The organism is Blastomonas sp. 34TW (assembly GCF_059803595.1).
This window is the reverse complement of sequence record NZ_JAPFGW010000001.1, coordinates 621,560-676,647: the sequence shown is the minus strand read 5'-3', so window position 1 is coordinate 676,647 and position 55,088 is coordinate 621,560. Positions and strand designations below refer to the sequence as shown.

Sequence of the window (55,088 nt, the reverse complement as noted above, 5' to 3'; positions counted from 1 at the left end):
CCTCTTCGGCTCCATCTCACCGAGGGCCAGCGTAGCGATCACAAAGGCGCTGAGGCGTTGATGCCGCATCTGCCGAATGCTCGTGTGCTCATCGCCGACAAGGCATACGCCTCACGCTGGATGCATCAATCGCTCGATCAACGCGCAATCACCGCCTGCATCCCGGCCCAGCGACAACGGCGGCATCTGCCCGAATATGATCCGGTCACATACCGCCAGCGGCATCGCATCGAAAACATGTTTGCCAAACTCAAGGACTGGCGACGTATCCACACACGCTACGACCGTTGTGCAGACGTCTTCCTCGCCGCCATCACGTTCGCAGCTATTTTCATCTTCTGGATCAATGAGTCCTGACCCTAGGCGGCAAGCCGCCAAGTCTCGCTTCTCTCCCCTAAAGGAGAGAGAGTTTCTGCTATCGAAACAGCAGCACCGATGTCTGCCCGGCGCGGATCATCTGCGTCGTCGTGCTGCCCACCAGCATGTTGCGCAGCGGGCTGTGTCCGTACGCCCCCATGACCAGAAGATCGATGCCCCGCTCGCGGATCACCTGCGGCAGCACCGCATCGGGATTGCCCTCGCGCTGCACCGCCTTGACGCCCGCGCGTCCGGTGAACTGGGTCTGCGCCCAGTCGATATGCCCTGCGTTGCTGTCGGTATAGCCGCCGACAAGCACGATATCGATATCGAGCCCCCCGAACAGCATCGACGTCGAGACATATTCGAGCGCCTTCCGGCTCGAGGGTCCGCCATCGAACGCGATGGCGATGCGCTGCGGTGCCTTGAACACGCGCGTCGCCACCAGCACCGGCTTGCGGCTCTGGCGGATGACGCGCTCGACCTTGCTGCCCAGATGACCCTTGGCAAAATCCGCCTGCGCGCCGCGCTTGCCGATGATCGTCATGTCGCTGAAGGCTTCGCGCTCGGCAATCGTCTCGACAATGCCGCCCTCGCGCAAGCTGAGCTCGACATCGCTCACCCCCCGTGCACGAAGTTGATCGACGGCCGCTTCGAGCAGAAGCTGCCCCTGGCGATCGGCCAAACGCCCTTCCGCCGCCTTCAGCGCCATCACCTCGTCGAGCAGGCCGGGCTTGCTCGCGAGCCCTGCCCCGTCGAGCTCGGCGCGGGCATCGTTGCGCTGGATGACATGGAGCAATTCGACCGTCGCCTTCAGGCGCTGCGCCGCCCAGGCGGCATGTTCGCACACGGTCTGCGAATAATGCGATACGTCAAGGCAGGCCAATAGCCGCTGCATGTCTCTCTCCTGTCGTTTCCCGGCTGTTGCCGATGAAGCTTGAACATGGGGGAACGGGTATTGCCCCGGCATGCCCCCCCCTGGTTGTGCAACGTTCAGGACGGCGGATTGGTGCCGATCACGTGACGCGCGCCGCGACCTTGTACGCGTCGCGCTGCCAGCGCCCCTCACCCATGATGGTGGCGAGCCGATCCACGGCATGCCAGATGTCGGCAAAGCCGAGATAGAGCGGCGTCAGGCCGAGCCGCAGGACGTCGGGCGCGCGGAAATCGCCGATGACGCCCGCATCGATCAGCGCGCGGTTGATCGGCCAGGCGTTCGGGTGCACGAAGCTCGCATGGCTGCCGCGCAGGTCGGCGCGCGATGGGGTGATGGGTTGGAGTTCGGGGCAGCGCGCGGCCATCAGCTGGCCGAGGAAATCGAACAGGGCCTGCGATTTGGTCCAGAGCGCATCGCGATCCGCCTCTAGCATGAGATCGACCCCCGCCTCCAGCGCCAGCAGCGAAAGCATTGGCGGGGTGCCTGCCAGAAAGCGCTCGATACCCGGTGCGGACTCGTATTCGTCGGTCATCGCGAACGGCGCGGCATGGCCCATCCAGCCCTGGATCGGCGAGCCGAGAAACTCGAGCGCCTCGGCCGCGACATACAGGAAAGCGGGCGCGCCTGGACCACCGTTCAGATATTTGTAGCCGCAACCCACGGCAAAGCGTGCAGCATCCGCAGCCATATGGAGGGGCACCGCGCCGGTGCTGTGCGACAGGTCCCAGATCAGCGGGACGTTGTGCGCATCGGCCAGCGCCTGGATCGCCGCCATGTCGAAGCGCTCGCCGGTCTTGTAATGCACATGGGTGAGCACGATCAGCGCGACGTCCGGCCCGATCTTCTCAACGATGGAATCGCGCGACGCAGCATCGAGCACGAGACCATGCTGCGCAGCAATTCCCGCAGCGACATGGAGGTCGGTCGGGAAGTTTCCGCTCTCGGTCAGGATCGTCCGGCCTTGGCCCGGCCGCGCCGCGAGGATCGCCCCCATCAGCTTGTAGAGGTTCACCGTCACCGAATCGCAGGCGATCACCTCGCCCGGTGCCGCGCCGATCAGCGCCGCGATCTTGTCGCCGATGCGGCGCGGCGCACCGATCCAGTCGGCATCGTTCCAGCTGCGGATCAGCCCCTTGCCCCATTGCCGATCTACCGCATCGTGCATCAGCGCGCGCGTGGCCACCGGCAGCGCGCCGAGCGAATTGCCATCGAGATAGATCACGCCTTCGGGCAGCGTGAACCGGTCGCGCCAACTGGCCAAGGGGTCGGCGGCGTCGCGGGCTTCGGCCTCGGCGAGCGAAGGATAGTCGGTCATGGTCAGCGCCCCAGCAATTGCTTGATCCGTGCCTTTTGCGCAGCCCAGCTGCGGCTGGTCGGCGCGATCAGCTCGACATGGCCCTCGGGCCCGTGAACGTGGTTTTCGACCCCGATGCCGCGCTTCTTCATGTCTGCGGCATAGGTCTCGGCATAGACAGGCGGTGCAATCCGGTCCTTGTCGGTATGGAACTGGATCTGCTGCGCCTGGCTCACCGGCATTTCGGGCGGAGAGGTCAGCGCGAACCTGTCGCCTGCCATCTTCGTTGGCGCGTCGGTGCCGCAGGCATGGCCGGTGCGCTGCATCGCCGCGCGCAGATCGGCAATGCCGGCCTGGCTGATCGCGGTATCGATGCGCAGTGGGTTAGCCCCGCGCAAGGGCTCGCCCTCGGGCAGCGCCTGGCGCGCGGCCAGCCACAAAGCCAGATGCCCGCCCGCCGAATGACCGATGGCGATGGTATGCGTGAGATCGAGGTTCAGCGCCTTCGCCTGAGCGCCGAGCAGGTCGGCTGCCGCGCCGACATCCAGATAGGTGTCCGGATAGCCACCGCCGCGATCAACGCCGCGATATTCGATGTTCCACACGGCAATGCCGTCCTTGCGCAGATCGTCGGCGATATAATTCATGATGTCGCGCGTCGCGATCTCGGTCTGCCAGCAGCCGCCATGGATCATGACGACAACCGGATGCGGCCCCTTGCCAGCGGGCAGCCACAGATCGACGAGCTGCAGAGGGTCCTCGCCATAGGCGATGGTGCGGGTCGGGCTGGGACGCGGCTGATCGAGCAGATCAGGCCATTGCATGATCGGCTTTTCGGCGTTCAGCATGGCCGAGACCTGCGATCCGACGCCCAGCGACAGGCCGAGCGTCGCAAGACCGAGCGCCAGTCCGCCCCATTTGATCGTCCGCACAATGTGGTTCCTCCCCTACGACTTTCGATACAATGCAACCACCGTCACCCTGAACTTGTTTCAGGGCCCATTTATCCTCATGCGGCTTCGGCTTTTGGGGCACAATGGGTCCTGAAACAAGTTCAGGATGACCAAGACGCGAACGTCGGCGAAAAACTCAATAATCCCTCGAAATCCGCACGTTCGCGCTCTGGCGGCCGATGGTCGAGATCGACGAGAGCAGCGATAGCCAGCGGGTGATCTGGAACTCCACTTGCGTCGCCGAATAGCCGCGCCCGTCGGTGACGATCTCGACATAGGTGTTGCGGGTGATGTACTTGCCCGCCGCGATGCTGGTGCCCTGGCCCAGCGTCTGGTTGCCCTCGACGATGCGCAGCCGGTCGAGCCCGATCGCGCCGCGCAGCGCGTTGATCGGGTCGAGCCCGCCGCCGCCGCGCAGCGAGGCGAGCGCTGCTGCCAGCTGCACCGCTTCGGGCGCGGAAATGTCCGTGATCGACGATCCGAAGAGCAGGCGGGCCAGCAGTTCGTCTTCCGGCAGGGCCGGCGTGCTGGTAAAGCTGATCTCGGGCGCAAGGCCCGTGCCGCGCACGTTGATCGTAGCGTTGAGATCGCTGAGGTTCGCCGATGCCGCGATATCGAGCGCCGGGTTGGGCGGCGATTCTCCGCGAAAGTTGATGCGCCCTCGCACCAGCTCGAAATCGCGTCCGGCAAATTCATATTCGCCGCGGATCAGGTCCGCCTGGCCGGTGATGCGCGGCGCATCGACCGTGCCGGTGAGCGTCACGTTCGCACCCCACTCGCTGTTGATGCCGAGGCCCGTGACGGTGAACTGGTTGGGTGCGCGCGCCTTGACATCATAGCGCCAGACCGCCGGTCGCACACGGCGCGGCGCCTCGTCGGCGCGGCGGTTGATCTCGCGCACGTTGATCACCGGCAGCGCCTCGGCGGCATTGAACTGGCCGAGCCGGAAACGGCCCCGGTTGAGTACGACATCGCCGCCCAGCGTACCGGATGTGCCATCGGACGAGATGGTCAGCGGACCCGTGACGGTCGCACCGAAATCGTCGCGGTTGACCAACTGCGCGTTCTTCGCCGCCGCCCGGATCTCGACCGCGACGCCGCGCGAGGGCGAGGCGAACAGGCCGCCATAATCGACATAGCCCTGCCCGCTGACGGTGCCGTTCGATCCCGCCTTGCCGGTGAAGCTGGTCAGCGTCAGCCGCGATCCGTTGAACTGCCCGCGCGCGGCAATGTCGCTGATCACCGTGCCCGACAGCGTGCTTTCCAGCCGCGCGGTGCGCGTGGCAAGCACGCCGTTGATGCTGGGCTCGGTCAGGCTGCCCGAGATATCCGCCGCGACGCCGACCTGGCCGGTGACGTCGAACGCCTCGATGCCGAGCAGCCGCCAGAGCGAATCCGCCGGGCCGTTGAAGCGCAGCTGCCCGGCGAGCGTACCGCGCCGCAGCCGCCCGAGCAGGTCGAAGCCCTGCGGCAGATTGCCGATCCGCGCCTGTGCACGTCCGACGGTCTTGTCCTGTTCGGCGATTACCGCACGCACGGCCAGGGCATTGGCCGTAAGCGCAAGGTTGGCGGCAACATCGACCGGGCGCGAGCTGGCGATCAGGCCGGTGCGGGTCAGGTTGTCGAATTTCAGGCTCGCCTTGCCCGTCGGCACGCCGCCTTCGGCCTGACGATAGCTGAGCGTGCCCGAGGCATTGCCGCCAAAGCCAAGTTCGCGCACCGCGACATCGAACAGCGCCAGCGGGACCGTGTTGAACTGGGCGCTGAGATCGGTGAGCCCCCCGCCGAAACGTCCCTGCAGGCCCAGCCGTCCCCGTCCGACGCGCAGCACCGCCGGGGCCAGTCGCCAGCCACCATCGTCCAGCTTGCTGAGCCGCGCTGGCCGCACAAGTCGCAACCGGCGGTTGCCATAGCTGCCATTGCCCGCCAGCGTGACCGTGTCACTGGCAATTTGCGCGCTGGTCTGCAGCTCGAAATTGCTGCCGCGCCGCCCGGCGAGAGAGGCGGTCACGCGTCCCTCGCCGTTGACGAGATTGGCATTGGCCGCGAGCCTTCCGATGAAGAGCGGTCCGCGACCGATGCCCTGCGCGCGCATGCTGCCGACGATCGTGTTGCGTCCCTCGGCGATCAGCGCGTCGATTTCCGCCGCGCCGCGGTTGATCGTGATCGGCACCTCGCCGTCGAACCGCGCATTGGCAAGGTCGAGCATCGCCTTTACGCCCTGCCCGCCGCTGCGCGGATCGAGCGTGACATCGCCGGTAATGCCCCCGCCACGGACATTGAGCGCACCTTCGAGCCCGGCCTTGGTGGCGTAGATATTGCCGGCGAACAGCGCCTGCGACACCGTGAACCGCTCGATCTCTATCAACGTCCGCCCGGCTTCGCGCGCAAAGATGCGCGTCGCGCCCTCAAGCGGCCCCAGCGTCGACTGGCCGGTCACGTCGACCGAAAACCCATCGGGCACGGTGCCGAGCGCGAGCCGAAGGTCCTGCACGCCCAATGCGGGAAGCGGTTCGTCGAGCGTGAGGACTGCGCGCATGTCGCCGCGGATCGAATCCGCGCTGACATCGAGCGGACCGTAGTCGCGATGCCGTCCGCTGGCGCGCAGGACGATGCGGCCATCCGGCTCGACCCGTCCGCCGCCGATCAGCGCCAGCTTCTGCGCCGCCAGGCTCGCATCGCGCAACACGAAGGGCTGGCCTGCACCATAGCTGAACTTGCTGGCAAAGCGCGGAGACGGCCCGATCAATGTCACCACCGTTTCGTTGACCACGCGGCGCATCAGCACGCGGACATCGCCCAGCATATCCCAGGCGGCGCCGCCGCCAAAGGCGACGCGCACATTGGCATCGATATCGGCATCACCGACATTCTCGACCCCGAAGGCGGGGAGCCGCGCATCCACGACTGCGAGATAGCGCCCACGCTGGCTGCTGCCCGAAAGCTGTACCAGCGCGACCAGGCTCTTGCTGGTCAGCCGGATCGGATCGCTGCTGAGCACGCCGTCGCGCAGACGCACGATGCCCTGGCCGGTCAGTCCATTGGCCAGCCGGTCGCCATAGGCATTGCCGGTGACGACGCGTGTCGCGCTGAGCTTGACCGGAAGGGTGACATCCCTGCCCTGCCGGGTCAGCGTGCCCTGCGCGAGCAGCGCATCCGCGCTCACCCTGGCGAGCGCCACGCGATCCGCCGACAGACGATAAGGAGCCTCGAGATCGCCGAAGGGGCCGTTCAGGGTCACCGTCGCGCGCAGATTGCGCGCCTCAAGCCCATCGGCGAGCAGCCCGGGACGGGAGAGTGCGGCAAGAAGCTCGACATTGTCGAACCGGTTCTCGCCCAGATCGATCGCGCCCTTCGCATTGGCCGTGCCCGCCTGCCCCGCGAGCGCGATCATGCCCGAGAGCACCCGCGCATCGAGCGTGCCGCGCGCGACCACACCGACCGCAGGACCAAGCATGCGCGCAAAGCTGTCGCCGATCAGCGGCCCGGGCCGGACAAAGCCCCGGATCCGCACCTCGCCTTCGCGCTGGTTGATGTCGAGCGCACTGAGTTCTCGGTTGCCCAGCCGGGCAAGCAGCCTGCCCTGCCAGAAATCCCAGTCGCCCTGCCCCTTGATCGAGGCGGCCATGTCCTGTTTCAGCCCGGCCAGTGCCGCAATGGCGCCGCTGGCAGGCGCACTGACATCACCGTCGATCTGCAGCCGGTTCTGATCGGGCATCGCGTCGATCTTTACCGCCAGCCGATCAGTGCCGTCGGCGAGCGATGCGCGCGCATCGACCAGCACCCGGCCCGAGCGGATATCGACCCGCCCTGCCAGATTGGCGACGCGGCGTGGCCCGGCAATGCCCTGCCGGATCACCAGGCCGTCCGCGCGCAGCCGGTCGATGCGGATGTCGAAGGCCGGTAGCAGCGGATCATCGGGATCGCCGGGATTAAGCTCGGGCAGGCTGCGCAACTCGCCGCGCCGGAGGACGAGATCGCGGATGTCCAGCCGATTGCGCAGGAAGCTGAACGGTCGCCAGTCGAGATCGACCGCCGAAGCGGTGAAGAATACCCGTTTGGTATCGCGCAGTTCGACCCCGCGCAGCACCGCCTTGCCATAGATCGACCCGTCGATCCGCGCGACGCGGAGCGACAGGCCGGACTTGAGCTGATAGCCGGCGATCTGCTCTGCGACGAGGCGGCGCCCAGGCCCACTATCCAGCCCGAACAGCAATGCGGCGCCGAGCCCGGCGAGCACCAGCACGCCGATCATCAGACCGCGCAGCCAGCGCACGGGCCTGGCCTGTGGCGCCGCCTGCTCAACCGTGGTTGGAATGGCCTCGTCCGCCATCAGAAGGCTTGTCCGAGCGAGATATAAACCCCTATCCGACTATCGCCGGGCTGGGGGTTGAGCGGGGTGCCGATATCGAGCCGCAGCGGCCCGAAGCTGCTGTAATAGCGTACGCCGACGCCTGCGCCATAGCGGATGCCGCTGAAATCGGGCGTGCTGCCGGCATAGACATTCCCCGCGTCGAAAAAGGGCACCACGCCGAAATTGCCCAGGCGCACGCGCGCCTCGATCGAGAATTCGGCCAGGCCGTTGCCGCCAATCGGATCGTTATTGCCATCGCGCGGCCCGATGGCCTGAAAGCCGTATCCGCGCACCGATCCGCCGCCACCCGCGTAGAAGCGCCGCGAGGGCGCAATGTTGAAGCGATTGGCGCCGATGGTGCTGCCCAGCCGCACGCGCCCCGCCAGAACGATCCTTTCCGAAACCGGCTGGTAATAGCTTCCGTCGATCTGGATGCGGGCATAGCCCTTGCTGCTCGATTGCAGCGAATATTCGGGCGAGATGCGCCCGCCCAGCCGGAAGCCCCGGGTCGGATCGAGCAGGCTGTCCGTGCCGTCATAGCTCAATGCCGTCGGCAGCGCGGCGATGAAGAAGGTGCGCCGTGCGCCTCCGACGATCCTTGCGCGACTGTCGCGCTCGTCCGACAGCACCAGTTCCGCCCCCAGCGACCAGGTCCATTTCTTCTGGAAGATGAGGTTCGTCTGCCGCTCGAGCGAGGCGGCCACCAGAAAGGTCCGCGCCTCGAACGCATCGCGGTCGATATTGCTGGCCAGCACCTGCGCCGTCAGCACGCGGTCGCGCTTCATGAAATTGTTGCGGCGATAGACCAGGTTGATGAGCTGTTCCTGCGTTCCGCCCACGGCGCGCGCGCGCACCAGCCCCTCGGGGGGGAAGAAGTTGCGATGTTCCCAGCTGACTTCGGCGCGATAGCCTTCGCCCGTCCCATAGCCGACCTCGCCTGCGATGGTGCGCAAGGGGGCGGCGACGGTTTCGACCTGAATGTCCACCGTTCCGGGCTCGTTGCCCACGGGATCGGTCGCTGCCACCGGGGTCAGCGTCGCGGTCGAGACCAGACCTGTCGCGAGGATCGCCCGGCGCAGGTCGTCCATTTCCGACGCCTGGAAGATATCGCCGCGATCAAACCGGGCGATCCGCTCGAGATGCCGGGATCCGAACAAGCCGTCATCCTTGGCAATGACGCCGCCGAACCGGTACTGGCCGCCGGGTGTCACCGGCACCGTCAGCGCCCCGCTACGCGCCTCGTGATCGATCAGCAGATCGGGCTCGCCCGTCTGCGCAAAAGGAAAGCCGGTTTCCAGCAACCGGGTCAGCACCGCGAGCCTGCCGGCGACGATCCTGTCGGCGTTGGCAGCGTCGCCGACCTTCATGCCGAAGGCCGCGCGTGCGGCAGGCACATCGACGCCCACGGCATCGAGCCCGGCCAGGTCGATCGCGCTCAACCGATAGATCGGCCCGGGATTGACATCGAAGGTCAGTTGCACGCGGTCCTGATCCGGAATCCTGGCGACCGAATTGCGCACCTCGCCATCGTAGAAGCCATAGACGCGCAGCATCGTATCGATCAGATCATTGTCGTCGCGGGCGCGGCGATTGACCTGCGCGAGATTGGCATCGTCATCCGAAAGGCGCTCGAGCGTCGAGAGCGCCTGGAAGCGGTTGCGGAACGCATCCTGGTCAAGCTCGGCCAGATCTTCGGTCGGCAGGAAGTTGACGGTGACGCGATAGCGCACGTCGCCATCGTCGATTTCGCGCAGCGCCTGGCGTTCGGCCTGACGCGCCTCGCGTTCGGCTTGCCGTTCGGCGCGGCGGGCGGCGCGATCGCCCTCTGCATCCTCGGCCAGCGCGGCTTCGTCCGTTTCCGCCAGCGGTGCTGCGATCGCCAGACCGTCGCGCACATCATCGGCTTCGGTTGCGACAATATCGCCGGTCGAACTGTCCGATGCGTCAGCGGCCTGAGTTTCGGCAGGAAGCACGTCCTCTGCGGAAAATTCGCCGGGCCAGGCCGGAATATCCCCGCCCTCGGGCCATTCGACCTCCATTCCCGGCAGCTGATCGAGCGGCGCGAGCGGGTCGACGTTCAGCGGGTCCTCGACCTGCGAGTCTTCGGGTTGCAGGACGGTGCCGGAAGGGTCGGGTGAAGCGGCTGGAGCCTGCGAGATATCGGCCTGCTGCGCCCACGCGACATGGGGCCATGCACAGCCAGCGACCAGCATGACCAGTGTTCCCGCCCTCGCAAGACGCCCGCGATCACCCTGCCTCATCGACTCGATATGCTTTCAGCGCGGGCAGGTTCCCGCCCGAAATCGAAATAGTCGTTATGCGCCCGCACCGTCGCGTTCAAGGTCGAAAGCGTGCCAGCCATCGGGGCCAAGCAGTTCCAGCGGCTGATATTTGATCTTGTACTGCATCCGCGGCGAAGATTTTACCCAATAGCCGAGATACACATAGGGCAGCCGGGCGCGCGCCGCGCGCTGGATATGGTCCATGATGATGTAATTGCCCAGGCCCCGCCGGGTCGGGTGATCGGGCTCGTAGAAGCTGTAGATCATCGACAGGCCGTCGCCCTGCTGATCGGTCAGGCACGCGCCCACCAGCTTGCCCGCGCTGCCATCCGGATTGGGCTCGCGATATTCGATAACATAGCTGCGCACCGGCGTGTGCTCGACCATGTCGGCATAATCCATGTCATCCATGTCGGACATGCCTCCGCCGGGATGGCGCGTCTTGAGGTAACGGCGCAGCAGATCGTACTGCTCCTGCGTCGACCAGGGCTTGCAGGCGGAGACGATGAGATCACGGTTGCGCTTGAGCAGCTTGCGCTGGTTGGCAGAGGGCACGAACTGGTCTGCCACCACGCGCACCGAAACGCAGGCGCGGCAGTCGAGGCAGCTGGGGCGATAGGCAACGTTCTGGCTGCGACGGAACCCGATGCGGCTCAGTGCGTCGTTCAGCTCGTCGGCATGTGGTCCGCTCAGTTCGGTGAACACCTTGCGCTCGCTCTTGCCCGGAAGATACGGGCACGGGCCGGGGTTGGTCACGAAGAAACGGGGAAAACGTGCCGGTGCGCTCACGTGGCAAACGGTCCTTGTGCAAATGGCTTGGTAATGGGGATCATGCTCGGCAAACGATATGCCCGCCAAGCGCCCCGCAAGCCAAGCCGGTTAACCAACTTTCTTGGTTAAGCCGCGCCAAGTCGAGTCAAATCGGCGGTCAAGCGTGGGTGGACTGTGGATAAGGGACGATTCATGCTGAATCGGAAACTGGTCCGGCTAGCTCTTTGTGCCGGTTTCTGCCGAACCGGTGGCATGCCCCATCCGCGACTTGCTCGCTCCCAAACCCTCACCCCCGCTAAAACGGGGGTCCCGCTTTCGCGGCAAGCTCTGAACACAGCGGGATTCCCGCTTTCGCGGGAATGACGAAAAAGATCGCGCGATGGGCCAGTATCAGGCCACCTCGACCAGCCCAACGTCGTAACCGCTGGCCTTGAGCGAGGTGACGAGCGCATCGAGCTGGCTGCGGTCGCGCGCCTCGCATTCGATATCGGTGATCAGCCCCTTGGCGGGCAGGTTGGTGAACACGCGCTGGTGATAGATCTCGATGATGTTCACCTGATGCGCATCGAACTGGCGCATCACCTTGAACAGCGCGCCGGGCCGATCCTGCAGCGCAATGCGCAGCCGCGCCAGGCGACCGGACCGCGCCAGATCGCGCAGGAGCACATTGGCGAGCAGCCGCGTATCGATATTGCCACCGCACAGCACCACGCCGACGGTCTGACCGCGGAACCGATCGGGCTCGGCCAGCAGCGCGGCGAGACCAGCAGCCCCAGCCCCTTCGGCGACCGTCTTTTCGATCTGCAGCAACAGGCTGACAGCGGTTTCGAGCTGAGGCTCGCTGACCAGCACGATGTCATCGGCGAGCGCGCGCACGATTTCGCGGGTGAACTCGCCGGGCTGCTTGACGGCAATACCCTCGGCGAGCGTATCGCCCTCGCACGGATATTGGGTGCCCTTCACCGTGTTGTACATGCTGGGATAGAGCTGCGCCTGCACGCCGGTCAGCCTGATCCCGGGCTTGAGCGCGCGCGCGGCGGTGCCCATGCCGGAAAACAGGCCGCCGCCGCCGATCGGAATCACGAAATGATCAATCTCGGGCGCGTCCTCTAGCATCTCGAGCGCGACCGTACCCTGCCCCGCCGCGATCACCGGATCGTCGAACGGGTGGACGAAGGTCAGCCCCTCGCTCTTCTCGAGCTCGCGGGCATGCGCATAGGCGTCGTCATATTTCTCGCCGAACAGGATGACGCGGCCGCCATTGGCCTCGGTCTGCTGCACCTTGATGGTGGGCGTGGGCTTGGGCATCACGATGGTGACGGGGACGCCGAGGCGCGTGCCGTGCCAGGCCAGGCCCTGCGCATGGTTGCCGGCCGACGCGGCGATCACGCCCTTGGCCTTGGCCTCCTCGCTCATCTGGCTGAGGAAGTTGAGCGCGCCGCGCTCCTTGTAGGCGGCGGTGAACTGCAGGTTCTCGAACTTGAGATACACCGTCGCGCCGGTAATCGCCGACAGCGTCTTGCTGACAAGCGTGGGCGTGCGGACGATCGAACCGGCGATGCGGGCATGCGCGGCGCGGATATCGTCCAGGGTGAGGCGTTCGGTCGGGCTGGTCATATCGGCTGCGGCCCCTAACCGATATGGCGCGGATTGAAAACATCCGTTAAGGCACCGCCATGGCAAATATAGCATTTATCGGTATCGGCGTGATGGGCGGGCCCATGGCGCGCCATCTGGGCAATGACGGGCACACTCTGTCGCTCTACAATCGCACTCCGGCCAAGGTCCACGCCTGGCTTCAGGCGCACCCGCATCTGGCGGAAAGGGCCCGCGTTGCCGCGACTCCGGCGGAGGCGGCGGAAGGGGTCGATGCGGTCATCACCTGTGTCGGCAATGACGATGACCTGGCGCAGGTGATCATGGGTCGTCAGGGCGCGTTCACGACATTGCCCAAGGGGGCATTGTTCATCGATCACACCACCGTCTCGGCCACCATCGCGCGGCAGATTTCGGTCGAGGGCCGCGCCAAGAACATCCTGTGCGTCGATGCGCCCGTGACCGGCGGCCAGGCAGGCGCGGAAAACGGCACGCTCGCCATCATGTGCGGCGGCAAGAAGGACGCGGTCGATGCCGCGCGCCCGATCATCAAGAGCTATTCCAGCCGCATCGTCCATGTCGGCGGCCCCGGCGACGGGCAGACCACCAAGATGGTCAACCAGATATGTATCGCGGGCGTGCTCGGCGGGCTCAGCGAGGCGATGCGTTTCGCTCAGGCGAGCCGGCTCGATCTCGACAAGGTGTTCCAGGCGATTTCGGGCGGCGCGGCGCAGAGCTGGCAGATGGACAATCGCTGGAAGACCATGGCCGAGGACAGTTTCGATTTCGGCTTCGCCATCGACTGGATGCGCAAGGACCTGGGCCTCGCGCTCGACGAGGCACGCAACAATGGCGCGTCGATCCCCGTCGCTGCGCTGCTCGACCAGTTCTTCGCCGAGGCGCAGCATCTGGGCGCGGGCCGCCAGGATACCAGCGCGCTGATCCGCAGGCTGCCGCGCAAATGAGCCGTCCGATGTTCGCGCGCACCGCCGCGCTCTCCGCCGCCCTGCTCGCCAGCGCCGTCTCGCCTGCCTGGGCCGATGGGCTGATCGACAATGTCAACGGCATGACGCTCGACGCCAAGGGCAAGGTCGTCAGTTTCACCGGTCTGGTCATCGACAATGACGGCAAGGTGAAGCAGCTGCTCGAACGTCGCGACAAGCGCCCCGAAAAGCTCGATTACAAGCTCGATGGCGATGGCCGCACGTTGATGCCCGGCATCATCGATGCGCATGGCCATGTCATGGGGCTGGGCTTCTCGCTGCTGACGCTCGACCTGTCAGGCACGAAGTCGCTCGAAGAGGCGCTCGCCAAGATCAAGGCCTATGCCGACGAAAACCCCAGCCGACCGTGGATCATCGGGCGCGGATGGAACCAGGAAAAATGGGGCCTCGGCCGCTTTCCCACCGCTGCCGATCTCGACGCGGTCGTGCCCGACCGGCCGGTCTGGCTCGAACGGGTCGATGGCCATGCCGGCTGGGCCAACACCGCCGCGATGCAAGCCGCGGGCGTCAAGCCCGACGTAAAGGATCCTGCCGGTGGCAGGGTCGAGCGGATCGGCGGCAAGCCTGCGGGCGTGTTCGTCGATGCCGCCGAGGCGCTGGTGAGCAAGGCGGTGCCGCCGCCGCGCGCGGTCGATCGCGATGCCGCGCTGATCGCGGCGCAGGACCATCTGCTTGCACTCGGCATCACCGGCATTGCCGATATGGGCACGACCATCGACGACTGGCAGGCTTATCGCCGCGCCGGGGACGAGGGCCGGCTGCGCGTGCGCATCATGTCCTATGCCGCCGGGATCGAGGCGATGGTCGCGATCGGTGGCCCCCGCCCGACCCCCTGGCTCTATGACGACCGGCTGCGGCTCAACGGCGTGAAGCTCTATCTCGATGGTGCGCTCGGCTCGCGCGGGGCGCTGCTCAAGGCCGATTATGCCGACATGCCCGGCCAGCGGGGCCTGGCGTTCGTCAACGACACCCAGCTGCTCAACATGATGAGCCGCGCCGCGATGGACGACTTCCAGGTCGCCGCGCATGCGATCGGCGACGGCGCGAACGCGCAAGCGCTCTCGGCGATCGAGGAACTCGCCAAGGACTATAAAGGCGACCGCCGCTGGCGCATCGAGCACGCGCAGATCATCGATCCGGTCGATATCCCGCGCTTCGCGAAGAACGGCATCATCGCCTCGATGCAGCCGGTGCACCAGATTTCGGACCGGCTGATGGCCGAAGCCCGGCTGGGCCCGGCCCGGCTGGCCGGTGCCTATGCGTGGAAGACGCTGAGCCAGGCGGGCGTGCCGCTGGCCTTCGGCTCGGACACGCCGGTGGAATCGCCCGATCCCTTTGCCGGGCTGGCTGCCGCGATCACCCGCGAAGGCGCCGACGGCCAGCCTTTCGGCGGCTGGCAGCCCCAGGAGCGGCTTGGCAGGACCGAGGCGATCGACGCGTTCACGCGCGGCGCAGCCTATGCCGGGTTTGCCGAAGACCGGTTCGGCACGCTGATGCCCGGCATGCGCGCGGATTTCATCCTGCTCGATGTCGATCCGCTGCTCAGTACGCCCGGCGAATTGCGCAACGCGAAGGTCGTGGAAACCTGGGTTGGGGGCGTTCGTCGCTATCAGCGCGACGACAACCATTAGCTGTCAAATTTGCTATAGGTTAACCCTGGCGAAACTATTCGTTGCCCGGTTGCAACAGCCTGCCACAAAAGCCTTTTTGCCCCGGATTTGGGCCGAAAACCGGCTTGCACGCATGGAACTTTCGGCTTAGTGGGGCATTGAGCGCCGGGAAGAGCTCGTAAAACACTCTTTTCGCAACGGGTTGCAATGCCTTGATTTCAAAAGATTAAGGCGCAATTTTGAATACGTGACGGAGGCTATAATGAAGAATCGTTTTGCTGTGGCAGCTCTTGCCGCACTCGCCGTCGCCGCAACGCCTGTGCTGGCTCAGACCAGCGTCGCACGCGTTTCGGCTGCTTCGGGTGACGAGAGCGAAGCCGAAGGCAGCACCGGCATCATCATCGGTGTCGTGGCTGCTGCTGCCGTGATCGGCGGTATCGTGATCGCTGCCGACCAGGACAGCGACACCCCGACCAGCCCCTGATTTCGATCAGGAGCCGTCGGGCCGCACTGGTCCGAACAGTTCAGGAAAACGGGGTCTTCGGGCCCCGTTTTTTTGTGCCTGAAGCGCGCATCCTACGCTGCCAGCGATAACCCGCAGAACAACGGAAAAGGCGGTTGACCAAAGTCTTGCTCCTCCCGCTCCGGCGCTTACGAAAAAAAATCGCTTCACTGCATTTTTTCCGTGGAACCTAACGAGGGCCGATGGGTTTTTGCTTCAGGACGGCAGACCAAGCCCCCCCTCCAATGCCGTCCTAAAAAACATGAGCCCGGGCGCGCGATCCTCCCCCCTTCTCATCGCGCCCGGGCTTATATTTTGCCCTCAACCCATCGCTGAACACGAAGCCTTGCTTCGCCGAGCCAAAATGCGCAGAACAGACGCATTCGGGTCGCACCGTTCTGCCCCGCTGGCGCGCGTACGCGCAGCCGGGTGCCGTCAGGGGTGTCGATGCGATCGCAACCGCCATTTCGAGCCGCACTGCCAGGAATCGGATCGTCGATCCGGCATGGTTGGGCTGTGGTTGCGGCGATGGCATTGTCTGCTTTTGCAGGCCCGGTGCAGAGCCAGTCCGCCAAGTCGGATATGGCGGCGAGCCAGACTGCCCAAAACGCGGCGGATGCGCCTGAAACCGATCCGCTGCTGGCCGAGATCGAACGCTTTCGCGCGATCGACGCGGAGGCCTTTGCCGCCAAGGACTATGCGCGTGCCGCCGAGGCCTCCGCCAGGGTTCTGGCGCTGGCCGAGCCGCTGGGCGACGACAGTTTCGTCCTGGCGCGCGCTCTTAACGACCATGCACTCAACCTGATGTTCGCTGGCAAGCCAGTCGATGCCGAACCGATCATGCGCCGGGCGCTGACGCTTTACGCCGGGCAGCTCGGCGCCGACCATCCCGAAACGCTGAAGGCCGAGGCCAATCTGGGCGCGGTGCTGTTCAATGCCGGGCGGACAGAGCAGGCCGCAGCCGCCTATCGCACTGCGCTTGACGGCTTTCGCGCCAAATTGGGGATCGACGATCCGACGACCCGCGATGCGGCCGCCAATCTTGTCGACATGCTCTATCGCCTCGCGCGCCGCGACGAGGCCATTCCCGTCCAGGCCGAGCTCGTCGACAGCCTGAAACGCGATCCCGGCCCGGATCACCCCGATACCTTGCTGCAGCAAAAGGTGCTGGCCACTCTCCAGATCGAAATGGGCCGGTATGAGCCGGCGCGAGACCTGTTGCGCGAGGCCTTGCCGCGCGTCGAGACGGCCCTGGGCAAGACCCATCCGCTGGCGACCGAGATTCTGGCCATGCTCTCGGTCACCTACGAACGCGTCGGCGATTATGCTGGGGCGGAACCCCTGGCCCGCGAGGCGCTGTCGCGCGCGCGCGAGGCCGCAGGACAAGACAGCCCATCGACATTTCTCGCCAATGTCGCGCTGGGCAATATCCGCATCGCGCTGGCGCGTTTCGCAGAGGCCGAAGCCGATCTGAAGCCCGCCTATCAGGCATCGCTGACCAATCCGGGGGAAGCGAGCGAACTGAGCCTTGCGCTGGCGCGTTCGCTGGCCACGGTCTATCTCAATACCGGGCAGTTTCGCGAGGGCATCGCCATCATGGAACGCGCAACGGACGTGGTGAAACGCCATTATCCGCCGACCAACAGCTTTGCCCATGTCATTCCGGGCACCCTGGTCTCGCTGCTGCTGGCATCCGGACGGTACAGCGAGGCAGAACCGATCAGCGCGGCCTTGCTTGCCGATATCCGCAAGGTCCGCGGCGTGGACAATCGCGATGCGATCAACGTCGCCGCCAATCACGCGCTGCTCCTTACCAACATGGGCCGCTATGCCGAGGCCGAAGCGCTGACCGAGGAAATCTATCCCCATCAGCTCGCGCAACTGGGGCGCGACCATTCCGAAACGCTGTCCAACCGCAACAATCTGGCGCTGATCCAGATCTATCGCGGGCAGTATACCGAGGCGGAAGCGCTTCTGCTCGAGACCCAGGCGCTCGCGCTCGAACGTTATGGGCGCCAGCACCCGATCTGGCAGGGCACGGCGGTCAATCTGGCATTGGTGCTGGTGCAGCAGCGCCGATACGCCGAGGCCGAGGCGGTCTATCAGGCAAGCCTCGATGCGTTGAACCAGGCGCTGGGGCCGGATCACGTCTCGGTCCTGCAGACCCGCGCCAATATTGCCGACATGAAGCTCCAGCGCGGCGATTTTGCGGGCGCAGCAGACATCCTGGCTTCGGTTCTGGACCGGGGGGCCAGCCAGTCTGCGCAGCAAAGCCAATTGCTCATTCTCGCCCGGACCAATCTGGGCATCGCGCAATTGCTGCTCGATCGCCCGAAGGAAGCGGAAGCCAATCTGCGCCAGGTCGTCGATCTCCCATACGAGACGCTCGCGCGCGATCATCCGCTGCGCTTTGCCGCGCAGTCGCGGCTGGCGCTGGTCTATGCCCGGCGCGATGAGTTTGCTGCTGCCGATGCGATCTATACCGATCTGTCGCAAAGCCAGATCGCGGCGTTCGGGCTTTCGCATCCCAACAGCCTCGATACGCTGTCGATCCTCATTCGGGCACGGATCGCCAACAGCGCTGCCGGCACCGATCGCCTCACCCCCGCGCGCATGCTGCTCCAGGGACTCGCCGAGCGCATCGGTACCGCCGACAATGGCTTGGGCGGAGAAGCGCAAAGCACCCGCGACCGCGCCAATTTGGCCGATTATTACAGCCGGGCGGTCGATGCGATGTGGCTCGCCCGCGGCCAGGACCTTGCGACGATCCGCGGCGAGGCCTTTGCCGCGCTGCAAGGCGCCATTGCGGGCGGCGCCAATGACGCCATCGCGCGGATGGCGGCGCGCGGTCTGGCCGACAGCATCGATCCCGCGCTGGGTGATCTGGTGCGCGAACGCGAAACGCTGGCCAGCGGCTGGACCGAGAATGCCCGAAAATATAACGAGGCGCTGGCCAGTACCGCACCGGGCGCACCGGAATTGCGGGCCAACCTGCTGGAAGGCCGAAAGGTCATGGCCGATCGCATTGCCGCGATCGATCGGACCCTTCGCCAGCAGTTTCCGCAATATTTCGCGCTGGTACGGCCCGAGCCGCTGTCCGAAACCCAGGCCGAGCAGCTGCTGGGCGCCGATGAGGCGGCGCTGCTCATCGTGCCCAGCGACAAGGGAACGCATGTCTTTGCGGTCAGCGCGGCGGGCACGGTCTGGCACAAGGCGGATGCGGACAGCGACGAGATCGCTGCCAAGGTTCGCCGGCTGCTATGGGATGTCGGCGCAAATGTGAACGTGGATGCGGTCGAGGATGCGCAATGGTCGAACGAGGGTGACGGCGCCTATCCGTTCGATCGGGGCACCGCCTTTGCGCTTTACGAGACGCTCATCGCACCGGTGGCAGAGACAATCAGGGGCAAGCGCCACCTGTTCATTGCCGCGGGCGGTCCGCTCTCGTCGCTGCCCTTCGGCATGCTGGTCACCGAAAAGCCCGAAGGCGCGGACGGTGACCCCGCCAATCTGCGCGCTACCAGATGGTTTGCCGATGCGCATGCACTGATCCAGATACCGTCGCTCCAGTCGCTGAAGTTCCTGCGCGACAAGCGCGCAACGGCCGCGACAACCGGAGCGGCCACGCGCCAGCCGTTCATGGGCTTTGGCGATCCTGCGCTCGAGGGCCAGGCGGTGCAGCGCGGCAGCGGGGGCCGTGGTACGTTTGTCAAGGGCAAGGGCCGCGATCCCCGCCGCGCGCGGCCACAGGGTCTCGCCGCCGCGCAGGCGTTCCTGCCGGGCACCACCCGCTCGGGAGGCGGCATTGCCAATATCGCAGCGCTCAGGTCGATGGCGCGGCTGCCGGGCACGGCGCAGGAACTGGCGGCGATGCGCACCGCATTGGGGGCAGAGCCCGCCAGCGTGATGACCGGACAGCAGGCGACCGAGGCCAATGTCCGCAAGGCCAGGCTTTCCGACGCGCGCATCGTGGCGCTGGCAACGCACGGGCTGATGGCGGGCGAGATCGAGGGCGCGGCCGAACCCGGGCTGGTGTTCACCCCGCCCGATGCCGCGAGCGAAGTCGATGACGGGCTGCTGACCGCCTCCGAGGTCGCCGGGCTGAAGCTCGATGCCGATTGGGTTATCCTCTCGGCCTGCAACACGGCGGCGGGTGACGGATCGGAAGGCGCGCCCGGCCTGTCCGGACTGGCGCGTGCGTTCTTCTATGCGGGGGCGCGCAACCTGCTCGCCTCGCACTGGCCGGTGCGCGACGACGTGGCGGCGCGGATGACGGTGCGGGCGATAGAGATCGCGCGCGACAACCCTGCCCTCTCCCGCGCCGAAGCCTTTGCCCAGGCGATGCGCGAGATCCGCATCGATGCCAGCCAGGACTCGGACAGCGACACGCTCGCGCACCCCAATGCCTGGGCCCCGTTCACCCTGATCGGCGACGGCACGCGCTAGACCTGCCCGCCCGGCAGGGCTAAGGCACAAGGATGACCGCAACCCCTGCCTGGCCGCCGCGCTCTGCCCCGCGCCTGTTCGTCGATCAGCCACTGGGCGAAGGCGGCGCGCTGCGCATCGAGGGCAACCAGGCGCATTATCTGCTCAACGTCATGCGCCTGCCCGAAGGCGCGGCGGTGAAGCTGTTCGACGATATCAGCGGCGAATTTCTCGGCCGGGTCAGCGCACGCGGCAAGCGCGATCTGATGATCGACATCGAGGGCCAGACCCGCCCTCGCGAGGCGGTGCCCGACTTCTGGCTCTGCGCCGCGCCGATCAAGAAACCGCGCTTCGATTTCCTGGCGGAAAAGGCGTGCGAACTGGGCGTCGCGCGCTTCGTGCCGGTGCTGACCGAGCGCGCGGTGGTCGACAAGGTCAAGGACGACCGGCTGCGCGGCACGATGATCGAGGCGGCAGAACAGTGCGAGCGCACCGCGCTGCCCGAGATCGCTCCCCTCACCCGGCTCGACGCGCTGCTCAAGGCCTGGCCCGAGGGACGCCACCTGTTCTTCGCCGACGAGCGGTTGCACGATGGCAGTGGTGTGTCGTTTGGCGAGGCGCTGGCCACGCATGGCGGAGCGGCCGCAGTGCTGATCGGGCCCGAGGGTGGCTTTACCGATGCCGAGAATGCGGCGATCCGCAACCATCCCGCCGCCGTGCCGGTCTCGCTCGGCCCGCGCATCCTGCGCGCGGAAACGGCGGCGATCACCGCCACTGCTATCTGGATGGCGGCGAATGGCGATTGGGGCACTTGATTGCCTGCGGTTTGACACCATTACACATTTTAAAGCTGGCATGGGTTGCAAGGCGCAACTAAAGCACCGGCGACACGATATTCAGGGGTTCAGGGCGCAGATGAGTACACGTTCCGCGACGGATCAGGACGATCCGATCATCACCTCGATCGCGCAGCTTGCAGAACCGATGGCCGCAGGCGAAAAGCCCAAGGAGCGCTGGCGCATCGGCACCGAGCACGAGAAATTCGTGTTCTGCCGCAACGACTTCCACGCACCCAGCTATGACGAGCCCGGCGGCATCCGCGACCTGCTGATGGCGCTGACCGAGTTCGGCTGGGAGCCGGTCGAGGAGCGCACCCCCGATGGCGGCAGCAACGTCATCGCGATGCGCGGCCCCGATGGCACGGTGAGCCTCGAGCCTGCCGGACAGCTCGAACTGTCGGGCGCGCCGCTCGAGAACCTGCACGAAACCTGCGCCGAGACCGGACGCCATCTGGCCCAGGTCAAGGCGATCGGCGAAAAGACGGGCAAGGGCTTTCTGGGCCTGGGCATGTGGCCCGACAAGACCCGCGCCGAGCTGCCGATCATGCCCAAGGGCCGCTATGGCATCATGCTGAACCACATGCCGCGCGTCGGCTCGATGGGGCTCGACATGATGCTGCGCACCTGCACGATCCAGGTGAATCTCGATTATTCGAGCGAAGCGGACATGGCGAAGAAGTTCCGTGTGGGGCTGGCGCTGCAACCGCTGGCGACCGCCTTGTTTGCCAACTCGCCGTTTACCGAGGGCAAGCCCAACGGCATGCTGTCCTATCGCAGCCATATCTGGTCGGACACCGATCCCGCGCGCACCGGCATGCTGCCCTTCGTGTTCGAGGACGGGTTCGGATATGAGCGCTATGTCGAATACATGCTCGACGTGCCGATGTATTTCGTGTTCCGCGACGGGCTGTATATCGACGCGGCGGGGCAGAGCTTCCGCGATTTCCTCGACGGCAAGCTTCCTGCCCTGCCCGGCGAGCGCCCGACGCTGAGCGACTGGAACGACCATCTTTCCACCGCCTTTCCCGAGGTGCGCCTGAAGAGCTTTCTCGAGATGCGCGGGGCGGATGGCGGTCCGTGGAGCCGCATCTGCGCGCTGCCCGCGCTCTGGGTCGGCCTGCTCTATGATCAAGGCGCGCTCGATGCGGCCTGGGATCTGGTCAAGGGCTGGAGCATCGAGGAGCGCCAGGCGCTGCGCGACTCCGTGCCGAAACTGGGCCTGGACGCGCCGATCGCCGGCGGCCGTAAGTTGCGCGACATCGCGGCGCAAGTGCTCGATATCGCCTCGTCGGGCCTGGCATCGCGCGCGCGGCTCAACAGCAGCGGCGATAACGAGACCGGCTTTCTCGAACCGCTGCGCGACGTCGTCGCGCGCGGCAAGACGCCGGCGGAAGACCTGCTCGCTCTCTACCATGGCGAATGGGGCGGCGATATCCGCAAGGTCTATGGCGCAATGCAGTTCTGACACCCATCCCTCTCCCCTTGCGGGAGAGGGTTGCGCAGACTTGGCAGCTTGCTGCCTAGTCGAAGCTGGGTGAGGGGTAATTGCGCAAACGTTGCAGCCACCCTCATCCAACTCCGCCTAACCGCGCTAACGCGCGCCAAGGCTACTTATCCTTCTCCCTGCTCAGGGAGAAGGTTTGATTCAAGCCCGCGCCATCTGTCCCGCACCGCCCGGCAACCTTGCCACCAGTGCCAGATACCAGACCAGCAGCACCATGTTGGGGATCGCGTTGCGCCAGAAGCCGGTCGCGACCGAGAGCGCGCTATCGACCACGAACCAGAGTAGCACCGACAGCGTCACCATCCGCCACAGCTTCTGCGCCTGTTGTGCCGACAGATCAGGCGTGATCCGCGCCACCGCCAGCAGCGTCGCGCCCCAGCCGAGCGACACCGCGCCCATCAGCGCGATGCTGAACCGGTGCAGCGGATCATAGGCAATCGGCGTTTCCGCCCCCAGCATCTCGAGCAGCAGCGTCATTGCCGCGTCGGTCGCGGCAAAGGCGCCCGATATCAGCAACAGCCCGAAGGCGATCACTCCCCCGCACCAGAGGCTCATCTGCGTGGTCCAGCTGTTCATCGTGTTCTCTCCCAATTCGTCCAATGCGCCGATGATGGGCAAGGCGCGGCGGACAAACAATTACGTCCTAGGTCATGGCGCTGCATCTTCTGTCATGCGGGCGCGTTAGAACGGCTTATGCTCATCACCAAGATCATCAGCTGGCTGCGGCACAGCATTGTGCTCGCGCTGATCGCCTGCACGTTGCTGGTCGGCTGGCTGCTGCTCAAGCCGGGGCGCGAGGATCTGCCCTGGACGCCGCTCAGCCTCACCGACCCGATCGGCATGACGACACGCGGCAAGATCGTCGATCTGACCGGCCAGCGCGACCAGTGCCTGGCGCTGCTCGAATCTTCGGGCCTGGAATTCACGCCGCGCGAGCCCTTCGGCGCGGACCAGTGCCGGGTCGAGGATGCGGTGCGCACGAATGCCGGGCAGACGCTGCTTCCGCTCGCCCCGGCGTCGGTCTCCCCCTCCTGCCCGATGGCGATCGGCCTGCTGCTCTGGCAGGCGCAGGTGGTGCAGCCCCGCGCACAGGCGATCTTGGGGAGCAAGGTCACCAATATCGAGACGTTCGGCAGCTATTCGTGCCGCCGCATGTACGCGCGCGACGACGGCCCGTGGAGCGAACATGCCACCGCCGACGCGCTCGACGTCAGCGGGTTCGTGCTCGCCGATGGTCGGCGGATTTCGGTGCTGAACGACTGGCAGGGCGATGGCGACAAGGCCCGCTTCCTGCGCGCGGTACGTGATGGGGCGTGCGACCTGTTTTCGACCACACTCTCGCCCGATTACAATGCCGCGCACGCCGACCACCTCCACCTCGACCTTGCCGATCGCGGCACGATGAGCTGGCGCGCCTGCCGCTGACTATTCTCGCCCGGCGCGGATCGCGGCTCCAGCGGCGATCGGGCAGATGACGGTGAGCAGCAGGCTCGCGGCGGCGAGCAGAAGCAGTCCGTTCTGGCTGCCCGGCGTCAGGCTGCCCGCACCGAAGATCAGCAGCGGCACCGCGAGCGGCAGCAGCAGCAGGCCGCCCAGCGCCGCACCATGGCGCAGGCCCGCGGTGAGCGCCGCGATCATCACGCCCAAAGCCGCGAGCGCCGGCGTCGCGCAGGCCAATCCGATCTCGACAATGATCAGCTGCTCCGCGCTCTGCCCCAGCAGCCCAGCGGAAATGATCGCGGCGAGCATCAGCGGCGGGCCGAAGCTCAGCCAGTGCCCGACGGTCTTGGCGAGCGCGATCAGCTCTTCGGACAGGCCGCGCACGACATATTGGTCGATCATCCCCTGGTCGACATCGGCCTGGACCAGCCGGTCGATCGGCAGGATGCTGGCGAGCAAGGCCGCGACCCAGATCACCCCGCCGCCGGTGCGCCCGAGCAGTTGCGCATCGGGGCCGACCGCGAAGGGATAAATGGTTGCAACCGCCAGGAAGAAGATGATCGGCATCACGAACCCGGCGCTCCCGCGCGCGCCGCCACCGAGCCCGAAGGCCAGCATGAGTTCGCGGCGGACGAGCGTGCCGAGTGCGCCGATCATGCGGGGTCATCCAGCACGGATGCGGGCACGAAATCGGCGAGTGGCAGCGTCTGCGCGCCGTCGAGCGGCAGCGGCTGGTGCGAGGCGGCGAGCACGATGCCGCCCGCTTCGCGATGCTGCGCCATCAGATCGCCCAGCCGCGTGATCGATGCGGTGTCGAGACCGTTGGCAGGCTCGTCGAGCAGCCAGATGCCCGCGCGCGACAGGCTGATCCGCGCAAGCAGCGCACGCTTGCGCTGTCCGGTCGAGAGGAAGCGCACCGGCACATCGGCGAGATGCGCGAGATCTACGGCTGCGAGCGCTTCCGAAATATCGCCATCGGCGCTGCCGTCGAGCCTCGCCCAGTGCCCGAGCGCGCGGGCCAGCGGTTGCCCGGCATCGAGTGCGACCTTCTCGTCGGCCAGCGCCATGCGCCCGGTCGCCTTGACCTCGCCCGCATAGGCCGGCAGCAAACCGGCGATGACGCGGATCAGGCTCGATTTTCCGAGTCCATTGGGGCCCGTGACATGCAACGCCTCCCCTGCCGCGAGCTTCAGTGAAACCCCGCGAAACAGGATACGCCCACCGCGCAAGCACGCAAGGCTCACGCATTCCAGCGCGGCGCTGCTCTCAAAGCCCTTGGATATTGCAGCATCTTGCGCCATCTGCCCCCGGATGGCGCATTTGCCGCCCGCTGCCAAGAGGAGACGATGATGGTCCGCAAACTGGAAGGCGCCGAACGCGCCGAGGCGCTCGCCAGCCTGCCCGAATGGACGCACGAACCGGTGCGCGACGGCATTACCCGCCGCTTCACGTTCGACGATTTCGCGCGCGCCTTCGGCTTCATGACCAGCGTCGCGATCCTTGCCGAAAAGGCCGACCATCATCCCGAATGGTCGAACGTCTATAACCGGGTCGACATATTGCTGACGACGCACGACGCCGATGGGCTGTCGCAGCGCGACATCGACTTGGCCCGGTCGATCGACGCCCTGCTCTGACACCGGAAATCGCGGCCATTGTGCACGCCGCGGCCGCGCTATACTGTGCTCCCCGACCGACCCCGCATGAACGGGGCGGCAAACCATTCGGGAGAGAGTGTTTATGGCAGGTGAGACCCCTGATCTGGTCGACGAAGCGGCCCAGTCCACCACGGCGCTGGGACCGCTGATGGGGCTGGCGCGCGAGGATTTTATCGGCGCGATCGGCCTGTTGCTGCGCGAAACCGCCAGCGACCCGGCGCGCACGATGCGGCACGCGCAGGCGTTTTCCGAAGATGTCGTCAAGATCATGATGGGCCAGTCTGAATTGTCGCCCGATCCCAAGGACAAGCGCTTCATGGACCCCGCCTGGCGGTTCAACCCGTTCTTCAAGGCCGGCGCGCAATATTATCTGGCCGTGCAGAAGGGCATGAAAAGCTGGATCGACGAGCTCGAACTCGATGCGCTGGAGCGCGACCGCGCGAATTTCATCTCCGCGATCATCATCGATGCGCTCGCCCCCACCAACAGCCTGATTGGCAACCCGACCGCGCAGAAGCGCATCGTCGATTCGGGCGGGCTGTCGCTGCTCAAGGGGCTGAAGAACGCCTATAACGACATGGTCTATAATGACGGCATGGTCAGCCAGGTCGACAAGAAGCCGTTCACGCTGGGCGAGAATGTCGCGACCTCGAAGGGCAATGTCGTCTATCGCGACGAGATCATGGAACTGATCCAGTACGCTCCGACGACGGACGAGGTCTACGCGATCCCGCAGCTGACCATCCCGCCGCAGATCAACAAGATGTACATCAACGACCTGTCGCCCGAGAAATCGGTGGTGAAGTGGCAGGTCGACAATGGCATCCAGACCTTCGTCATCTCGTGGCGCAACCCGCAAAAGGAACACGGCGCCTGGGCGATGGCGGACTATATCGCCGCCTGCACCCGCGCGCTCGACGTGGTGTGCGAGATTACCGGATCGAAAAAGGTCAACGTCTCGGGCGGCTGTTCGGGCGGGCAGACGCTGGCGATGCTGGTATCCAAGCTGCAGGCCTCGGGCGATGACCGGATTGGATCGGTGACGCTGATGGTGTGCGTGCTGCACCCCAAACAGACCGATATCGAGGCGGGATCGCTGATGAGCGACAATGGCCTGGCGCTCGCCAAGCAGCGCGCAGCACGCAAGGGCGTGATCAAGGGCAGCGACCTGTCGCGCGGCTTTGCCTGGCTGCGGCCCAATGACCTGATCTGGAACTATGTCATCAACAACTATCTGATGGGTGAGGACCCGCCCGCGTTCGACGTATTGTTCTGGAATGCCGATGCCACCAACCTGTCGGCCAGCCTGATGGGCGATTTCCTGCACATCTATGAAACGCTCGCCTTCACCCGCAAGGGCGAGGTCGAGATGGTCGGACACAGGATCGATCTGTCCAAGGTGACCAACGACCTGTTCATCCTGGGCGGCGTGACCGACCATATCACACCGTGGCGCGCCTGCTATCGTTCGACCCAGCTGTTCGGATCGAAGAATATCGACTTCATCCTGTCGCAATCGGGGCACATGCAGGCGATCCTCAACCCGCCGACCAACCCCAAGGCGAAATATTTCAAGATGAAGGGCAACACGCCGACCAAGGCGGGCAAGACCCCGGCCGATGTCGACGACTGGCTGGCCAAGGCCGAAGAGGTCAAGGGCAGCTGGTGGCCTTACTGGATGGAATGGGTCCAGGCGCGCTCGGGCGACAAGGTGCCAGCGCCCGCCGCAACCGGCAGCAAGAAGCATCCCGCGCTGGAACCCGCGCCGGGCCTGTATGTACTGGAGTGAGACCTTCAAATCCTCCCCGTAACGGGGAGGATCGCACCGACGAAATACGCACAGATCGGAATTCTTCTTGGCCACCCAGTTCAAATCTACCGCCGCCACCGGGCCCGAAATCACCATGGAGCAGGTCGATGGCCGTACCCTGCGCGTCGCGCGCTGGCGCTTCGACGAGGGGCTGACCAAGCCGCCGCTGCTGTTCTTCAACGGTATCGGCGCGAACATGGAGGCTGTGGCCCCCTTTGCCGATCTGCTCGAGGAACGGCCGTTCATCACCTTCGACATGCCCGGCGTCGGCGGTTCGCCCGATCCGCGCGTGCCTTACAATGCATTCTTGATGGCACGCATCGCCTGGCTGCTGCTCGATCGGTTCGGCATCGAGACGGTCGACGTGATGGGGGTGAGCTGGGGCGGCGCGATGGCGCAGCATTTCGCGCTCCAGCATTCGGGCAACGTCAACCGGCTGGTGCTCGCCGCGACCACCGCGGGGATGTTCATGATCCCCGGCAATATCTCAGCCTTGAGCAAGATGGCCGATCCGCGTCGCTATATCGACCCCAGCTATATGGAGAAGCATTTCGCGACGCTCTATGGCGGCTCGACCGAGGGCGCGAGCGGCCATACCGGGCGCATTACCCCGCCGTCCAAGATCGGCTATTTCTACCAGCTGCTCGCGATGATCGGCTGGACCAGCGCGCCCTTCCTGCCGTTCATGAACAAGCCGACTTTGGTGCTGATGGGCGGCGACGACCAGATCGTGCCGGTCGCCAACGGGCATATCCTCAAGACGCTGATCCCCAATTCGGAACTCAAGATCATCGAGGATGGCGGGCACCTGTTCCTGCTCAGCCATCTCGACGAGAGCCTCGCCGCCATCCGCGCGCATCTGGATGCGGTTGAGGCATAGGAGCCAGGTCAGGCTCCAGGCTAAGCCATAATCGTCACCCCCGCGAAGGGGGGGGTCCCGCTAGAAGGGGGGGGTCCCGCTATCTGACTCAGGTCTGCAAAAAAGCGGGATTCCCGCCTTCGCGGGAATGACGAGAAATTGTTTAGGACGGCTTCAACTCGCCGCCTTCACCTTCTGGCGATAAGCATGCAGCAGCGGCTCGGTGTAACCGCTCGGCTGCTCGATACCCTTGAACACCAGATCGCGCGCGGCCTGGAAGGCGAACGAGCCTTCCGGATTGTCCGCCATCGGCCGGTAAAGCGGATCGCCCGCATTCTGCGCATCGACCTTGGCCGCCATGCGCAGCAGCGCCTCGTCCACCTCTTCAGCCGTGCACACGCCGTGCAGCAGCCAGTTGGCGAGCGCTTGGGACGAGATGCGCAGCGTCGCACGGTCTTCCATCAGGCCGACATCGTGAATGTCGGGCACCTTCGAACAGCCGATGCCCTGATCGACCCAGCGCACCACATAGCCCAGAATCCCTTGCGCATTATTGTCGAGCTCGGCGCGGATGTCCTCGGGCGACCAGTTCTGCCCTGCGGCGAGAGGCACGTTGAGCAGCGGCTCGAGCGTCGGCACCGGCTGGCTCGCGATCTCGGCGCGGCGCGCGAAGACATCGACCTTGTGATAGTGCATCGCGTGCAGCGTCGCGGCGGTGGGTGACGGCACCCAGGCGGTATTCGCGCCGGTCAGCGGGTGGCCGATCTTCTGTTCCATCATGTCGCGCATCATGTCGGGCGCGGCCCACATGCCCTTCCCGATCTGCGCCTTGCCGTCGAGCCCGCATTTGAGGCCGATGCCGACATTGCGCGCCTCGTACGACTTGATCCAGTCCGACGTCTTCATGTCGCCCTTGCGGATCATCGCGCCTGCCTGCATCGAGGTGTGAATCTCGTCGCCGGTGCGGTCGAGAAAGCCGGTGTTGATGAACACGATCCGGTCCTTCACCGCATGAATGCACGCGGCGAGGTTCGCCGAGGTGCGGCGCTCCTCGTCCATCACGCCGACCTTGATCGTGTGGCGCTCGAGGCCCAGCATGTCCTCGACCGCGTTGAACAGCTCGTTGGTGAACGCGCATTCCTCCGGCCCGTGCATCTTGGGTTTGACGATATAGATGGAGCCTGTGCGGCTGTTGCGGAAGCGGCCGAGGCCGTTCAGATCGTGCATGCCGATCGCGCTGGTAAAGACCGCATCCAGAATGCCCTCGGGCGCTTCCGATCCGTCGGCGAGCAGCACCGCCGGATTGGTCATCAGATGCCCGACATTGCGTACGAACAGCACGCTGCGCCCCGGCAGAGTGAACGCGGTGCCGTCGGGCGCGAGATAGTCGCGGTCCGGCTCGAGCGCGCGGGTCAGCGTCTTGCCGCCCTTGGGGAAGCTCGCCTCCAGGTCGCCGCGCATCAGGCCCAGCCAGTTTGTGTAGGCGAGGATCTTGTCCTCGGCATCGACTGCCGCGACCGAATCCTCCATGTCGATGATGGTGGTGAGCGCAGCCTCGAGCAGCACATCGGCAATCCCCGCCGGATCATCCTTGCCGATCGGGTGCGCAGGATCGATCACGATCTCGATATGCAGGCCGTTATGCTTGAGCAGCAGACTGGCTCCGCGCGTGCCGACAAGCTGCGCGGGGTCGGCAAGCGCAGGCGTGCCACCGGCATAATCCGCCCAGCTTCCTTGCGCGAGCGGGACCGCCTCGTCGAGAAACGCCTTGGCCGCCTTGACCACCGCAGCACCGCGCACCGGATCATAGCCGCCGGGCTGGGCCGGGGCGGCATCGAGCGCATCGGTGCCGTAATAGGCGTCGTAAAGGCTGCCCCAGCGTGCATTGGCGGCATTGAGGACGAAGCGGTCGTTGAGCGACGGCACGACGAGCTGCGGGCCTGCCATGGTTGCAATCTCGGGATCGACATTCTGCGTGCCGATGGCGAACGGCTGCGGCTCGGTCACCAGATAGCCGATGTCGTACAGAAAAGTGCGATACTCCATGGCGTTCACCGGCTGGCCCTTGCGCGCGCGGTGCCAGTCATCGATCTTTGCCTGCAGATCGTCGCGCTTTTCCAGCAGCTTGCGGTTCACAGGTACGAAACGCTCGAGCAGAGCGGCGAGATCCGCCCAGAAGCGGTCCGCATCCAACGCCAGCGGGGCCAGCACCGATTCGGTGACAAAGCCGTGCAGCGCGGAATCGATGCTGATGCCGTTGCTCTGGAGATATTCGCTCATTCCCGGTCCTCTTTGCTTGATCAAGATCACCCCGGCGACAGGCGCGCGTGGTGGCAGAGTTTCCCGGGGAGGAATGGCCGACAGCCTATGGCAAGGCAAGGCGGATAAGGCAATCCGGTTTCGCCTGCTACGGGTGGCGGGATGCCTCCAACCCGGCTAAGAGGTGGCGGATGACGACCAGCCCTGCCAGCCTGACCGCATCCGAAATCGCCTGTCTGGAGCGGATCGACCAGGCTGCGATGCTCGCACAGCTCGAGCATTGGGCGGCGATCAATAGCGGATCGGGCAATCTGGCCGGGCTGGCCCAGACCGCCGCGCTGCTCGCCGAGAGTTTTTCCGTACTGCCCGGCGAGGTCCGGCTGGTCGATGGCGCGCCGGTCGAGGCGGTGCGCGCCGATGGCAGTATCGACACGATCGAGCGCGGACAGCATCTGGTCGTCTCGGTGCGCCCCGGCGCGAACCTGCGGCTGCTGCTCACCGGGCACATGGACACGGTATTCCCCGCCGATCATCCGTTCCAGAGCCTGACCTGGCTCGAGCCGGGCGTGCTGAACGGCCCCGGCGTCGCGGACATGAAGGGCGGGATCGCGGTCATGCTCGCCGCGCTGCAGGCGGTCGAGAGCTCGCCGCTCGGCGCGACCATCGGCTATGACGTGCTGATCAACAGCGACGAGGAGGTGGGTTCCGCCTCGTCCGCGCCGCTGATCGCCGGGCTCGCGGCAGGCAAGGCGGCCGCGCTGACCTATGAACCGGCCCTGCCCGATGGCACGCTGGCGGGCGAGCGCGGCGGATCGGGCAATTTCTCGATCATCGTCACCGGCCGCTCCGCCCATGCCGGGCGCAATCCGCACGAGGGCCGCAACGCGCTGGTCGCTGCAGCCGATCTCGCGGTACGGCTGAAGGCACTGACCCGCGACGGCCTGTCGGTGAACCCCGCCAAGATCGACGGCGGCAGCGCCAACAATGTCGTGCCCGATCACGCGATATTGCGCGTCAACTTCCGCCCGCAAAGCCTTGAGATGCAAGCCTTTGCCGAAGAAGCGCTGCACCGGCTCGCCGACGAGATCGCCGCAGCGCACGAGGTCGGCGTGCATGTCCATGGCAGCTTCGGCCGCCCGCCCAAGCCGATCGATCCGGGCGCGGAAAAACTGTTCGGGCTGGTCAAGGATTGCGGCGCGGCGCTGGGGCTCGACATATCCTGGCGCGGCACCGGCGGGGTGTGCGATGGCAACAATATCGCGGCGTGCGGCGTGCCCGTGGTCGACACCATGGGCGTGCGCGGCGGCGCGATCCACAGCGCCGACGAATTCCTGATCGCCGACAGCCTGGCAGAACGCGCCCGGCTCTCGGCACTCACCATATTGCGGCTTGCCGAAAAGAGGGGGTTATGAGCTTTGTCATCCGGGCGGCGATGCCCGACGATTTGCAGGCAATCTACGAGATGGCCAAGCTGACCGGCGGGGGGTTCACCAACCTGCCCGCCGACCGCAAGTCGCTCGAGGGCAAGATCGAGCGGTCGACGACGTGTTTTGCGCGCGCGGACGACGATTTGCGCGACGAGCTGTTCGTGCTGGTGCTCGAGAATACCGAGACGGGCGAGATCCGGGGCACCTGCCAGCTGCTCACCCAGGTGGGGCAGAAATGGCCGTTCTACAGCTATCGCCTCAGCACGCTGACCCAGCACAGCGCCGAACTCGGCCGCACGTTTCGCGCCGAGATATTGAGCCTGGTCACCGATCTGGAAGGATCGAGCGAGGTCGGCGGGCTGTTCCTCCATCCCAACGAGCGCGCAGGGGGCCTCGGCATGCTGCTCGCGCGCAGCCGCTATCTGTTCATCGGGCTGCACCGCGCGCGCTTTGCCGACCGCATCCTCGCCGAACTGCGCGGGATCATCGACGATGCAGGCGATTCGCCGTTCTGGGACAGCATCGCCGGACGGTTCTTCGGGATGAGCTTCGACGAGGCGGACACGTTCAATGCGCTGCACGGCAACCAGTTCATCGCCGATCTGATGCCCAAGCACCCGGTCTATGTCGCGATGCTCAGCGACAGCGCACGCCATGTGCTCGGCCGCCCCAATGTCAGCGGTCGTGCTGCGATGCGCATGCTGGAAAATGAAGGCTTTGCGCACGAAAATTATGTCGACATCTTCGATGGCGGCCCGACCATGACCGCCCGCACCGATCAGGTCCATTCGATCCGCAACGCGCGCGATGCCAAGGTTGCCGCGATGGGTGAAGGTGGCACCATGTCGCTGGTCGCCTCGGGCCGCCTCGCCGATTTCCGCTGCGCCTATGGCAAGGTGGCCGATGGCGAGGAAGGTGTGACGCTGGAAGCGAAGACGGCAGAGATATTGCGTGTCAGCGCGGGCGATGAAGTGCGCTGGGTCGAGAGATAGGAACACAACACCCCTCTCCCCAAGAGGGGAGAGGGCTGCGGAGACTTATGAGCAAAGCGAATTAGTCGCAGCTGGGTGAGGGTGAGAATACGCCGCCAGTAGCGAGCGACACCCTCATCCAACTCCGCCTAACCAGCAAGCTGGCAAGGCTTCGTATCCTTCTCCCTTCAAGGGAGAAGAATTTAGGACAGGACGAGAGATGCTCACCGAGATCAATTTCGACGGAATCATCGGCCCCAGCCACAATTATGCGGGTCTCAGCCTCGGCAATATCGCCTCGGCCAATAACGCCGGTTCGGTCAGCGAACCGCGCGCCGCGGCGCTTCAGGGTGTCGCCAAGATGCGCGCGAATATGGCGCTCGGGCTCGCCCAGGGCTTTTTCATGCCGCTCGACCGGCCGAATACAGCCTGGCTGGAGAGCCTCGCCACCGATGTCGCCAGCGCCGAGCCGCATCTGCGCGCCGCCAGCTTTTCCGCCTCCTCGATGTGGGCGGCCAATGCCGCGACGGTCTCCCCTGCCCCGGATACCGTCGATGGCCGCTGCCACCTGACTGTCGCGAACCTCGTGACCATGCCGCATCGCAGCCATGAATGGACGGGCACGCTGGCGCAGCTGCAACTCGCCTTTGCCGACGAGCGCCATTTTGCGGTGCACGGCCCGGTCCCCGCCCCGTTCGGCGACGAGGGCGCGGCCAACCACATGCGGCTGTGCGAGCGGCACGACAGCAAGGGCGTCGAGATTTTCGTCTATGGCAAGACGGGCGGCCCCTTCCCCGCACGCCAGCATGTCGAGGCGGGCAAGGCGATTGCGCGGGCGCACGGACTGGCAGCGGATCGCACCCTCTTCATCCAGCAGAGCGAGACCGCGATTGCTGCCGGAGCCTTCCACAATGATGTCGTCGCGGTCGCCAACGAGAGCGTGCTGCTCGCGCACGAACAGGCGTTCGAGGACCGCGAGACCGCCTATGCCGCGATCCGCGCGGCATTTCCCGCGGTGCAGATCGTAGAGGTGCCCGCGAGCGCGGTGTCGCTCGCCGATGCCATCAGGAGCTATCTGTTCAACGCCCAGCTCGTCACGCTGCCCGATGGTGGCCAGGCCCTGGTGCTGCCGAGCGAATCGCAGGAGGTGCCGGCCGTGTGGCAGTGGCTCGAGGCGATGGTCGCGGGCAACGGGCCGATCCGGCGGCTCGTGCCGGTCAATGTGCGCCAGTCGATGGCCAATGGCGGTGGCCCGGCCTGCCTGAGGCTGCGCGTCGTGGCCGATCCCGCGACGGTCGATCCGCGCTTCATCGCGACGCCCGAAAGGCTCGATGCGATCGAGAAGATCATCGCCGCGCACTGGCCCGAGCGGATTACGCCGGGCGATCTCGTCGACCCTGCGCTGGCCGAAACGGTAGGCGCAGCGCGGCGCGCGCTGCTCGATGCGCTCGATCTTTCCGCGCTCGCCTGACCTGTCGGCAGGCTTTACAGCTTAACCCTTTCTTAACTATCGTCTGCGGCAGAAAACCGCCCTTGGCACAGGGCTTGCGGGGGAATGCCCATGTTCGAGAAGATCCGTCGCCTCTTCATCATCAAGACCAAGTTCGAGGTGTATCTGATCACCTATGCCCTGGCGCTGGGGGCCTGCGAGCGCGGCAAGCTCTATCTCGATCAATATCCCGGCTATGGCGGCTGGCTGCTGTTCGTCGCCTGCACCGGCGCGGTGTTCATGGCAGGCGCGAAGATGCTCGACGCGATCGATTACCAGAAGGCGTACGGGCCCGAATAGCGATGTGGCAAGGTGGAGAGCTTCTGTTGCCCGGTGCTCTCCAAACCGCTGAACTCCGCTTCTGTTGCCCGGTGGGTTCAACCGCGCTCTTACTTCCTTATTCTTGGCCGTTAGGCCGCTGAATTAGGCAGCAAGGGCGAGTGCGTCATTGTCATTGGCACTTATGAGTTTTGAGCCTTTAACGGGTTACTCAGCCCGGACGAAAACACCGCTTTTCAACACACGTCGATCCTAGTTCGGCCCCGTCAAAAGCCCCGTCTTCACGGGGTTCATGGTGGAGCCGCCGGGTACCGCCCCCGGGTCCGCTGTGCCTATTGCACGCCGCAATTTATCGTCATAGCCGGACGAACCGGCAGGAACCCATATAGCGATGCTTTGGTGAATGGGAAGTGAGCGGCGGGAGAATTTCCGGTGCTGCGCTCTCCCCTCCCCTTCGAAAGCCCTCCCCCTTGATGGGGGAGGGTTGGGTGGGGGCGATGGTGCAGGATCGAGCGAGGGATGCGAGACGCACCCTCACCCTCACCGCTGCGACTAGGTGGCAAGCCACCAAGTCTCGCTGCCTCTCCCATCAAGGGAGAGGTGTTCAGCGCAATATGTTCTTATGATCGCTCACTTCTTCAGCAAGTCCCGGATTTCCGCGAGCAGTTCGACCTCGCTCGGTCCCGCCGGAGCAGCCGGCTCCTCGGGCTTCTTTAACAGCTTGTTCGCGGTGCGCACGATCAGGAAGATGATGAACGCCAGGATCACGAAATTGATGATCACGGTGATGAACTGGCCATAGCCGAACAGCGGCACGCCCGCCTTCTTGAGCGCGGCATAGTCGTTCAGCGATCCGGTATAGGTCTCAGGCACCGGACCCAGCATGATGAAATAGCTGGAAAAATCCGCGCCGCCGAAGATCGCGCCGACCACCGGCATGATGATGTCCTCAGTCAGCGAGGTGGTGATCGTCGCAAAGGCCGCACCGATGATCACCGCGACCGCCAGATCGAGCACATTGCCGCGCGCGATGAACGCCTTGAATTCCTGAAGCACGTCTTTCCCCTTTTTATGCCTGCAGATGCCCCTATAATCGCCAGTGACGTGGAGATGTCGAGTGGCTTGCAAGTGGGGCGTGTAAAACATGGTCTTGCAGCTTTGCCGTATTAACACGATATAACGGTCGCGCGTTATCAACCGGAGGGAATTACTGACTATGCGTATCACCCGTTATGCCCTGCCCCTGCTGGCAGCGCTGTCGCTTACCGCGTGCGGCATCAACTCGGTCCCCACGGCGGAAGAGAACGCCAAGGCGAAATGGGCCGATGTGGAAAACCAGTATCAGCGCCGCGCCGACCTGGTGCCGAACCTGGTCGCGACGGTTCGCGCTGGCGCTGCATCCGAAGAAAAGATCCTGACCCAGGTGACGGAAGCGCGCGCCAAGGCGACAGCGATCAACGTGACGACCGAGGATCTTTCGGACCCCGAAACCTTCGAGAAGTTCAGCCAGGCCCAGAACCAGCTGACCCAGGCACTGGGCCAGCTGCGCACGGTGGTCGAGGCTTATCCGCAGCTGCAGAGCCAGCAGAATTTCACCACGCTGATGAGCCAGCTCGAGGGCACCGAGAACCGCATATCGGTCGCGCGGCGCGACTATAACGAGGCGGTGCGCGAATATAACACCACCATCCGCACCTTCCCCGATTCGATCGGCGCGAACCTGATCCACGGCGCCAAGCCCATGGTGCCGTTCAAGGCGACCACCCAGGGTGCCGAGGAAGCGCCCAAGGTCGATTTCGGCCAGTGAGCCGTGCGCCCGCCTCTGCGGGTGGCCTGAGAGCATGGCTCGGCCAGTGGCTGGCGGTAACGCTGCTGCTGGTCGCCGCCGCGCACAGCGCCGCCACCGCGCAGACATTCCCCAAGCTCACTGGCCGGGTGGTCGATAACGCCAATCTGCTTGATCCCGCGCAGGAGGCATCGCTTAGCGCCAAGCTGGAGGCGCTGGAAAAGCAGTCGACACGCCAGCTGGTCGTGGTCACCCTGCCCGATCTGCAGGGGTACGAGATCGAGGAATATGGTTATCAGCTCGGCCGCAAATGGGGCATCGGCCAGGCCGAGAAGGGATCGCTCGAAAAGGACAATGGCGCGCTGCTGATCGTCGCTCCCAACGAGCGCAAGGTGCGGATCGAGGTCGGCTATGGCCTGGAAGGCGTGCTGACCGATGCGCTGTCGAGCATCATCATCCAGCAGGACATATTGCCGCGTTTCCGCGACAAGGACATGCGCGGCGGTATCGCGGCGGGCACCGATGCGATCATCACCCAGCTGACCCTGCCCGAAGAGGAAGCGCGCGCCTATGCCGCCAAGGTCGAGGAGGAATCGCGCAAGGCCGATGACGGCGACGGCATCGGACTGTTCATCTTCTGGCTGATCATCATTTTCTTCTTCTTCGTCATCCCGATGATCCACGCGGCGCGCGGCAAGGGGCGGCCCTATCGGAGTTCAGGCATCGGCGGCATCACGACCTGGGGCGGGTCATCGGGTTCGTCCTGGGGCAGTTCTTCCGGCTCATCCTGGGGTGGCGGCGGCGGTTTCGGTGGCGGCGGCGGCAGCTTCGGCGGCGGCGGCTCCTCGGGCGGATGGTGAGGCATCATGGCAAAAGTTGAAAGCGTGAGCCCCGACGAGCACTGCATCGTCACGGCCGCTGTGGCGGAGGCCGAGAAGCAGACCGATGGCGAGATCGTCACCGTGATCGCCCAGCATTCGGATGACTATCGCGAAACGCCGATCTATTGGGCGGTCGCGGCGATGTTCCTCGCGCTAGCCTGTGTCGCGGTCTTTCCCGAATGGTTCGAAGGGCTGCTGAGCTTCGCCACCGGCGGATGGCAGCATGTCTATACGCCCAGCGAATATCTGACGCTGGTGATGCTGCTGCTTGCTGCCAAGTTCGGCGCCGTGCACCTGATCGTGGCATGGAAGCCGCTGCGCTTGGCGCTGACGCCATCGGTGGTGAAGCATGCGCGGGTGCGCGCCCGCGCGGTCAACCTGTTCCGGGTGAGCGCGGAGAAGCGCACGCGCGGGCTGACTGGCGTGCTGATCTATCTCTCGATGGCCGAGCACCGCGCGGAGATCGTCGCCGACAGCGCGATCGCTGCCAAGGTCAGCCCCGATGTCTGGGGCGAGGCCATGGCCGACATGATCACCGAACTGCGCGCGGGCCGCGCGGGCGATGGCATGGCGGCGGCGGTGCGCGATGTCGGCAAAGTGCTGGCCGAGCATTTCCCCAAGAGCGATGACAATCCGAATGAGCTGCCCGACCGGCTGATCGAGCTTTGAGGGCCTCTCGCCCCTCCCCATCCCCCGTCACCCCCCGCGAACGCGGGGGTCCCGCGTTTCCGTTAGCATCAGGCCAAAAGCGGGATTCCCGCTTTGCCGGGAATGACGATAACAGGACCAAGACCACCATGACCCACCCCGCCATGAGCGAACCCGAAGAAACCGTCTGGCAGGGCCGGTTCATCACCACCAAGAAGCGCGGGACATGGGAATATGTCTCGCGCAGCCGAGGCATCGGCGCAGCGGTGATCCTCGCAGTGCACGAAGGTGCCGTCGTGCTGGTCGAACAGTTCCGCGTTCCGTTGGGGCGCAACTGCCTGGAACTGCCAGCCGGGCTGATCGGTGACGAGACCAGCGGCGAGCCGCCCGAGCTGGCCGCAGCCCGCGAGCTCGAGGAGGAAACGGGCTTTCGCGCTGGCCGGATCGAGAGTCTGGGCGAATTCTTCTCTTCGCCCGGCATGGTCAGCGAATGCTTTCACCTGATGCGCGCACACGATCTGGAACGGGTGCATGCAGGCGGTGGCGTCGCGGGCGAGGAGATCAGCGTCCACGTCGTGCCACTGGCAGAGCTGGATACCTTCATCGCCGCAAAGCGCAGCGAAGGCTGCGGCATCGACGTGAAGCTGCTGCTGTTGCTCGGCGCGAAGATGCTGGGCTGACCGGCGCTCCGGTCAGCCCGATCGCGGCTTACCCTTTGCCCTTGGTCTTGGTCTTGCCCTCGCGGCAATTGGCGGCGAGGAAATCGATGATCATGCCCGCAATATCCTTGCCGGTGGCATTCTCGATCCCCTCCAGCCCCGGCGAGCTGTTAACCTCCATGATCACCGGGCCGTGATTGGAGCGCAGGATATCGACGCCCGCGACATTGAGACCCATGACCTTGGCCGCGCGCACGGCAGTCGAGCGTTCCTCGGGGGTGATCTTGATCGCCCTGGCGCTGCCGCCGCGGTGCAGGTTCGACCGGAAATCGCCCTTCGCCCCGGTGCGCATCATCGATGCGACGACCTTGCCGCCGATCACGAAGATGCGGATGTCGCTGCCATCGGCTTCCTTGATGAACTCCTGCACCAGGATATTGACGTTCGCGCCGCGAAACGCCTCGATGACCGACTTGGCCGATTTCTCGGTCTCGCCCAGCACGACGCCGATGCCCTGCGTGCCTTCGAGCAGCTTGATGACGACGGGCGCACCGCCGACGATCTTGAGCACCTCGTCGGTCTGCTTCGGGTCATGCGCAAAGGCGGTGACGGGCAGGCCCAGGCCATGCTTGGCAAAAATCTGCATCGAACGCAGCTTGTCGCGCGAGCGGCCGATGGCGACGCTCTCGTTCAGCGACCACACGCCCATCATCTCGAACTGGCGCAGCACCGCCAGGCCATATTGCGTGATCGACGCCCCGATGCGCGGGATCACCGCGTCATATTTGCCGATCGGTTCGCCATGATATTGCGCGCCGGGCCGGTGCGAGGTGACGTTGAGCGTCACCCGCAGCGTGTTGAGTATGTCGACCTCGTGTCCCCGCTCGCGCGCCGCCTCGCACAGGCGGACATGCGAATAGAGATTGGGATTGCGCGCCAGCATCGCGATTTTCATTGGGGGCACTTCATCTGTCGGTTTCCTCTGGCAGGCCGAGCGTCCATTTGCGTCGGCAGTCGACGCGAAAGCCGCGCCGCAGCGCCCGGCGGCCAATCAATATGGGGAAGTTCATGGTGTTGCGGTTGGCCAAGGTCATGTGCCCTTTCCAGCGCACGCTACCAAGGACCATGGTCGTTTCGATGACATAGCGCAGCTCGATCGCTCCGTTCGAGCTCTTGACGCTGCGCTGCTCCACTCCGGGCGCGCGATACTTGCGTGCCGCCTCGCCGCGATGCGCGCGAAACCAGAATTCGACGACCAGCTGGCCGTCGATCATCACCGGCTTGACGCGGGTTGCGTGGATGGAAGAGGTCGCTGCCCCGGTATCGATCTTGGCCTTGATCTTCGACAGGCCAAGGTCGGGCAGGTCGACGCATTCGACCCAGCCGATATCGATCGGTTGCCGGTCTGCTTTGAGGGTGCGAGGAGACCGGGCCATCGCCGCGCCCGTTAGCAGGCGCTGCGTTGAATGCAACAGGGTTGCGGCGAGCAGTTCGTCCTGCCCGCCGCACCCTTCACGGCGTCAGACTACGCCAAATGCGAGCATGGCATCGGCGACCTTCTTGAAGCCCGCAATGTTCGCGCCCTTCACATAGTCGATATAGCCGCCGCCCTGATCGCCATATTTGATGCAGCTGTCATGGATGCCGGACATGATGTCCTTGAGCATCTGCTGCAGCTCCTCTTCCTTCCACGCGCGACGCTCGGAATTCTGGCTCATTTCGAGGCCCGAAACCGCGACGCCGCCCGCATTTGAAGCCTTGCCCGGGGCGTAGAGGATCTTGGCGGCCTTGAACGTGTGCACGCCGTCTAGATCGGTCGGCATGTTCGCGCCTTCGGACACCGCGATGCAGCCATTGGCGACCAATGTCTTGGCATCCTCGCCCAGCAGCTCGTTCTGCGTGGCGCAGGGCAGCGCGACATCGCAGGGCACGCCCCAGGGGGTCTTGCCCGAATGGAAGGTGGCATTGGGGAAGGCTTCGACATATTCCTCGATCCGGCCCCGGCGGTGCGTCTTGTGTTCCTTCACCCAGTTGATCTTGTCCTGGGTGATGCCATCGGGATCATGGATGAAGCCGCCCGAATCGGACAGGGTGAGCACCTTGCCGCCGAGCTGCACGATCTTCTCCGCCGCGTGCGTGGCGACATTGCCAGAGCCGGAGATGACCGCCGTCTTGCCGACCAGGTCCTGGCCCTTGGTGGCGAGCATGTTGGCGAGGAAATAGACCGCACCATAGCCGGTCGCCTCGGTGCGGATCAGCGACCCGCCCCATTCCAGCCCCTTGCCGGTGAGCACACCGGTAAACTGGTTGGTGATGCGCTTGTACTGGCCGAACATGTACCCGATCTCGCGGCCCCCCACGCCGATATCGCCGGCAGGCACGTCGACATCCGCGCCGATATGGCGATAGAGCTCGGTCATGAAGCTCTGGCAGAAGCGCATGATTTCGCGCGTGCTCTTGCCCTTGGGGTTGAAGTTCGATCCGCCCTTGCCGCCGCCCATGGGCAGGCCGGTCAGCGCGTTCTTGAAGGTCTGTTCGAAGGCCAGGAATTTCAGCACCGATTCGGTGACCGAGGGGTGGAAGCGGATGCCGCCCTTGTACGGGCCGATGGCGTTGTTGTTCTGCACGCGCCAGCCGCGCTGCACGCGGATATTGCCGTTATCGTCCTCCCAGCAGACGCGGAACGAGACGACACGGTCGGGTTCGGCAATGCGGCGCAGGATCTGCTGCGCGTGATATTGCTCCTTGTCCGCCATGAAGTCGAAAATGTCTTCGGCGACTTCCTGCACCGCCTGGACGAACTCCGGCTGGTGCGGGTTGCGCTTCTTCACGCCTTCCATGAAGGTCGGCAAGTCTACGTGATCGGATACGGCCATAGGTCCCCCCTTTGAGGTGGTGCTGCGAACTGCGCGACCCGGCCCCAATGCAGCGAACTCTCCTGATTCGCCTGCATTGCTGCGCGAACTCTAACGCAAAACCCGCGCTGCGAAAGTGCTAATCCGCACAGAAAGGGGCAGCATTCCGGGGCTCGCAGCCAGCATGGCCGTTCGAGCGATGACGCTCATGCTGCACGCATGCGGTGCAGCATTGCCGGGATCAGCGACCGCCCTGCTCTTCATCCTCATCGCGCGCCGGTCGCGTCAGCGGACGCGTGCCGGGCTTGTAGCGCTTGGGCGCGCCGGGGTCCGCTACGACAGGTTTCGCAGCCGGCTTGGCAGCCGCAGGCTTCTCGATAGGCTTGGGGGGAGTCGCCTCCCCGCTGGACACGCTATCGTCGGGTCCGAGATCGGTGACGAGCGCGCTGACACCGCCTGGCGATCGCGCCGTTGCGGGCGCGTCCTCGTCCGGTACAGAGTCCTCCTGAAGAGTGGCAGGCTTGTCATCGGCCGGCTTGCTCGCCTCGCCCGCTCCGACCAGCGGCCCCAGCGCCATGCCGAGCCGCGAGAGCTGCGCGACCATCACCCCGTCCACTGCGGGTGCGATCTCGGACGTCTTCATGCGCATGAAACCGCCGACGACATAGTCCATCATGATGCGCGTGCCGCCCTTGACCGGCGTTAGCGTGAAGGTCAGCGCGCCGGTCACCGCTTCGCCCTGCAACGGCCCCAGCCCGCCGGACAGACGCAGCAGCTTGCCCGGATCGACATAGAGGATCTGCATATGCTGCACGCTGCCGCGCAGCGTCCGCTGCGGTGCGCCGCTTTCGGTCGTCGCCTCATTGGGGATCAGTTCACAGAAACAGCCGCCCGCCTGCGCATCCATGTACAGATTCTCGGCATTGCCGGTCCATGTGTGATCCTTGTCCCACCATTTGGCGGGTGTCCGCAGCATGGCGAAGGTCGCATCAGGATCGGTGGAGACGGTGACGCTGTGCTGGACGACAAAGCCGTTATCGGCCTGCTGAACAATCTCGGCCCGGGCAGGCGTGACGACGGCCAGCGTGGCGGCGAGTGCGGCAAAAGCGGTGCGCATGGAAAATCCCCTCGATCAGCCGCACAGCCATGCCGCCGAAAGCGCGCCGGGGCAAGTGGGGGCATAGGCAAGCCCCTCACCCGATTGTCAGGATCACGCCAGGACGTGATCGGCGACAAAGCCGTTGCGCTGGCGCTCGAAGCCGAAATTGCTGGTCGGGCCATGGCCGGGCACGAATACGGTGTCATTGCCCAGCGGCCAGAGCTTCTGGGTGATCGAATCGATCAGGTCCTTGTGATTGCCGCGCGGAAAGTCGGTGCGGCCGATCGAGCCCTGGAACAGGACATCGCCGACGATCGCCAGCTTCGAAGGCGCGTGGTGGAAAACGACATGGCCCGGCGTGTGGCCGGGGCAATGGATCACGTCGAGCACCAGATTGCCGACGGTGACGGTATCGCCGTCCTTCAACCAGCGATCGGGCTCGAACACCGATCCGGCGATCCCGTAATTGCGGCCATCATCGTCGAGCCGCGAGATCCAGAACCGGTCTTCCTCATGCGGCCCCTCGATCGGCAGGCCCAGTTCCTTGGCGAGCGTGCCGGTCTCGCCGCAATGGTCGATATGGCCATGCGTCACGAGCAGCTTTTCCAGCGTTACCCCCGCCTGTGCCACCGCGGCCTTGAGCTTGGGCAGATCGCCGCCGGGATCGACCAGCGCGCCCTTCATCGTCTCAGTGCACCAGAACAGCGTGCAGTTCTGCTGCAACGGCGTCACCGGAATGATCGCAGCACGAAGCGGCGGCTGGGCGGGATTGGCGGATGCGTCGGTCATGTAAGGCTATGTGGCAAGGATGGCGGGAGGGTGCAAGTCAGTCGTCCTCGATAGACCAGAGCGGCGCATCCAGCGCCTTGGCAATAGCCCGGCGCAGCTTGGCCGTTCCGCGTGCTGCGCCGGATTCGATCTTGCTCAGCCAGACCTGGCTGCATCCTGACTTGGCGGCGAGGTCAGCCTGCGAGAGGCCGCGAAATTTGCGCCAGGCCGCGATCGGCGACAAACCATCGTTGAGCATCAAACCGACGACTTCACCGGGAACGCCCTGCTCGCCCTGGCGCATGCGTTCCAGTTGCAGGGTAGCGGCGATGACATCCTCGGCATCTTCGGCCAGTTCGCGCAGTCGCTCAAACTCGGCGGCGGTCAGCACGACCATCCTGGTGCCGTCGGGCGCGGTAAAATGCTGTGGTTCATATCCCATCACTGCACCTCAATCATAAGCACTGCCGCGCGACGCGACCCGCACCACATGAACCACAACCATGTCCTGGTTGAAGATCACGCGCCAATCGCCGACCCTCAAACGCCAGAGCCGCTCCTCGCCCCTGCAACCGCTTGACCTGATTGGTGAGGCTCGCTGGATCTTCGGCATATTGTGCAACCTTTGCCTAAATGCGTTTCGCCGTCGCGTTGTCGATCGACCGCAACGTCTTCAGTGCATCCCGGGCGTAGATGATCTGCCGCACGAAAGCGATCTATAACAAATCGTACAGAAATTCAATAACGGATCGTTTAAACCCGCCGCCCTGCCCAGATCACGTGGCCCACGATATGCACGCTCTCCGGCGCGACATCGGGATAGCTGGGGTAAAGCGCGTTGTCCGAGGTCACCGACAGCCGCCCGTCGGGACGAAAGGCGAGCCGCTTGACGATCAGCGCATCGTCCATGCGCAGCACGTGGATCCCGTCGCGGCGGCGCGCGGCGGTGCCGCCGTGCATCGCGACCAGGATGTCGTCGCCGTCGTTCAGCGTCGGCGCCATCGAATCGCCCTCGACGCGGATCATCGTCACCGCGTCCGACCCGGCACCCAGCCGCCGCAGCCACGCTTCGTCGAACGCGATCTCGGCGACCGGGGCTTCATCGTCCGCCAGCGCGCCGGGGCCGGCCGATGCGCCGACCGCCAAGCGCGGGATCAGGCGCATGCGCGCGGGCAAAGTCCGGTGCGGCTGGCTGACCCGCACGGGTACGCGCCCTGCCCTGCCGGGCCTCGTCTGCACCTCGTCGTCGGGCGCACCGAGCTGCGTCTCGCTCACACCGAAGAACTGCGCCAGGATGCGTCGGTCGCGCTCGTCGAGCCTTTTGGGCGTGCCGCGCTTGATGAACTGCTGGATATAGGCCGGGTTCTTGCCGAGCAGCTGCGACACCCCGGCAAAGCTCGCCCCACGCGCCGCGATCAGCCTTTCCAGCATCTGGCGAACATCCTGTTCCATAATGGACATATAGCATCGCGCAGGAATTTCTCAAGGATATTTCCTACATCTTACGAATCGCTTATAGGAATATTCCTACGAACATCCTGCGGGCCGTCGCCCGCATCGAGACGCGAAGGAGAATGCGATGCCGCTGCTGCGCCTGGTTGAAATATTCCTGCGCGAAACGGGAATGCCGCGCACCCGCTTCGGTCGCCTGTCGGCGGGCGATCCACGTCTGGTCGATGACCTGCGCCGGGGCCGCGAGCCGCGCAAGGCCTTGCGGAATCGGATAGAACATTTCATGAACATTTACCGAGAGGAGCAGGCATGATCCACCAGAAGATTCGCCACGACCCCGCCACCGCGCTGATCCGCGCGGTGCTCACCCTCGCATCCGGCGAGGCCGAGCTGCAAGAGCATCGCGGCACGAACTGGGCCAGCGCGACCTTTACCGGCATGCGCCATGTGATGCGCATCTCGCTGTCGGGTGAGGATGGCATCCGCACCGGCGAGTGGCTGGCGAGCGTCCTGCCGGAGCATGAATTCCGCATCGCCGGACATCTTGTCGCCGATATCGCGGTCAGCGCCGTCCACCGCCGCGCCGAGGGCAACCCTGCGATGACCCTGACCATCGAGGCTCTGACGGTCGAGGCGGACTGACGTCCGCCTCTCCCCTCTCCTATCGCTGAAATCGCTCGTTCGCTTATTGACCCCTGGCGGTCAACATCGCCGGGCGCGGGCCGAGCCAGTCGGCCATGGTCACCGTATCGCTGACCTTGTACGGGCGGCCCGCCTTGTTGAGGAAAAGCTTTTCCATCTCGCTGCGGGTGAACGGACGCGAGCCGAGGCGTCCGAAGATCGCCATCTGCCCGCCCGATTCATCGACCCCGCGGTCGCGGTCTAGCCCCTTGGCGACAGCGAGCGCCGCCGACGGGGTCTTCGCCCAGGCGATCAGTTCGGGCCTGGGATCGGGCGAGAAGCCGTAGAAATTGGGCTGGCTCGACGGCGAGGTCAGTTGCAGCACCTTCATCCCGTTGCGGCCATCGGCGACATAAGCGAACAGCGTCGCGTTGGTCGATCCGACGATCACATCCTCGGCATCGTTGAGAATGCCACCGGCGTTGTAGCGCATATATTCGCGCGGTGCCTCGGGATTGGTGATGTCGAGGATCACCAGACCGTCCTGCTTGGCGGCAACATAGGCGAAGGTGCGCGCGAGATAGAGCTTGCGCGCGTCGGCCAGCCGCACCGTGCCAGAGGGCACCGCCACAGGCGCTTCGAGCCGCGTGATGTCGAACAGCTTGATGCCATCTGCATCGGTCACCCAGAGATAGCGGAACTGCACCGCGCTCGCCCGCGCATCGGTGAGCGGCAGCACCGCCATCAATTGCGGGTTGAGCTTGCTGTAGTTATAATCGCGCGGCGGATTTGCCGGGATCGGGTCGGACAGACGCACGACCACGAGCCCGGCATCGGCGGTGATATAGGCATAATCGCCCGCCAGCGTGATATGCCGCGCACCCTTCAGCACATTGTCCGGGTTCCAGGTCAGCGTGCGCTTGAAGAAGTTGTTACGGAACTCGCCATCGGCCAGCGTGTCGATATTGACCGCGATCAGACCTTCGACGCTGTCAGTGACGAAGGCATAATGATAGACCGCGTGGAACGGCTGCTCCTGATTGGCCTCGCGCATTTCGGGCGTGTTGCGGCTTGGCGCGATCGGCTGGGTCGTCGCGATCGCCATGCAGGTCGCGTTGGTGGTCTTCACATGCGTGTCATGGCCGAGCGACGAGAATGGCGCGCGGATGATCCGCTCCGAAAAGCCCTTGTTGCCGATCGAGGCGATGTCATAGGCTCGGAAACCGCCCTTGCCTTCCGCGACGAACATGTACTCGCCCCGGTTCTGCAGGCAGTTCACGCGGCCATCGGTGCCCTGCACGACATTGGCGAACTCTTCACGCGCGTTGGTCTCGCCCGACAGGCCGTCGCTGAAGATCGGGCCGCGCGTCCAGTTCTTGAGCTCGCGGCCATTGTCCTCGACATGCTGCTTGTAGAAATCGGGATAGGCATAGCGGTGCAGATAGGAGCCGATGACCGCCTGCGGCTCGTCCCATTCGGTGACGCGCACCGCCTCGAACCCACCCTCGAGTCCGAACCAGCTGTTCAAGCCGACAAAATTGACGAAATTGGTGCCGAGCAGCAGCAGCTGCGCCATCACGGCATTGTTATCATTCGCCTCGCTGAGGTGACAGTCGGTGCACTGCTTGGTCTCGGTCTTGCGGACCGTGTGCGGGAAGTGCGGCGCGAACGCCTGGGACGAGAAGCCCGGGGCCGAGATCGGCGGCTGCTGCACATAGATGCGCTCGCGGTTGATATTGGTCGACGACAGGATCAGCGCCGAGGTCGAGCGAATCGGGGCGATGATATTGCCCTTGCTCGTCTGGTGACGACCGATCTGGAACATCTCGTCGCGCGCCACCTGCGGGTTGTAGGTCGCATAGTTGCGCGTCTCGTCTTCCTCGTATTTGTGGACCTTGGCCTTCCAGTTGGCCTCAATCGGCAGGTGGCATCCGCCGCACGAGGTCGTCCAGCTCAGATGGCAGGTGAAACACGCCATCTTGTCGGTATCATGCGCACGGTTCTCCTTCGAGACCGCAAGGCCGAAGCCGTATTTGCCGGTTTCTGCCCCGTCCTTCGCCATCAGCTTGGAGCGCGCCGCCTTGGGGTTGAAATCGGGGCTGTCGGGATTGACCGCATCCTTGACCAGGCTGACCTTCCACGACAGCTCGGGGTCGAGCACCGAGCGCTGGATCAGCACGCGCCGTCCGGTCGCATCCTTCATCCATTCGAAGCGGCGCTGGCCATCGGGATTACGGATCAGCGACAGGTTGTTGCCCTTGGGTCGCGCGGCGAGGTTCGAGGTGAACAGCGTCGGATAGGCATCCACCGTACCATGGCAGTCCTTGCAGCCGATCTCGACGGCATTGGCGACCTCGCCATAGATCAGGCCGTTGCCGTGCCCATCCTGGCTGAAATGGCAGTCCACGCACTGCATGCCGAGTTCGGCATGGATGTCCATCATGTGCACGGCCTTGCCCGGATTGGTGCCGACGGGAACGAACTTGCCCTCGCCCGCCTTGCGGAACTTCTCCGGATCGTCGGGGGAGACCATATTGGCGGTATCGGTGCCCCAGGTCGCCATGTTGCCTTCGGCGTCGAGCAGATTGCCTTTGCGGTCGCGCTTGAGGATCGCGCGGAAGTTCCAGCCATGGCCGTGATAATCGGCAAACTGCGTATCCTTGGCCTCGGTGTTGAGGTCATAGACGTTGCGCACGAAATCAAGATCCGACCACAGGCCGCGCGGCGATGCGCCCTCGGGATTGCGGTCGAGCGTCGCGCGCACTTCCTTGGCGGTGGGATAATGCTGCTTCTTGTAGATGCGCTGATAATCCTCTTCCGACATGCCCTCGGGCTTGGGCGCGCGGTTTTCTGGCCCCGGCCACAGCAGCGGCGCGTCGGATTCGTAATCCCACATCGTGTAGCCGAGATAGCTGTTCAGAAAGATGTTCGGCTGGTGCATGTGGCAATTCATGCACTGCGCGGTCGGGATCGCGCGGGTAAAGGCGTGCTTGAGCGGATGGCCCTTTTCCTTGAACGCGACCTTTTCGGCATGCCCGGCGTTCGCGCGACGGCCGTCGCCGCCACCGTGGCTCGATCCGTGCGCATCCGCACCTTCGGCGAGCGTGGTCCCGTGATCACCGCCATGACCGCCAGCGCCACCATGCTCCTCGTGATGCTCGGCCGCGTCATAATCGCCATAGCGACCGGGGCGCTTCTGTCCCTCGGTCAGGCTGTTGATCGTCGGGTCGTCGGTGATCGTCTGGCCGTCGCGGCCGTATTTGGCATAGACCAGGCTGTGGCGCGGTTCGCGGTCATTGGCGTAGACCACATGGCATGCCGCACAGCCCGAGGAGCGATAGTCGCCCGGCTGATCGTTGGTGCCCATCTGCCACAGGAACGGGTCATTGAGGCGGGTCTTGTGGATGTTCAGCACCGGAATCGCAACGCGCAGACCCGTGCCGGGGCCACGGTTCGACTGCTTGAGATCGGGACGACCCGGCTCTTCCAGGCGCTGGATGATGCCGACGCTGTTGGGCAGGCCGATTTCCGGAAAGGTCGGGTTGATGTTGCGGCCGCCGCGCTCGAACACGCGGAAGATATCGCCCGGCGGAATGATGTGCCAGGTCGGCAGCGGATACATGACCGGCAGCGCGCCGCGCGCCTTTTCCGCCTCGGTCACCGTGCCGTGCGCCGCGCCCGGCTCGGTCGCGGCCGACTTGATCATCGCCGGCTTGCCATCGCGGGTGAAGCTTTCGCCGAAGATATAGTTCTTGAACGGCACGATGCCGTTATTATAGGCCGCGCCGCCCCACAGCATCGCGCCCGTCGCCATCAGCGAGCGCTCGGACGCCTCGATGATCTCGATATGGCAGGCGCCGCAGGATTCGCGGACCACGCGGTAGTCCGACGGGTTGACGAAGCGGATGAACTCGGGCGCTTCCTTGGCGAGCAAAGCGTAAGAACGCTGCGGGTTGGCCGAGCTCGGCCATTTCCACGCCACCGGATATTTGGGCAGGACATGGCTCTTCATCAGCGCGTCCTGATAGGGCAGGCTTTCGCGGCCCCAGGCGTTGTCGCCCATCACCGTGGCATCGCCGCCATGGCAATCGGTACAGCCCAGCACCACGGCAGGCGAGGCATGCATCGTCTTGTGGTCGCTGGCGGTGTGGCAGGACTGGCAGCCTACGCTCTTGGCGTCAGCCTCGGCCCATTCCTGGTTCTCGGGCGCGGGCGGCGTGAAGCTGTACTTGACCTTCTGCGCTTTCTCCTTGCCCGATGCGAGCAGCTGATCGGCGGGAAGCGCAGCGAAGGTGACAAGCAGCAGGCTCGCCAGCATCAGCTTCCAATTGAAGGCGGGCAGAACGCCGCGCAGCCGGTCAGTACGCCAGGATCGCATTGAAAAGCACCGAATAAAAGAGGTCTGACTTGCCCGATTGGGTGAACAGGTCGCGGAAGCCGCGCGAGGGATCGAAGATCGCGCCCGACAGGCGGAACACCAGATTCTGGTTGGCATTGGGCCGCCAGATCGCCGCCGCCGAGACGTCCCAGCCGATCGATGCAGGCACCGTGCCTTCCTGCCGCAGCGCCTCGATCGTATCGGTCTTGTGGAACCACAGATGGTTCACGTTCGCCGACAATCGCGTCGTCGTGCTCAGGTCGAAATCCGCGCCCGCGCCGAGCAGCACCGTGCCCGGATTGTTGAAGTTGGACTGACCCTGTTCCTTGGACGAGCGCAGGTTGTTCAATATGCCGTTGCGCGTGTTCACGCCGACCGCGCGACCGCCGCCGGCAAACGGGATGACCTGGCGGATCCAGTAGCTGGTATCGGCCCCGGCAAAGATCGGGTTCTCGAAGATTGCGTCGAACCCGGCCTCGGTATCGTTATACGGATTGCCATCGCCGCTGGCGAACAGCCCCTGCAGGCGGAAGCGCGCCCAGTCATTGTCATAGCTCAGCTCCGCCGCGCCGAAATAGCTGCGGATATCGGCCTTGCGGCTGGTGAAGAAGCTGTTGCGGTCCTCGCCGAACGCGCCATAGGCCTGGCCGGTGATGTTGATCCGGCCGATGCGGCCATCGACCGCATAGCCCAGATACACGACATCATATTCCCGGCTGCGCAGGTCGCCGAGCAGCGCCGGGCGCACCGGGAAGCCGTTATCGTCGATCTTGAGCTCGCGCCCGCCCTCGCGGTTCATGTTGTACGTGACCGACACCTGGCTGGTCAGGCCGACCACCGGAAAGTCCTGCCGATAGACGTTGGCGAAGAACACCCAGTCGTCGCGCGGGCTGTCGACCACGCTGTTCAGGCCCGAATTGGTATCCTTTTCCAGCCGCCAGAACGCGCCCAAATTGAACTGGAAGCGGTTGTTGTCGCGGTTGCCGAACAGGCGGATGCCGAGCTGGTTGTCCTGGAAAAGGAAGCCGCGGAAATCGGCCTGCATCGGCTGAACGCCCGCGCGCAACGAGATGAAATCGTAGCGCGAGCTGTCATACTGGCCGAGGTGATAGTCGATGAACGCTTCCTGCACGCCCACGAAATGGTCGGTGCGGTGCGTCGGGCGCGAAGGCTCGACGAACAGGATGCGGCGTTCGTTGACATCGACATGGTTGACCTGTGCGGCGAGCACGAGCCGATATTCGATTGCGGGCGGCTTGTATGCGGTCTCGCCCTTGAGCAGCGAGAAGCCCGCAATCACCGTCTGCGCGACCACCAGCGAATCCGCCCGGCCGAACACGTCGAGGCTGTCGGGGCGCGCCGTGGTCTGCACGCCGACCGGTGTCGGGAAGCTGCGCGGCTCGATCACCGTGTCCGACACGACATTGGCGATGAAGAACCAGTCGTCCTCCTTGAGGAAGCTCGGGCGCTTGCCTTCGGGCAGCGGACGGTCGCCCTTCAGGACATTCTGGTGATAGGGGTCGAGCTTCGAGCGACAGACGTTAGACAGGTTCGGGTAGAGCCCGTAGATCGACTGGTCGCCGCCCTTGGTCGGGCAGAGCGAGGTGACGATGCGCCAGCGATCTGGCACCGGAAACTCGTCGGTCGGAAAGGCCTCGGGCGCAGGCGCACGCACCGCGCCGGGATTGTCCTGCGTGACCCGATCGGGCAGCTTTTTCTCAAGCCCCGGACGGCGGCGATCGTCGATCAGCGCCTCGTCGGCATCGATCGTTTCGGCATCCGGATCTGGCGCCGCTGGCGGCATCGCGCCGGGCGCCGGCGGCGCTTCCTGGTCCGCAGTGAGCAGCAGCTCGTCCTCGCCTGCCCCCCAGAAGAACAGGCTGTGATCCCCCGCCGTGCGCGGCGAGCTCAGCCTGTGCGGCGCCGGCACAACCGCTTTGCGGATCGGGCGCATGGCCGGTGCAGCCAGCTGCGGGGTCATCTCGTTCAGCGCGAGGCTCCGCCCCAGATCAGCTGCGATCAGTGCCGCGATGGCGGTTTGCGGTCCCTGTTGTGCGACAGGTTCGATCGCCGGATCGCCCACCACATCGCCAGTCCCGGCGAAAGCCACGATCGGGATAAGGGCGACGAGCGGCACGGTCATTTACAGACCCTCGCAGACATTCTGGGTGTTGGTATCGAGGAATGGCGCGAACGGGCAGCTGACATAGCGCAGCCGCACCTGGGCGCTGCCGACATTAACCACGATCCGGTCTGCGCGGATATCCTTGGGCGCATTGCCGATGCCGCCGCCCCGTAGGCCGCCATTGTTGAGGCCCAGGAAGCTGACCATGTCGTCCTGGTCGATGCCGTCGCCCGAAACCCCGATACCGCCGACTAGGGTGTTGCCGCGATAGATCGGTACCGATCCGGGGAATATCTGGATGCCGTTCTGCAGGCGGTTCTGCCCCTGCACCACGTCAGGCAGAGCGGTGCAACGCTGCGCGGTATCGGTGGGCGATGCGCCGGAGACGAACTGCGCGTGCTGGATGATGTTGGCGGCGATAAGCTGGACCTGCAGTCCGACAGCGAACGGGTTGAAATCCTCGATCGGGCGCGAGAACGGCCCCGGCGGTCGGCCAAGCTCGCCATCGGGGAAATAGGGCCGCGACAGATTGCCATTGGCACGGTCCGAAAAGGCGGTCTTGCCGGTCAGCGCCTGCGGATCATTGAGGAATGTCCGCACCGCCTGCACGAACGGCGCGACGCCGCCGCCCGCCGACAACAGGTTGGACGCCGCCACGGAGTTGGAGAAGAACGCTGCAGTGCGCGCCTTTTGCAGCGACACATCGGTCCCGAAAATCGGCGCATCGGGCGACCGGACGATGCCCAGCACCTGGCCGTGCGTATCGACGATCGAGATGGTCGCCTGCATGCGGCTGTCGAGCGGGCGCCGGATCTGCGCGCGCGCGCGGGTCAGCACGGTGAACGCCTCTTCCAGCACCGCGCGCACTTCGGCTGCGGTCAGCGGCTGCGTGACTGAAGTGGCATCGGTTCCCGCGCGGATCGGGAAGCGCGGATTACCCGATCCGTCGGTCAGGATGAAGGCATCGGTATTGCTGAACTCGGCCGCGCGCGCGGCGCGGATGCCCGAGGCTTCGGTGCCATAAGGCGTGCCCGCGATGATCGCGGCATTGGCATAGCCGCGCACCGCGATCAGGCTGCCCGCACTGCCGTTGATGGCTGCGAAATTGGTCGAGAGCGGGCCGATATCGCTGGCCTGGATATCGCTGAAGCGCAGCGTCGTTCCGTCCACCGTGATGCGGTCAGCGCGGATCGCTTCGGGCGCAGCAAAGCCCTGCGTCCCGGCAAAAGCGATCGCCTCTTCAGAATCGATGTCGCGGTCGAGGATATTAGGGTCGAAGCCGTAATCGCCATCGCCCATCACGCCGATCGCGCCGACGACCACGCCGTTCTTGTACAGCGGCAAGCCGCCTGCATCCGCCGCCAGACCCAGCGGCGAGCGCTTGGGACCGATGAACGCGCTGGCTCCGCCCGCCGCCTGGAAGCGGGCATTGAGGTCCGAGCAGGGCAGCTGGCTGAATTGCACCCCGAACAGCGGGCCGCTTTCCAACCCCCGGGTCGACGGCGCGGGCGGGAAATGCTGCTGGACGATCTGGCTCGCCGTGCGGGTCGAAAAGGCATTGCCGCCGCTCGACAGATAGGCGCCGGTAACCGCCTTGGCGATCGAGGCCATCTCGGCGGGCACATCGAGCCCCTGCGCATCGACGAACGGATTGTTGAGCCCGGCTTCGGTCATCGCGCTGGTCCGCGCGGTGGCGCGCGCGCCGTTCATCCGGAACACCGCCAGCACATTGCCTACGCGGTCGACCACCGTGATCACGGACGGCAGATTGCGCCTCTGCGCCTCACCCACCGCCTGGGCGATGATGGTCTGGACCTCGGCCACGGTGAGCGCTTCCTGCGCTGGCGCGGTAAAGTTGCCACCCGCGGGCGGCGGAGTGGGATTGGGCGTGGGCGTCGGGCTGGGCGCAGGCGTGGTGCCGCTGCTGTTGCCGCCCCCGCAAGAGCTCAGCACCAGCGCCATTGCTGCCAGCGATGCCGTAACCTTGCCAATCCGCATCATGCGTTTCTACTCCGCCCGGATGCGACCCGGCCCGACATCACGAAACTGAACTCACCAAAACGTCCCACCTTGGTCATCTCCCTGCCCGGCCGGCCTTATTGCAGCGACCGGATGGTCCGCACTGCGCCCCCCAGCGCCCGGCGGAATTCGAGCGGCTTGTAACCATTGGGCTCAGCCACGGCGGCATAGGCCTGGTTGATCTGCGCCCTGAGCGACGTCGCGGCGCCGCCCGATACCTGGCCCTGGTTCACCAGACCGCTGAGCAGCGTATCCACCGCCATCACCGCCTGCACGCTGCCCTCATAATCGGTATAGCGCGGGCTGATCGCCTCGCTGGCGATCGCCTCCATGATCGAGAAGGTCTGCGCGCGGGTGAAGTCGCTGCGGCTGAACTGATCGGCCAGCGCCATCGCGGTCTGCCGGAGCCGGTTCGCGGCCTCGACCGCCGGGGCGCGACCCTGCGCCATCGCGGCATGGAAGGCGCGCGCCTGCTGCTCGTACTGCTGCGCCATTCCGGGCGCTGCGATCCGCACCGCCGCCGAGAGCATGATCATGTTCTCGTCATTATAGGGCGGCATGCCGGTCGGGATCGGACGGCCCGGATTGCTGAGCTTGGTCGGACGCGCATCCTCTTCGTCATAGATGCGGCGGTGGCAGCTATGGCAGTCGAAGAAATAGAATTCGGGGAAGACACCCTCCTGGCCGATGCCCGGCTTGCCGAACAGGCTCAGCGAGCGTTCCAGCGCGATCGCCTGGCCCACCGCCCACATGCGCATGCTGTTGGTCTTGCCCTTGCGCTGACGGTAGTCGGCGTCCTCGTCATGGTGCTGGGTTAGTGTCGAGAACAGGTCAAGCTCGAACGAGATGCGCGGGTGACCCGCCGCCATGATCCGGTGGTTGACGAACTGCCCCGGCGCATCGTTGCCCAGATGGCAATCGAGGCACACGCCCGCGCGCGCCTGAGCGTTCTCGAGCGGAATCATGCCCTGAGCGACGTTGCGCGCGTGGCTGGTGCCGGTGGCATAATGGCTCGACAGCCAGCCCGATGCGGCGCCATGGCACGCTTCGCAGCTCACGCCGTCATTGACCTGGAAGCGCGGCCCCTTCGCTGCTGCCGGGGTCGAATGGCATCCCAGGCACATCGCGGCCGAACGCGGATCGCCGATGCCCAGCTTCTTGCCGATGGCGAGGCTGC

45 protein-coding genes and 1 other RNA gene (1 of these 46 cut by a window edge) are annotated in these 55,088 nt (G+C 65.1%); 21 read left to right on the top strand and 25 right to left on the bottom strand.

Features of this window, described 5'->3' with window-relative positions:
- A partial coding sequence (locus OPU69_RS03215) for an IS5 family transposase (RefSeq protein ID WP_498509305.1) occupies positions 1 to 357 on the top strand: 357 nt, incomplete at its 5' end.
- 58 nt (positions 358 to 415) lie between these two features.
- Here the strand turns inward: OPU69_RS03215 and OPU69_RS03210 are convergent.
- From OPU69_RS03210 to OPU69_RS03180, 7 genes are all read right to left on the bottom strand, one after another.
- On the bottom strand, positions 416 to 1,255 hold the full coding sequence (locus tag OPU69_RS03210) for a universal stress protein (protein ID WP_498509304.1): 840 nt from the start codon (positions 1,253 to 1,255) through the stop codon (positions 416 to 418).
- Positions 1,256 to 1,373: 118 nt separating this feature from the next.
- The gene (kynU, locus tag OPU69_RS03205; protein ID WP_498509303.1) at positions 1,374 to 2,609 is read right to left on the bottom strand and encodes a kynureninase; all 1,236 of its coding nucleotides are present in this window, start codon (positions 2,607 to 2,609) and stop codon (positions 1,374 to 1,376) included.
- A 2-nt stretch (positions 2,610 to 2,611) separates the two neighbouring features.
- Positions 2,612 to 3,520, bottom strand: a complete 909-nt coding sequence (locus OPU69_RS03200) for an alpha/beta hydrolase family protein (RefSeq protein WP_498509302.1) — start codon at positions 3,518 to 3,520, stop codon at positions 2,612 to 2,614.
- Between the two features lie 157 nt (positions 3,521 to 3,677).
- The gene (locus OPU69_RS03195; RefSeq protein WP_498509301.1) at positions 3,678 to 7,874 is read right to left on the bottom strand and encodes a translocation/assembly module TamB domain-containing protein; all 4,197 of its coding nucleotides are present in this window, start codon (positions 7,872 to 7,874) and stop codon (positions 3,678 to 3,680) included.
- Complete coding sequence (locus OPU69_RS03190; RefSeq protein WP_498509300.1) at positions 7,874 to 10,108, bottom strand: autotransporter assembly complex protein TamA; 2,235 nt, start codon at positions 10,106 to 10,108, stop codon at positions 7,874 to 7,876. The genes OPU69_RS03195 and OPU69_RS03190 overlap by 1 nt, the downstream gene beginning before the upstream one ends.
- Before the next feature lie 102 nt (positions 10,109 to 10,210).
- On the bottom strand, positions 10,211 to 10,966 hold the full coding sequence (locus OPU69_RS03185; RefSeq protein ID WP_060977669.1) for an arginyltransferase: 756 nt from the start codon (positions 10,964 to 10,966) through the stop codon (positions 10,211 to 10,213).
- Positions 10,967 to 11,338: 372 nt separating this feature from the next.
- Positions 11,339 to 12,565, bottom strand: coding sequence for a threonine ammonia-lyase (locus tag OPU69_RS03180; RefSeq protein ID WP_060977668.1), 1,227 nt, complete (start codon positions 12,563 to 12,565; stop codon positions 11,339 to 11,341).
- A 59-nt stretch (positions 12,566 to 12,624) separates the two neighbouring features.
- Here OPU69_RS03180 and OPU69_RS03175 point away from each other — a divergent pair, with 59 nt between their 5' ends.
- From OPU69_RS03175 to OPU69_RS03150, 6 genes are all read left to right on the top strand, one after another.
- Positions 12,625 to 13,509: an NAD(P)-dependent oxidoreductase gene (locus OPU69_RS03175; protein ID WP_498509299.1), complete on the top strand. Its 885-nt coding sequence runs from the start codon at positions 12,625 to 12,627 to the stop codon at positions 13,507 to 13,509.
- Positions 13,506 to 15,179 carry an amidohydrolase gene (locus OPU69_RS03170; RefSeq protein WP_498509298.1) on the top strand — a complete coding sequence of 558 codons (1,674 nt, stop codon included), beginning with the start codon at positions 13,506 to 13,508 and terminating at the stop codon, positions 15,177 to 15,179. Before OPU69_RS03175 ends, OPU69_RS03170 begins: the two co-directional genes overlap by 4 nt.
- 241 nt (positions 15,180 to 15,420) lie before the next feature.
- A complete protein-coding gene (locus OPU69_RS03165; protein WP_060977665.1) occupies positions 15,421 to 15,642 on the top strand; it encodes a hypothetical protein in 222 nt (73 codons plus the stop codon).
- A gap of 546 nt (positions 15,643 to 16,188) precedes the next feature.
- Positions 16,189 to 20,106 (top strand): tetratricopeptide repeat protein, encoded by a 3,918-nt coding sequence (locus OPU69_RS03160; RefSeq protein WP_498509297.1) that lies wholly within the window; start codon positions 16,189 to 16,191, stop codon positions 20,104 to 20,106.
- A gap of 32 nt (positions 20,107 to 20,138) precedes the next feature.
- Positions 20,139 to 20,900 (top strand): 16S rRNA (uracil(1498)-N(3))-methyltransferase, encoded by a 762-nt coding sequence (locus tag OPU69_RS03155; protein ID WP_060977663.1) that lies wholly within the window; start codon positions 20,139 to 20,141, stop codon positions 20,898 to 20,900.
- Positions 20,901 to 21,000: 100 nt separating this feature from the next.
- On the top strand, positions 21,001 to 22,389 hold the full coding sequence (locus tag OPU69_RS03150; RefSeq protein ID WP_498509296.1) for a glutamate--cysteine ligase: 1,389 nt from the start codon (positions 21,001 to 21,003) through the stop codon (positions 22,387 to 22,389).
- Positions 22,390 to 22,569: 180 nt separating this feature from the next.
- Here OPU69_RS03150 and OPU69_RS03145 read toward each other — a convergent pair whose 3' ends face one another.
- Positions 22,570 to 23,004, bottom strand: a complete 435-nt coding sequence (locus OPU69_RS03145) for a hypothetical protein (protein WP_066112648.1) — start codon at positions 23,002 to 23,004, stop codon at positions 22,570 to 22,572.
- 117 nt (positions 23,005 to 23,121) lie between these two features.
- On the opposite strand from OPU69_RS03145, the gene OPU69_RS03140 reads away from it, so the two are divergent.
- Positions 23,122 to 23,853 (top strand): extensin-like domain-containing protein, encoded by a 732-nt coding sequence (locus OPU69_RS03140; RefSeq protein ID WP_498509295.1) that lies wholly within the window; start codon positions 23,122 to 23,124, stop codon positions 23,851 to 23,853.
- Here OPU69_RS03140 and OPU69_RS03135 read toward each other — a convergent pair whose 3' ends face one another.
- Entirely contained in the window at positions 23,854 to 24,525 is a 672-nt protein-coding gene (locus OPU69_RS03135; RefSeq protein ID WP_060977659.1) for a heme exporter protein CcmB, read from the bottom strand.
- A complete protein-coding gene (ccmA, locus tag OPU69_RS03130; protein ID WP_498509294.1) occupies positions 24,522 to 25,169 on the bottom strand; it encodes a heme ABC exporter ATP-binding protein CcmA in 648 nt (215 codons plus the stop codon). Before ccmA ends, OPU69_RS03135 begins: the two co-directional genes overlap by 4 nt.
- Here ccmA and OPU69_RS03125 point away from each other — a divergent pair, their 5' ends adjacent.
- The 3 genes from OPU69_RS03125 to OPU69_RS03115 all read left to right on the top strand — a co-directional run bounded on the left by OPU69_RS03125 (position 25,170) and on the right by OPU69_RS03115 (position 28,216).
- Positions 25,170 to 25,505 (top strand): 4a-hydroxytetrahydrobiopterin dehydratase, encoded by a 336-nt coding sequence (locus OPU69_RS03125; RefSeq protein ID WP_498509321.1) that lies wholly within the window; start codon positions 25,170 to 25,172, stop codon positions 25,503 to 25,505. It begins immediately after the preceding gene.
- Positions 25,506 to 25,608: 103 nt separating this feature from the next.
- Positions 25,609 to 27,315, top strand: coding sequence for a PHA/PHB synthase family protein (locus OPU69_RS03120; RefSeq protein ID WP_498509293.1), 1,707 nt, complete (start codon positions 25,609 to 25,611; stop codon positions 27,313 to 27,315).
- A gap of 67 nt (positions 27,316 to 27,382) precedes the next feature.
- Complete coding sequence (locus OPU69_RS03115) at positions 27,383 to 28,216, top strand: alpha/beta fold hydrolase (RefSeq protein ID WP_081097039.1); 834 nt, start codon at positions 27,383 to 27,385, stop codon at positions 28,214 to 28,216.
- Positions 28,217 to 28,369: 153 nt separating this feature from the next.
- Here OPU69_RS03115 and OPU69_RS03110 read toward each other — a convergent pair whose 3' ends face one another.
- Positions 28,370 to 30,475 carry a malate synthase G gene (locus tag OPU69_RS03110; protein WP_498509292.1) on the bottom strand — a complete coding sequence of 702 codons (2,106 nt, stop codon included), beginning with the start codon at positions 30,473 to 30,475 and terminating at the stop codon, positions 28,370 to 28,372.
- Between the two features lie 170 nt (positions 30,476 to 30,645).
- Here OPU69_RS03110 and OPU69_RS03105 point away from each other — a divergent pair, with 170 nt between their 5' ends.
- The 4 genes from OPU69_RS03105 to OPU69_RS03090 all read left to right on the top strand — a co-directional run bounded on the left by OPU69_RS03105 (position 30,646) and on the right by OPU69_RS03090 (position 34,641).
- Entirely contained in the window at positions 30,646 to 31,866 is a 1,221-nt protein-coding gene (locus tag OPU69_RS03105; RefSeq protein ID WP_498509291.1) for a hydrolase, read from the top strand.
- The gene (locus OPU69_RS03100; RefSeq protein WP_498509290.1) at positions 31,863 to 32,873 is read left to right on the top strand and encodes an arginine N-succinyltransferase; all 1,011 of its coding nucleotides are present in this window, start codon (positions 31,863 to 31,865) and stop codon (positions 32,871 to 32,873) included. The genes OPU69_RS03105 and OPU69_RS03100 overlap by 4 nt, the downstream gene beginning before the upstream one ends.
- A 199-nt stretch (positions 32,874 to 33,072) precedes the next feature.
- Positions 33,073 to 34,323: an N-succinylarginine dihydrolase gene (locus tag OPU69_RS03095; protein ID WP_498509289.1), complete on the top strand. Its 1,251-nt coding sequence runs from the start codon at positions 33,073 to 33,075 to the stop codon at positions 34,321 to 34,323.
- 90 nt (positions 34,324 to 34,413) lie between these two features.
- Entirely contained in the window at positions 34,414 to 34,641 is a 228-nt protein-coding gene (locus OPU69_RS03090) for a hypothetical protein (RefSeq protein WP_060977674.1), read from the top strand.
- 49 nt (positions 34,642 to 34,690) lie between these two features.
- On the opposite strand, the gene ssrA is transcribed toward OPU69_RS03090, so the two are convergent.
- Positions 34,691 to 35,034: a transfer-messenger RNA gene (gene ssrA, locus OPU69_RS03085) on the bottom strand.
- A 216-nt stretch (positions 35,035 to 35,250) separates the two neighbouring features.
- Positions 35,251 to 35,676 (bottom strand): large conductance mechanosensitive channel protein MscL, encoded by a 426-nt coding sequence (gene mscL / locus OPU69_RS03080; protein WP_498509288.1) that lies wholly within the window; start codon positions 35,674 to 35,676, stop codon positions 35,251 to 35,253.
- Positions 35,677 to 35,836: 160 nt separating this feature from the next.
- On the opposite strand from mscL, the gene OPU69_RS03075 reads away from it, so the two are divergent.
- The 4 genes from OPU69_RS03075 (at position 35,837) to OPU69_RS03060 (ending at position 38,615) form a co-directional block, all read left to right on the top strand.
- Positions 35,837 to 36,427 carry a LemA family protein gene (locus OPU69_RS03075; RefSeq protein WP_066043925.1) on the top strand — a complete coding sequence of 197 codons (591 nt, stop codon included), beginning with the start codon at positions 35,837 to 35,839 and terminating at the stop codon, positions 36,425 to 36,427.
- A 50-nt stretch (positions 36,428 to 36,477) separates the two neighbouring features.
- A complete protein-coding gene (locus tag OPU69_RS03070; protein WP_498509320.1) occupies positions 36,478 to 37,266 on the top strand; it encodes a TPM domain-containing protein in 789 nt (262 codons plus the stop codon).
- 6 nt (positions 37,267 to 37,272) lie between these two features.
- The gene (locus OPU69_RS03065) at positions 37,273 to 37,956 is read left to right on the top strand and encodes a TPM domain-containing protein (protein ID WP_498509287.1); all 684 of its coding nucleotides are present in this window, start codon (positions 37,273 to 37,275) and stop codon (positions 37,954 to 37,956) included.
- Positions 37,957 to 38,084: 128 nt separating this feature from the next.
- A complete protein-coding gene (locus OPU69_RS03060) occupies positions 38,085 to 38,615 on the top strand; it encodes an NUDIX hydrolase (protein ID WP_498509286.1) in 531 nt (176 codons plus the stop codon).
- Positions 38,616 to 38,643: 28 nt separating this feature from the next.
- Here the strand turns inward: OPU69_RS03060 and rimK are convergent, their stop codons facing one another.
- From rimK to OPU69_RS03020, 8 genes are all read right to left on the bottom strand, one after another.
- Positions 38,644 to 39,549, bottom strand: a complete 906-nt coding sequence (gene rimK, locus OPU69_RS03055; RefSeq protein WP_060980134.1) for a 30S ribosomal protein S6--L-glutamate ligase — start codon at positions 39,547 to 39,549, stop codon at positions 38,644 to 38,646.
- 10 nt (positions 39,550 to 39,559) lie between these two features.
- Positions 39,560 to 40,030, bottom strand: coding sequence for an ATP-dependent zinc protease family protein (locus OPU69_RS03050; protein ID WP_498509285.1), 471 nt, complete (start codon positions 40,028 to 40,030; stop codon positions 39,560 to 39,562).
- 84 nt (positions 40,031 to 40,114) lie between these two features.
- Positions 40,115 to 41,470, bottom strand: coding sequence for an NADP-specific glutamate dehydrogenase (gene gdhA / locus OPU69_RS03045; RefSeq protein WP_060980136.1), 1,356 nt, complete (start codon positions 41,468 to 41,470; stop codon positions 40,115 to 40,117).
- 220 nt (positions 41,471 to 41,690) lie between these two features.
- Complete coding sequence (locus OPU69_RS03040; RefSeq protein WP_498509284.1) at positions 41,691 to 42,566, bottom strand: SRPBCC family protein; 876 nt, start codon at positions 42,564 to 42,566, stop codon at positions 41,691 to 41,693.
- Positions 42,567 to 42,659: 93 nt separating this feature from the next.
- The gene (locus tag OPU69_RS03035; RefSeq protein ID WP_060980137.1) at positions 42,660 to 43,337 is read right to left on the bottom strand and encodes an MBL fold metallo-hydrolase; all 678 of its coding nucleotides are present in this window, start codon (positions 43,335 to 43,337) and stop codon (positions 42,660 to 42,662) included.
- Positions 43,338 to 43,374: 37 nt separating this feature from the next.
- A complete protein-coding gene (locus tag OPU69_RS03030) occupies positions 43,375 to 43,713 on the bottom strand; it encodes a helix-turn-helix domain-containing protein (RefSeq protein WP_060980138.1) in 339 nt (112 codons plus the stop codon).
- Positions 43,714 to 43,767: 54 nt separating this feature from the next.
- Positions 43,768 to 43,929: a type II toxin-antitoxin system RelE family toxin gene (locus OPU69_RS03025; protein WP_196490519.1), complete on the bottom strand. Its 162-nt coding sequence runs from the start codon at positions 43,927 to 43,929 to the stop codon at positions 43,768 to 43,770.
- Positions 43,930 to 44,069: 140 nt separating this feature from the next.
- Positions 44,070 to 44,768, bottom strand: a complete 699-nt coding sequence (locus OPU69_RS03020; protein WP_498509319.1) for a S24 family peptidase — start codon at positions 44,766 to 44,768, stop codon at positions 44,070 to 44,072.
- A 127-nt stretch (positions 44,769 to 44,895) separates the two neighbouring features.
- On the opposite strand from OPU69_RS03020, the gene OPU69_RS03015 reads away from it, so the two are divergent.
- Positions 44,896 to 45,081 carry a hypothetical protein gene (locus tag OPU69_RS03015; RefSeq protein WP_066117455.1) on the top strand — a complete coding sequence of 62 codons (186 nt, stop codon included), beginning with the start codon at positions 44,896 to 44,898 and terminating at the stop codon, positions 45,079 to 45,081.
- Positions 45,078 to 45,410, top strand: a complete 333-nt coding sequence (locus OPU69_RS03010) for a hypothetical protein (RefSeq protein WP_498509283.1) — start codon at positions 45,078 to 45,080, stop codon at positions 45,408 to 45,410. Before OPU69_RS03015 ends, OPU69_RS03010 begins: the two co-directional genes overlap by 4 nt.
- Before the next feature lie 43 nt (positions 45,411 to 45,453).
- Here the strand turns inward: OPU69_RS03010 and OPU69_RS03005 are convergent, their stop codons facing one another.
- The 4 genes from OPU69_RS03005 to OPU69_RS02990 form a co-directional block, all read right to left on the bottom strand.
- Positions 45,454 to 49,767 carry an LVIVD repeat-containing protein gene (locus tag OPU69_RS03005; protein ID WP_498509282.1) on the bottom strand — a complete coding sequence of 1,438 codons (4,314 nt, stop codon included), beginning with the start codon at positions 49,765 to 49,767 and terminating at the stop codon, positions 45,454 to 45,456.
- Complete coding sequence (locus OPU69_RS03000; protein ID WP_066115117.1) at positions 49,748 to 51,571, bottom strand: hypothetical protein; 1,824 nt, start codon at positions 51,569 to 51,571, stop codon at positions 49,748 to 49,750. Before OPU69_RS03000 ends, OPU69_RS03005 begins: the two co-directional genes overlap by 20 nt.
- A 339-nt stretch (positions 51,572 to 51,910) precedes the next feature.
- Positions 51,911 to 53,893: a heme-binding protein gene (locus tag OPU69_RS02995; protein WP_060980142.1), complete on the bottom strand. Its 1,983-nt coding sequence runs from the start codon at positions 53,891 to 53,893 to the stop codon at positions 51,911 to 51,913.
- A 95-nt stretch (positions 53,894 to 53,988) separates the two neighbouring features.
- Positions 53,989 to 55,088: the 3' portion of a multiheme c-type cytochrome gene (locus tag OPU69_RS02990; RefSeq protein WP_498509281.1), read on the bottom strand. 286 nt of this gene lie beyond the right edge of the window; only the last 1,100 of its 1,386 coding nucleotides appear in the window; its start codon lies beyond the right edge, outside the window; its stop codon occupies positions 53,989 to 53,991.

What these genes read in the sequence shown, in the direction of transcription:
- OPU69_RS03110 (WP_498509292.1), bottom strand. Translation starts at nt 30,475, where the DNA reads ATGAGCGAATATCTCCAGAGCAACGGCATCAGCATCGATTCCGCGCTG.
- OPU69_RS02995 (WP_060980142.1), bottom strand. Translation starts at nt 53,893, where the DNA reads ATGATGCGGATTGGCAAGGTTACGGCATCGCTGGCAGCAATGGCGCTG.
- OPU69_RS03145 (WP_066112648.1), bottom strand. Translation starts at nt 23,004, where the DNA reads ATGAACAGCTGGACCACGCAGATGAGCCTCTGGTGCGGGGGAGTGATC.
- OPU69_RS03175 (WP_498509299.1), top strand. Translation starts at nt 12,625, where the DNA reads ATGGCAAATATAGCATTTATCGGTATCGGCGTGATGGGCGGGCCCATG.
- OPU69_RS03050 (WP_498509285.1), bottom strand. Translation starts at nt 40,030, where the DNA reads ATGGCCCGGTCTCCTCGCACCCTCAAAGCAGACCGGCAACCGATCGAT.
- OPU69_RS03090 (WP_060977674.1), top strand. Translation starts at nt 34,414, where the DNA reads ATGTTCGAGAAGATCCGTCGCCTCTTCATCATCAAGACCAAGTTCGAG.
- OPU69_RS03105 (WP_498509291.1), top strand. Translation starts at nt 30,646, where the DNA reads ATGACGACCAGCCCTGCCAGCCTGACCGCATCCGAAATCGCCTGTCTG.
- OPU69_RS03100 (WP_498509290.1), top strand. Translation starts at nt 31,863, where the DNA reads ATGAGCTTTGTCATCCGGGCGGCGATGCCCGACGATTTGCAGGCAATC.
- OPU69_RS03190 (WP_498509300.1), bottom strand. Translation starts at nt 10,108, where the DNA reads ATGCTGGTCGCTGGCTGTGCATGGCCCCATGTCGCGTGGGCGCAGCAG.
- OPU69_RS03075 (WP_066043925.1), top strand. Translation starts at nt 35,837, where the DNA reads ATGCGTATCACCCGTTATGCCCTGCCCCTGCTGGCAGCGCTGTCGCTT.
- OPU69_RS03030 (WP_060980138.1), bottom strand. Translation starts at nt 43,713, where the DNA reads ATGGTCGTGCTGACCGCCGCCGAGTTTGAGCGACTGCGCGAACTGGCC.
- OPU69_RS03010 (WP_498509283.1), top strand. Translation starts at nt 45,078, where the DNA reads ATGATCCACCAGAAGATTCGCCACGACCCCGCCACCGCGCTGATCCGC.
- OPU69_RS03065 (WP_498509287.1), top strand. Translation starts at nt 37,273, where the DNA reads ATGGCAAAAGTTGAAAGCGTGAGCCCCGACGAGCACTGCATCGTCACG.
- OPU69_RS03180 (WP_060977668.1), bottom strand. Translation starts at nt 12,565, where the DNA reads ATGACCAGCCCGACCGAACGCCTCACCCTGGACGATATCCGCGCCGCG.
- gdhA (WP_060980136.1), bottom strand. Translation starts at nt 41,470, where the DNA reads ATGGCCGTATCCGATCACGTAGACTTGCCGACCTTCATGGAAGGCGTG.
- OPU69_RS03095 (WP_498509289.1), top strand. Translation starts at nt 33,073, where the DNA reads ATGCTCACCGAGATCAATTTCGACGGAATCATCGGCCCCAGCCACAAT.
- OPU69_RS03135 (WP_060977659.1), bottom strand. Translation starts at nt 24,525, where the DNA reads ATGATCGGCGCACTCGGCACGCTCGTCCGCCGCGAACTCATGCTGGCC.
- OPU69_RS03165 (WP_060977665.1), top strand. Translation starts at nt 15,421, where the DNA reads ATGAAGAATCGTTTTGCTGTGGCAGCTCTTGCCGCACTCGCCGTCGCC.
- OPU69_RS03005 (WP_498509282.1), bottom strand. Translation starts at nt 49,767, where the DNA reads ATGCGATCCTGGCGTACTGACCGGCTGCGCGGCGTTCTGCCCGCCTTC.
- OPU69_RS03020 (WP_498509319.1), bottom strand. Translation starts at nt 44,768, where the DNA reads ATGGAACAGGATGTTCGCCAGATGCTGGAAAGGCTGATCGCGGCGCGT.
- ccmA (WP_498509294.1), bottom strand. Translation starts at nt 25,169, where the DNA reads ATGGCGCAAGATGCTGCAATATCCAAGGGCTTTGAGAGCAGCGCCGCG.
- OPU69_RS03025 (WP_196490519.1), bottom strand. Translation starts at nt 43,929, where the DNA reads ATGCCGAAGATCCAGCGAGCCTCACCAATCAGGTCAAGCGGTTGCAGG.
- rimK (WP_060980134.1), bottom strand. Translation starts at nt 39,549, where the DNA reads ATGAAAATCGCGATGCTGGCGCGCAATCCCAATCTCTATTCGCATGTC.
- OPU69_RS03195 (WP_498509301.1), bottom strand. Translation starts at nt 7,874, where the DNA reads ATGGCGGACGAGGCCATTCCAACCACGGTTGAGCAGGCGGCGCCACAG.
- OPU69_RS03015 (WP_066117455.1), top strand. Translation starts at nt 44,896, where the DNA reads ATGCCGCTGCTGCGCCTGGTTGAAATATTCCTGCGCGAAACGGGAATG.
- OPU69_RS03150 (WP_498509296.1), top strand. Translation starts at nt 21,001, where the DNA reads ATGAGTACACGTTCCGCGACGGATCAGGACGATCCGATCATCACCTCG.
- OPU69_RS03170 (WP_498509298.1), top strand. Translation starts at nt 13,506, where the DNA reads ATGAGCCGTCCGATGTTCGCGCGCACCGCCGCGCTCTCCGCCGCCCTG.
- OPU69_RS03155 (WP_060977663.1), top strand. Translation starts at nt 20,139, where the DNA reads ATGACCGCAACCCCTGCCTGGCCGCCGCGCTCTGCCCCGCGCCTGTTC.
- OPU69_RS03120 (WP_498509293.1), top strand. Translation starts at nt 25,609, where the DNA reads ATGGCAGGTGAGACCCCTGATCTGGTCGACGAAGCGGCCCAGTCCACC.
- OPU69_RS03035 (WP_060980137.1), bottom strand. Translation starts at nt 43,337, where the DNA reads ATGACCGACGCATCCGCCAATCCCGCCCAGCCGCCGCTTCGTGCTGCG.
- OPU69_RS03210 (WP_498509304.1), bottom strand. Translation starts at nt 1,255, where the DNA reads ATGCAGCGGCTATTGGCCTGCCTTGACGTATCGCATTATTCGCAGACC.
- OPU69_RS03160 (WP_498509297.1), top strand. Translation starts at nt 16,189, where the DNA reads ATGGCATTGTCTGCTTTTGCAGGCCCGGTGCAGAGCCAGTCCGCCAAG.
- kynU (WP_498509303.1), bottom strand. Translation starts at nt 2,609, where the DNA reads ATGACCGACTATCCTTCGCTCGCCGAGGCCGAAGCCCGCGACGCCGCC.
- OPU69_RS03060 (WP_498509286.1), top strand. Translation starts at nt 38,085, where the DNA reads ATGACCCACCCCGCCATGAGCGAACCCGAAGAAACCGTCTGGCAGGGC.
- OPU69_RS03040 (WP_498509284.1), bottom strand. Translation starts at nt 42,566, where the DNA reads ATGCGCACCGCTTTTGCCGCACTCGCCGCCACGCTGGCCGTCGTCACG.
- OPU69_RS03140 (WP_498509295.1), top strand. Translation starts at nt 23,122, where the DNA reads ATGCTCATCACCAAGATCATCAGCTGGCTGCGGCACAGCATTGTGCTC.
- OPU69_RS03000 (WP_066115117.1), bottom strand. Translation starts at nt 51,571, where the DNA reads ATGCCGCCAGCGGCGCCAGATCCGGATGCCGAAACGATCGATGCCGAC.